Source organism: Rubellimicrobium roseum, from assembly GCF_006152145.1.
GTDB lineage: Bacteria > Pseudomonadota > Alphaproteobacteria > Rhodobacterales > Rhodobacteraceae > Rubellimicrobium > Rubellimicrobium roseum.
The window spans coordinates 334,966-390,316 of the sequence record NZ_VDFV01000001.1 but is presented as its reverse complement, the minus strand read 5'-3'; the positions used below and the strand labels follow the sequence as shown (position 1 = coordinate 390,316).

Sequence of the window (55,351 nt, the reverse complement as noted above, 5' to 3'; positions counted from 1 at the left end):
CGTTCCCGGCGCGGCCGTACAGGCTGTTCGCCTCGCCGGTGCCGCTGATCCGGTTCGCCAGGGCGTTGCCCGAACCCCGCTGGGCCGCGCTGCCCACGAGCGTCAGGTTCTCGACGTCGGCGCCCAATGTCAGGCTCACCGCCGAGCGGATGGTATCGATGCCCGCTCCGGCCCGCTCGATCACCAGGTCGCTGGCCCGGTCCACGAAGTAGAGGTCGTTGCCCGCTCCGCCCTGGAGTGTGTCCTTGCCCGCTCCGCCGTAGAGCTGGTCCCTACCCGTTCCGCCGTCGAGCCGATCGTTGCCCGCGCCGCCGAAAAGCCGGTCGTTGCCGCCCCTGCCATTCAGCGTGTCCCGTCCTCCCTGGCCGTTCAGGCTGTCGGCGGTCGGACCGCCGTTCAGGGTGTCGTTGCCAGGTGTTCCGTCCAGTCTCACGTTCGTGGTGCTCCTTCGGTTCGGCGCAGGTCCTCAAAGGGCTCGCTCCGGGCGTTGGCCCGACAGGTGCCCGTCTCGGCTCGCGCTGGCACATGGCCATGGGGGTTCGATAACCCTCCGTCCGACAGGTCGGAGGCGAAGGGAGATCAGGACCGTTCATGTCGACTGTTCTGCCGTGCGGCCATAAGAAAGGCGAGAAAATTCCTAATTTGGTACCAGTTTGCCAATGAGGCATGACCAATCAGTCAGTTGGCGATAGTACTGTCTCTGTATGGTGCCTCAAGATTGGCAACGTTGCGCGTCTGCATGACATAATTCGGCCTTTGATCTTCCGGTCATGGCCTGCGGACTTGCTGGCAGGGTGCGCATTCTGGGCGAGGGCTCAGGGTCGGCCTGGAGCCGCGTGGGACAGGTAGCATCTGCCTGACCAGATCCCGAATGCCCGGCCCGGCTGTCTCCGGGCCGTTGCTTCCGTCCCGTGGGGCGGGACGGGACCCGGCGGCCAAGGCCTTCACGGAAAAAAGGCCGGCCACGCTGGACGGTATCCCTACCATCCGCAAGGCCGGCCGAGTGACGAATCGCGCGAGAGGACAGGGAGTTGCCGCTCGCAGGCGATGGACAGTGTCCGGGAGGAGCACTGATGCCTTGATGCCGAACGATCACGGCGCTCGATTGACGTCAAAGCGGCAACAATGAGGTGGTTGTCGAAAGAGTGTTAAGGATTGGGGTGGCCGGGCCCGTGGGTGGAGACCCGCGCGGCCTGACAGCGACGGATGCCCGCGCAGGCTTGGAAGCTGACCCAGGCCATGGCCCAGAGGTGGCGATGCCGCGCAGATGCCTTTGGGCCAGAGGTGCAGATCTTTGAGCCGTGGTCCGAGTGCGTCCATCCTGGTCGGGCCGGGCTCGATCCGAGCGCGTGGGTCTGGGCCCGGCGACGTGCGTCAGGCGGCTGCCCGCCGCGGGCGCGCCCGCGCGAGGCGCAGCAGGCCCCACCAGCCGCCCGAGAGCACGCCCACGGCGACGCCGACGGCCAGCGCGGGCAGGGGCGGGCGCGTGACCTCGAAGATCGCGGCAAGGGGCGGCACCAGCAGGATCAGGGCCACGATCGCCGCCGCGCCTGCCGCAATGGCGAAGAACAGGAGGCGGTGGGGGTCGAAGAAGCGCGTGCCGGGTTCGGCCGATTCGGCGAAGGCCAAGGCCAGGTTCGCTGCCACCAGCGCCGAGAAGGCTAGGCCCCGGGCCACGGGTCCGGCAAGGCCGGAGTCGAGCGCGAGGACGTAGATCGCCAGCACGGCCGCGAGGATCACCGCGCCCTGCAGCACCCCGAGCAGGAGCTGGCGGGGGCCGAAGAGCGGCTCGCGCGCGGGGCGGGGTGGGCGTTCCATGGCGTTGCGCTCGGACGGCTCGGCCTCGAAGACCACCGAGCAGACGGGGTCGATGACCAGCTCCAGCAGGACCACGTGCATGGGGAAGAACACTGGCGGCAGGCCGAGGAGGATGGGAACCAGCGCGAGCCCCGCGATGGGCACGTGGATGGCGACGACGTAGGTGAGCGCCTTGCGGAGGTTCGCGAAGATGCGCCGTCCGAGTCGCACGCCCCCCACGATCGAGGCGAAGCGGTCGTCGAGGAGCACGAGGTCGGCGGCCTCGCGGGCGACGTCCGTGCCCCTTTGGCCCATGGCGATGCCGATATGCGCGGCTTCGAGCGCCGGGGCGTCGTTGACGCCGTCGCCGGTCATGGCGACGACCTCCCCGTCGGCCTTCATGGCCTCCACGAGCGCGAGCTTCTGCTCGGGCATGATGCGGGCGTAGACGCGCAGGGTCCGGACCCGGTCGCGGAGCGCCTCGGGGCCCAGACGGGCGACCTCGGCCCCGGTCAGGACGCCCGCGGAGGTGTCGATCCCCGCGGCCCGGGCGATGGCGAGGGCGGTCGCGGGATAGTCGCCAGTGATCATCGCCACCTCGATCCCAGCGCGGCGGGCGAGGGCCACGGCCTCGGGCACGTCGGCGCGCAGCGGGTCCTCGAAGGCGAGAAGACCCTCGAAGGCGAAGGGTATCCCGGAGGGGTCTTGGGTGGCCTCCGGGGCGGGCACGCGGGCCGAGGCCACGGCCAGCACCCGGAGGCCGCGCGCGGCAAGCCGGGCGACCTCGGCCCCCAGGGCGTCGGCGCAGTCGGGGTCGAGGCGGCAGAGCGCAAGGACAGCCTCGGGCGCGCCCTTGGCCGCCACCAGAGCGTCGTCGCCGTCGTTCCAGGCCTGCACGAAGGCGAGGCGGTCGGGGCGCAGCGGATGGGTGGCGAGAGGGGTGCCCTCGGCGTCGCCTGCGACCTCGCGCACGGCGCGGTCCATCGGGTCCACGGGGCGGGGCGCGGAGGCGAGCGCCGCGTGGCGCAGGAGGGAGAGGGCGGCGTCGGGCACGGGGCCGGGCAGGGCGACGTCCCCGTGTCCCTCGCGCCAGAGCCCGGCGAGCCGCATCCGGTTCTCGGTCAGGGTGCCGGTCTTGTCCACGCAGAGCCGGGTCGCGGCGCCCAGGGCCTCGATGACGGCCGAGCGGCGGGCGAGCACCTTCTGCCGCGCGAGCCTCCAGGCGCCCAGCGCGAGGAAGATGGCCAGCACCATCGGGAATTCCTCGGGCAGGAGCGCGATGGCCAAGGTGATGCCGGCGAGGGCCCCCTCGATCCAGTCGCCGCGCAAGGCCCCGTAGGCCAGCACCACGATCCCGCAAAAGCCGAAGGCCAGGAGCCCGAGCCATCCGATCAGCCGCGCGGTGGTCCGCTGGAGCCGGGTGGGTTCGGGCGCGATCGTGGCGAGCGAGAGGCCGATGCGGCCGAGGCGGGTGCCGGTCCCCGTCCGCAGGACCCGCGCGACGCCCTGCCCGCGAGTGACCAGCGTGCCGGAGTAGAGCCATGGGGTGGCGTCGCCGCCGGGCTCCGGGTCGGCCTCGGCTTCCTCGGGGCCGAGGAGCCGCTTGGCCACCGGGACGGATTCGCCCGTCAGGGCGGATTCGTCGACGGTCAGCGCGTCCCCCGCGAGGAGCGTGGAGTCGGCCGGGAGCCGTTCCCCTTCGCCCACCAGCACCACGTCGCCCGGCACGAGGTCGTGCGAGCGCACCCGCCGCTCCGCGCCGTCCCGCAGCACCCGGGCCGTGGGCTCGGCCATCTGGCGCAGCGCGGCAAGCGCGCGCTCGCTCCGGGCCTGCTGAAAGACGACGAGTCCGACGGAAACCGCCGCGCCCAGGGCCAGGAACAGGCCCTCGCCGAGGTCGCCCAACAGCAGATAGAGCAGGGCGGCGACGACCAGGAGCAGGAACATCGGCTCGCGCAGCGTGGCGAGCAGGAGGCCGGGCACGCCCTCGCGGCTCGGCTCGGGCAGGGCGTTGGGGCCATGGGCGTGCAAACGGCGCAGGGCCTCGGCGGAGGTGAGGCCCAGGGTCGGGTTCGGAGGATCCGGCTCGGGCAGGGTCACGCGCGGCAGCCTCGGGCGGCAGAAGGGTCCGCTGCCGACCATAGCCGGCCTGACGAGGGACGGCACGGGCCTTCTCGGGTTGGGCCCGCAAGATGGGAGCCGCATCGGCCCGAGGAGCACAAGGGCAGCATCTTGCCCGCGCTCATGACCAGGACCCGTCCGCAAGCGGTGGCTGGCGCACCCGGTTCGGGAATCGCGGGGCGGTGTCGCCGGGGAAATGGATGCGGGGCCGGGTCGTCGTGGGAGAGAGGGGGTTCCGCTGCGCGGCTTGCGCGCCGGGCTTGGACCGGGACGGCCCGGAGCCGGCCGTCATGGACATGTCATAAACATCCTGTATTCAAGAATAATGGAATCATCACGCGCCGTCCATGCTTTCTCCTGCCTCGGCCATCCGGGCCGCCTTGCGGTGTTCCGTATGCTCATGCGCTTTGCCCCTCGGGGCGTGCGGCCAACGGAGATGGTCGAGGCGCTCGGGTTCAAGCCCAACACGCTGTCCCACCACCTCAACGAATTGATGTCGGCCGGCCTGATCCAGGTCGAGCGGCAGGGCCGCTCCCTTTTCTACTCGGTCGACCTCGGCGCCGCCGAGGATCTGATCGGCTATCTCGCCCTCGACGTCGGACGGGCTCGTCCCGACCTGCTCGCCCCCTTTCACTCCTTGCCCGAGGACACTGCCATGCGCGACACCGACTTCGACGTGCTGTTCATCTGCTCGGGCAACTCCGCCCGATCAATCTTTGCCGAAGCGCTCTTGCGCGACCTCGGGAAGGGCAAGTTCCAGGCCTTCTCCGCCGGGATACGTCCCAACACGCAGCTCAACCCCTTCGCCCTTGATGTCCTGACGCGCAACGGCCATGACGTCTCGACCCTGCGCTCCAAGCACGTCTCGGAGTTCCAGCAGCCGGGCGCCCCGCGGATGGACTTCGTCTTCACCGTCTGCGACACGGCCGCCGCCGAGGAATGCCCGCCCTGGCCGGGCCAGCCCATCACGGGTCACTGGGGCCTGCCCGACCCGGTCAAGGCGCCGGGCACCGACGCGGAGAAGGCCCTCGTCTTCGCGCAGACCTATGGGGCGCTCCGGCGGCGCATCGCCGCCTTCGTGGAGCTGCCCTTCTCGACCCTGGACCGGATGGCGGTTCAGGCGCGGGTCGATCGCCTCGGTTCCCTCGACGACATCGCCCTGCAGGAGTAGGCCCTTGCCCCGCATCGCTCTCAATGGCCTCGGCCGCATCGGCAAGCTCGTGCTGCGCGACCTGATCGACAGCGGGGCGAGGGGCGAGGTCGTCCTGCTCAACGACCCCGCCGGGGACGCCGAGCAGCACGCGCTGCTGCTGGAGTTCGACAGCGTCCATGGCCGGTGGAAGGCCGGGATCGGCCACGAGCCGGGTGCGCTGACGATCAACGGCACCCGCATCCGCCTCACGCACGAAGGAGCCATCGAGGCGCTGCCGCTTGGTGAGCTGGGCGTGGATCTCGTGGTGGACTGCACGGGCGTGTTCAAGACCGGGGCCAAGGTGCAGCCCTACTTCGGGGCGGGCGCGCGCAAGGTCGTGGTCTCGGCGCCCGTGAAGGACGGCGGGGCGCTGAACCTCGTCTACGGGATCAACCACCACCTCTACGACCCCGCCCGGCACGATCTGGTCACGGCGGCGAGCTGCACGACGAACTGCCTCGCCCCGGTGGTGAAGGTGATCCACGAGGGCCTGGGCATCCGGCACGGCTCGATCACCACGATCCATGACGTCACCAACACCCAGACCATCGTGGACCGGCCCGCCAAGGACATGCGGCGCGCCCGCTCGGCGCTCCTCAACCTGATCCCCACGACGACCGGCTCGGCTACCGCGATCACGCTGATCTATCCCGAGCTGAAGGGGCGGCTGAACGGCCACGCCGTGCGGGTGCCGCTGCTGAACGGCTCGCTCACCGACTGCGTCTTCGAAGTGGAGCGGCCCACGACCGCCGAAGAGGTCAACGCCCTGTTCCAAGCCGCCGCCGCAGGCCCGCTCCGGGGCATCCTCGGCTACGAGACGCGGGCGCTGGTGTCGTCGGACTTCACCAACGATCCCCGATCGGCCATCGTGGACGCGCCGAGCACCATGGTCGTGAACGGCACGCAGGTGAAGGTCTACGCCTGGTACGACAACGAGTGGGGCTACGCCTGCCGGCTCGCGGACATCATCCGAATGGTCGCGGGGTCGATGTGACCGACGCGCCGGCCCCTGCGAGCCCGCTCCGGGCCTACGCCGCCGTCACGGCCGCCTACTGGGCCTTCATGCTTACCGACGGCGCGCTGCGGATGCTGGTGCTGCTGCACTTCAACGGCTTGGGCTTCACGCCGGTGCAGCTTGCCTGGCTGTTCCTTCTCTACGAGGTCGCGGGGATCGTCACCAACCTCTACGCGGGCTGGCTCGCGGCGCGCTTCGGCCTCGCGGCGACGCTCTACGCCGGGCTCGGGCTTCAGATCGGGGCGCTCGGGGCGCTGTCGCTGCTCGACCCGGCCTGGGGCGTCGCCGCGTCCGTGGCCTTCGTCATGGCGGTGCAGGGTGTCTCGGGCGTGGCCAAGGACCTTGCCAAGATGTCGTCGAAGTCGGCCGTGAAGCTCCTCGCGCCCGAAGGGGACGGCACGCTCTTCCGATGGGTGGCGGCGCTGACCGGATCGAAGAACGCGGTCAAGGGGCTCGGGTTCTTCCTGGGCGCGGCGCTCCTCGCGCTCGCAGGGTTCGAGACAGCGGTCTGGGGCATGGCGGCGGTGCTGGCGGCCATCCTGGTCGCGGTGGCCCTGTTCCTGCCCGAAGGCTTGCCCACCCGCGACAAGGGTGCGCGGCTGAAGGGCTGGCGTTCGCCCGACCCGCGGGTGAACCGGCTGTCGCTTGCGCGCCTGTTCCTCTTCGGCGCGCGGGACGTGTGGTTCGTCGTGGGCGTGCCGGTCTACTTCCAGGCGGTGCTGTCGGATGGCACGCCCGAGGGGCGGCGCTGGGCCTTTTTCGTCATCGGCGGCTTCCTCGCACTCTGGATCATCGGATACGGCGCCGTGCAGGCCGCCGCACCCCGCATCCTGCGTACCAAGGGCGCACAGGGCCGGGACGTGGTGGACAAGGCGATCCGCTGGGCCGGGCTCCTCGTGCCCATCCCCTTCGCCCTTTCCGCCCTCGTCTGGGCGGCGGGCGAGCCCTCGGCGGGGCTCACCGCCGCGCTGATCGGGGGGCTCCTGCTCTTCGGCGTGGTCTTCGCGGTGAATTCGTCCGTCCACTCCTACCTGATCCTGGCCTTCGGCGAGGCGAGCCGGATCACCCGCGACGTGGGCTTCTACTATATGTCGAACGCTGCCGGGCGATTGCTCGGCACGCTCCTGTCGGGCCTGAGCTACCAGACAGGCGGGCTGGCGCTGTGCCTTGCCACCGCAGGTGCCATGGCCGGCCTGAGCTGGATCGCGGCGCTCAGGCTGGCCGACGACCGGATGCCCGCGCGCGGGCCTTGACCGGGGCCGATCGGGCTGCGCTAGGAAAGGGCAGGGCGGCGGGACCGCAGGGGAGGGCAGGGACATGGCGAACGGCAGGCTCCATCCGGTTGGCGTCCTCGTGGCGGGTGCGCTGCTGGTGTCGGGCGGGCCCGGCACGGCCCAGGAGGCCGCGCCGGTGGCCGAGCTCCTGGGGCGCACCCATGTCCATGGCTTGGCGCTCGATCCGCTCGACGGAGGCCGGCTGCTGCTGGCCACGCATCACGGGCTTTACGCGCTCGACCTTGCGACGGGCGCCGTCGCCCCTTTGGGCGAGAGCCGCCAGGACTTCATGGGCTTCTCGGTCGCGGGCGACGACCGGTTCCTCGCCAGCGGCCATCCCGAAGCGGGCGGCAACAGCGGGGTGCTCCTGTCGACCGACGGGGGCGCAAGCTGGGCGCGGATCGCGGAGGGCGTGGACGGGCCGGTGGACTTCCACCAGATGGCCTCGAGCGCGGCCGACCCCGGCACCGTCTACGGCGCCTATGCCGGCGGGCTCCAGCGGAGCCGGGACGGCGGCGCGACCTGGACGCTGGTCGCGCCCGCGCCCGAGGGGCTGATCGACCTCGCCGCCTCCACGGCCGACCCGGAGCGGCTGTTCGCGGCCACGGAGGCCGGGCTTCTCGTCAGCGGCGATGGCGGCGCGACCTGGGAGCCGGCCGGCCCCTGGACCGCGCCGGTCTCGGTCGTGGAGACCGGGCCCGGTCCGGAGGTCCAGGCCTTCGTGCTGGGCAAGGGCCTCGTGCGCGCGGGGGAGACGGGCGAGGGTCTTGGGCAGTGGACCACGGTCTCGCCGCCTCCGGGCGGCGACTATCTCCTGCACCTCGCGACGGATGGACGCCGGACCTATGCCGTGACCGGCTCGGGCGTCCTGCTGGTTTCGGAGGACGGCGGGGCGAGCTGGGCGCCGTTCGGCGGCTAGTCGACCTGAGAGCCGGCCGTCCTCGCCGACCCGAAGCCGACACGCGTCCCAGAACACGACGGACATTCGACACGTCTCGTTGATAATGATGCTCGATCTTAGTTTTTGTGTCGTGTTGCCGTAGTCCAGACATGGTTGGGCCGGAAGGGGAGGCGGCGGGGCCGGCCGGTTCCGCGCGGGACCGGTGGCGGGGCTGCCGGGCGGATAGAAGGAACGACGCGCATGCGCACGGACATCTCGGGCACCTCGACCATCGCCGGCTTCATCGGCGCGGCTCTCGTGGATGGCGAATCGGGGCTGCTGCTGGCCTCGGAAGGCGGCGGCCGGATGGACCTCGAGGCGGCGGCGGCGGTCAACACGCAGGTGGTCAAGGCCGAGCGCCAGGCCATGGAGGCGCTGGGGCTCGACGACAGCATCGACGACATCCTGATCACGCTTGGCAAGCAGCTCCACCTGATCCGCCCGCTCGAGCAGGCGCCGGAGACGTTCCTTTATGTGGCCCTCGACAAGAAGGGTGCGAATCTCGGCATGGCTCGGCTGCGTGTCCGGCAGATCGAGGCCTCGCTGAGCCTGTAAGGCGCGACGGTGAAGCGGGGCGACCGGCGCGCGGCGCGGCGCGGCGCGGTGGAGCTATTCGATGGAAGCGGGTAGGAATGGCCTAAAGGAGCCCCCGATGGCCGAGACCGCGCCCCCCGACCTGCCAGATCTGACCGATTTCATCTGCTTTGCCGTCTATTCGGCCAACCACGCCTTCGGCCGCGTCTACAAGCCGCTGCTCGACGAACTGGGCCTGACCTATCCGCAATACCTGGTGATGGTGGTCCTTTGGGCCCAGGACGGGCAGACGGTGGGCGCGATCGGGCGCCGGCTCTTCCTGGAAAGCAACACTCTGACGCCGCTCCTCAAGAGGTTGGAGGCGCTGGGCCATGTCTCGCGTCGTCGCGCCGTCGATGACGAACGGCAGGTGATCGTGAGCCTGACGGACAAGGGCCGCGCGCTGCGGGGCAAGGCCCGTGAGGTGCCGCCCTGCATCCTGGATGCTGTGGGGCTCGATCTGGCGACGCTGGGACGCCTTCGCGACGACCTCGTGGCGCTTCGTCACCGGCTCATCGATCCTGAAGCCGAAGACGCTCCGGCTGGGCCAAGCGGGCGTCCGGCTGCCTGAACCGGATCACGGGCCGGCGCCGGGCTCTCCCGCCTGCGGGACTGGAGGGGAAAGGGGGTTTACGGCACGAGGATGTCGCTGGCTTGCAGGGCTGGCCTCGCGTCGAGCCGGAGCAGGAGCGCCTGGGCCGCGCCGCCGCTGCCGTCGTGGAAAAGTCGGCCGAGTGCCTGACTATGGACCAGCCGGTCGTCCGCAGCGTCAGCCTGGGCGCCGCGATGGAGCTGGGTCGCGAGAAGCTGGTCCAGCGGATCGGCACCGAGCAGGGAGAACACGTCCGCCTCAAGGACCAGCCTGTTCTGGCCCAGTCGGACGTCCGCGACGCGGTTCGAGCGGTTTGCCAGCAGCGGGGCTTGGTCGAGGACGAAGTCGTCCCTGCTCGCAGTACCGTAGAGCAGGCCTGTGCCGCCGTCGGCAAGGCTGTCGTCGCCCGCGTCGCCGGAGACGGGGTCGGTGAAGACCGTGATCCTGGGCCGGCCCGCAACGGTGGAGGTGCCGAGATGATGTCCGTGCTGACCATGTCCTGTATGGTGCCGCTGGCGTGGTTGGTGACGAGGTCGGAGGTGCGGACCTCCTGGCCGCCGACGCCCAGGGGCTCGACGTTGAGGACCTCGATCGTGCCCATCTTGCCCTTGCGTCCCGTGAGCGTCAGGTCGCCGGCCGTGCCGGTGACGATCTGATCCGACAGCGGGTCCGTGAGGTTGGCCGGGTCCGTCCCGTCGCCGCCATCCATATGCTCGCCCGCGCCAGCACGGATCAGGTCAGCGCCCCGTCCGCGGAGAAGCAGACGTCGTCGGCGTTGCCCGTCAGCGTGTCGCTGCCGCCGAAGCCCAGCCGCACATCGGCCTGCGCGGGGCCGTCGCCCTGGTTGTCGGCGCCATCGAGCGCATGGGCGGTACCCGAGTTGTAAGCCCCGTCGGCCATGCCGGTGAGCCGGCCGTCCGATCCGATGCGGAACACGGCGGAGCCGTGGTGGTGTAGCGCGGGACGACGAGATATTGCTCGCCACCGGCGCTGGTCACGCCCTTCCGGCTCGCGGGGCAAGCGGTCCCATATTCGGCGCATCGGTGTCTAGGACGGTCTGGACGCGGGCCACGGTGCCGTCGGGGGTCGACGCCACTGTCGCTGAAGAGACAGGTCCGGTCGTTGACGACGGCCGATCCGAAGCCGTTGGCGGCGCTCTGGGCCAGCGAGGCGGTGTCGGCGACGTTGCCGACATGGGTGAGACCTCCGTGCGCGTTCGGCTGAAGATGTTGATGCCGTCGTCCGTGTAGCCCGCCCAGTAGAAGGTGCGCCCCCTGATGGAAGGAGCACGGTGGCCTCCCAAGCCTGCGAGCAGGAGCGTGCCGTTGCCGAAGACGTTGTCGCGGGCGATCTTCGGACCCAGACGAACGGCCGTTCGGTCAACCACCTTTCAGGGAGCGTTGCAGCAGCGGGGGTGGCCCCGTGTCCCGGCGCCGCAAATCCTGGGTCCGCCCACAGTGGGACATGAAGGCTCGGTCGCCCATCGGGGCCGCCGTGCCACCCTGCCGGAATAGGCCAGGACGCGATGGGGGCGGGTCAGCCGGCCGCCGGGCTCGCTGCCGCTCGGCCCAGTGCAGATGGAGACCTGGTCAGGCGGGCCAGCACCGTTCCCGCAGCACGGGCCAGGGGGGGCGCAGCGAGCGCGCCCAAGGCGGCCAGCTGGACCACACCGGCATAGATGGCGAAGGCCATCCAGATCGAGTGACCCAGGGCCAAGCCTGCCGCGGCGGCGGACAGGGCGAACAGAATTACCAGCAAAAGCAAGACGAGCGGCATCTCGGATTTTCCTCATCAACGTTAAGACATTGCTCGGTCGGCTTGTCTGTTTCATGACCATTGCAAGAAGAAGCCGGGGAAGGCTTGGGCGTGCCGGTGGCCGTTGGTCGGACCTCGGCCTAGAGCGGCGCCCTTGGCCGGGCGCTCGGGTGCGGGCAGGGGTGCCTCTGCCCAAAGGCCGCCACGGCGAAGCAAGTTGATGTTATTTCTCGAAGAATGCCAAATCTGTGCAGTGCCGGTCCGTCTTGGGGTGGCCTTGGCTGGGCCGTGGCGCGCCAGCGGATCGGCCAGCCGAAAGCCACGATGTCGTCGAACTGCTGCCCTTCCCGGAGGTCACAACCTGTGCGGGCGCCCTCATTTCCCCAGCCGGGGAGTCGGGCGTGCCCCGACGCGCCGACCGGAGGTCCCATGCGACGACTGCCGCTTGTTCTTCTTGCGCTCTGGCCGGCCTGCGCCTTGGCGGGTCCCGACCTCACCTATGGCATCGCGCTGGATTCGGAGCAGGGCGCGGCCGAGCTGCACCTGAGCCGCTGCGAGGCAGGCTGCTTCGCTCAGGTGGCCTATGTGAACCGCTATCTGCAGGGCGGGGCTTGGACGCGGGAATTCACGCTTGATCTCAACGGATTCGCGGTCATGGTGACGATCGTCGACGGCGACGGGCAGAAGCCCGAGATGGTCCGCGTGACACCGCCACCCGGCTACACGGCTGATCCGGCCGAACTGCCGGTCGAGGAGGGGACGACCGGCGTGGTGGCCATCCACGCCCTGGGCATGTCCTGAGATCCTACCGAGCCGCGCGGCGGGGCAGGCGGATCACGGGTGCGGACCGCGACCCGGTGCGGCGCTGGGCGCATTCCGCCTCGGCGGCATCGAGAAGGCGGCCGAAGTCCTCGGTGCCGATGTTGGCGCTCTGATTCAGCCGGTGCAGAAGGGCCGACAGGTCCTCGGCCGAAAGGCCCGCGTGCGAACGGGGTTCGGCCGGCACCTGGCGGAAGGGGTAGCGCCGCCCGGTGAGCCGGTTGAACACGAGCGCCACGCCCACGAGAGCCACCGTGTCGAGAAGCACGGGGGCAAGGACGAAGCCGAAGCCCATCTCCTGCACCACGGGCGCCGAGAGCACCGTGGCCAGCGCCACGGCGCCCCCCGGCGGGTGCATGGCGCGGAAGGCGGCCATGCCGGCGATGGCCCAGAACACCGCAAGTCCCGCTGCGATCGGCTGGGGCGGGCCCAGGAGCACCACCGTCACGGCCACGACCGCCGAAACGGTGTTCCCCACCACCGCCGACCAAGGCTGCGCAAGGGGCGAGTTTGGCACCGCGAAGAGGAGGAAGGCCGTGGCTCCGAGCGGGGCGATGAGAAAGAGCCCCGCCGCGGCCCCGCCCGTTCCGCCTAGAGACACAAGTGCCCCGCAGGCCAGCAGGGCGAGCCCCGCGCCAAGGGCGGCGCGGAAGGGCTCGCCCCCGGAGGGACGTGGCATGGCGGGGCCCAGGGAGCGGAGGGCGCGGCGCAGGCGGATCGCGCGGCGTTTCGCGGCAGGGGACATGGACGGCCTCGCGTCAGGGCTTGGCCCGCGCGGGGCACATGGGCTGCCTAGATAATGGGCAGCGGCTCCGTGTTCCAGCGTGGGAATTGGATCGCGTGCGATGTTGTTTGTCGCGGTTGAGGCGCTTGGCGCTTCACTTCGTCCCCCGGCTTCGGTCATGAACGGGGCGGAGCAGGAGAAACCTGCCGCCCAAGGAAGGACCCACGACATGAAGACGGCCAAGGACTATCTCGACGAGGCCAACGCCCAAGTGCCGCGCATCCCCGTCGACGAAGCGCTGAAGAAGCACGCCGAGGGCAACGCCCTGTTCGTCGACGTGCGCGATTCGGGTGCCATCGCCAAGACCGGCACCATCGCCGGCGCGGCGCGGGTGCCGCGCGGCTTCATAGAGTTCGCCGCCGACGACAGCTCGCAATACCACAACCCCGTGCTGAAGAAGGACGCCGAGATCTATCTCGTCTGCGGCGCGGGCGGGCAGGCGGCGCTGGCGGGCCGGACGCTCAGGGAGATGGGCTTCGAGAAGGTCCACAACATCGGCGGCATCGGCGACTGGACGGCGGCCGGCGGCCCGATGGAGGACTGAGGGCGCGAGCCCCCTTGGCGCAATCGCGCGATGGGGCTAACACGCCGCCCGCGGGCTGCGCCGTGCGGCCCGCGGGAGCCGAAGACCGAAGGGCGAGAGCCATGGACCTCGTGACCTATGATCCCGCCTTGCCGGAGCTTCCGCTCCTGCGGGGGCTGCGCCTGCCTTCGAGCGACGGTGCGGTTCCGCCCGCGCGCTTCGACTGGGCGGGCTACGTGATCCGCCTCGCGCAGGTCGTGGCCGAGCGCCGGGCCAGTCCCGACGCTGCCTAGCGCCCGAAGGGCGAAAGCCCCCGCGTCGCTTCGGACAGGTCGAGCCCCCCCAGGATCGACGGCGCCGCACGGCTGGGGCAGTTCGCGCGCTCGCACAGGCGGCAGGTCACGCCGATTCCCGTGGGGCGCATCTCGCGCAGGCCGCGGGCGTAGGTGAGCTGGGAGGCGAAGCGCTCCTCGCAGCCCAGCGCCACGGCGAAGGCGGCCTCGGGCTCGCCCCAGGGAGCGGCGAGGCGGCGCACCATCCGGGCGATGGAGAACCAGCGCTTGTCGTCCGGCATCTCGATCAGCTGCGTGAGCGTGCGTCCCGGATGGCGGAAGGCGTCGTGCAGGCTCCAGCGCGGGCAGGTGCCGCCGAAGCGCGAGAAGGGGAAGGCGCCCGAGGAGAAGCGCTTGGACACGTTGCCCGCATTGTCCACGCGGACCATGAAGAAGGGCACGCCGCGCGCCTGCGGGCGCGAGAGCGTGGTGAGGCGGTGGGCCACCTGCTCCCAACTCGCGCCGAAGCGCGCGCCCAGAAGATCCACGTCGTAGCCCAGATCCTGCGCCGCCGCGAGGAAACGGCCATAAGGCATCATCAGGGCCGCGGCGAAGTAGTTGGCCAGCGTGATCCGCCCCAGCTTGCGCGACTGGGAATCGGCCATTTCGGGCGCCGCCGCCAGAACCGCGTTGACGAGGTCCCCGGCTTCCAGCAGCCCGATCTGATAGGCCGCTTGGAAGCAGCGCCCGGCGGGCTCGACCAGTTCGGAGATCATGAGCTTGCGGCGGTGGCGGTCGTAGTGGCGCAGTGTGACGCCCATCTCCTGGTGCGACATCACCTGCACGCGGATGCCATGGCGCGCGCGCAGCCGCAGCGTGAGCGCGTGGAAAAGATCGCCCTCGACCTGGCCTAGTTCGGCCGCCAGCGTCTCGGCCGCTTCCTCGATCGCCGGGAAGTGGTTGTTGGCCTGCTGGAGATAGGCCCGCACGCGTTCCACCGCGTCGACGGCGGGGGGCAGGGGGCCGCCGCGCTCGGCCTCGGCGTGCTCGCCCGCGAGGCCCGAGCCCAGCTCCGCCACGCCCGCATAAGCCGAATGGAGCCGCTTGAGCGCCTGAACGAGCGTCGGCGCCTGCTCCAGCGCCGCCCGGATCTCGGCCTTGGGCACCTGGAGCGGCGCAAGCAGGGGGTCGGCCAGCACCTCCTCGATCTCGGAGGCGCCCTGACCGTCCTCGGCCCCGGCGAAGTCACGCGCGTCGATGGCATAGGTCTCGGACAGGCGGATCAGGAGCTGCGCCGTCAACGGACGCTGGTTGCGCTCCACGAGGTTGAGATAGCTCACCGAGATGCCCAACTCGCCGGCCATGGCGCTCTGCGACAGGCCCAGCGTGGTGCGCAGACGTCGAAGCTGCGCGCCGGCCATGATCTTGCGCCGCTCGTCGAGGCTCATCCTGCACTCCTGTCAAAACCAGTACAGATTTACAAATGACAATTTGTACGACTTTGACAAGTCATCCTTTGGGCGGAGCTGTCCGACTTGTTCCCATGCCGCGCTGCCGCAAAATGGTCCTCAGAACAGACGCACACACAGACGGAAAGCCTCCCCTCATGACCGAACTGACCTTCCAGGATCTCGTCCCCCACGCGCCCGAGGGGCGTTTCGACGGGATCAACCGGCCCTACACGCCCCAGGACGTCCAGAAGCTCCGCGGCTCGCTGACTATCCAGCACACGCTGGCCGAGCGCGGCGCCAACCGTCTCTGGAAGCAGCTCCACGAGGAGCCCTTCATCAACGCCCTCGGCGCCGTCACCGGCAACCAGGCGATGCAGCAGGTCCGCGCGGGCCTCAAGGCCATCTACCTGTCCGGCTGGCAGGTCGCGGCCGACGCGAACACCGCCGGCGCGATGTACCCCGATCAGTCGCTCTACCCTGCGAATGCTGCGCCCGAACTGTGCCGCCGCATCAACCGGACGCTCCGCCGCGCCGACGAGATCGAGGCCTCCGAGGGCAACGTCACCCGCGACTGGTACGTCCCCATCGTCGCCGACGCCGAGGCGGGCTTCGGCGGGCCGCTGAACAGCTTCGAGATCATGAAGGCCTTCATCGAAGCCGGCGCCGCGGGCGTCCACTTCGAGGACCAACTGGCGTCCGAGAAGAAGTGCGGCCACTTGGGCGGCAAGGTCCTGATCCCCACGGCGGCGCATGAGCGCAACCTCGTTGCCGCCCGCCTTGCCGCCGATGTGATGGGCGTGCCCACGATCACCGTCGCCCGGACGGATGCCGAATCGGCCCAGCTCATCACCTCCGACGTGGACGAACGCGACCACCCCTTCATCGACCGCGAGAACCGCACCACCGAGGGGTTCTTCCGCCTCAAGGCGGGCACGGGCCTCGACCACTGCATCGCCCGCGGCATGGCCTATGCGGAGATCGCCGACCTTCTGTGGTGGGAGACCTCGTACCCGGACCTCGACGACGCCCGCAAGTTCGCCGAGGCCGTCCACAAGAAGTACCCGGGCAAGCTCCTGGCCTACAACTGCTCGCCCTCCTTCAACTGGAAGGCCAAGCTCGACGAGGCCACCATCGCCAAGTTCCAGCGCGAGCTGGGCGCCATGGGCTACAAGTTCCAGTTCGTGACGCTGGCGGGCTTCCACTCTCTGAACCTGTCGATGTTCGACCTGGCCGACGGCTACCGCGACCGCGGCATGGCCGCCTACAGCGAGATGCAGCAGCGCGAGTTCGCCGCGACCGAGCGGGGCTTCACCGCCGTCCGCCACCAGCGCGAGGTCGGGACCGGCTACTTCGACCAGGTCGCCACGACCATCACCCAAGGCAAGTCCTCGACCACCGCCATGGGCGAATCGACCGAGACCGCCCAGTTCACCCACGCCTGATCGCCAGACATCCGATCCCCGAGGAGGGCCGACCATGTACGACATGCTTCCCGATGCCCACGAAGGCACCACGTCCCTGTCCGAGCGCCAGACCGCCCACATGGAGGCCGTGGCCGAGCAACTCGGGCGCCTGAACGCCGCCATCCGCGAAGCCGTGGACGCGGGCCTTGCGGTCGAGCTGCACCGCTCGGAGCGCTACCACTGTGGCGGCGGCTGCTGGGGCGACATGATGAAGCCCGTCATCGTGAAGTGCGTCTGACCCTGAGTCGATGACGAGTGACGGGGCCCCTCCTCCGGGGGCCCCGATTTCCGTTGGGTCAGGTCAGTCGCCGTGACTGGCCCCGGCGCTGCCCGCGTCGGCCTGATCGGCGGGCTCCGCGTTCAGGTGCTCGTAGTGCTGTGTACCGATGCGGTCGTAGAGGCCGAGTTGCGTCTCCAGGAAGTCGATGTGCCCTTCCTCGTCTGCGAGGAGGTCTTGGAACAGCTTCTTGGACACGTAGTCGCCCACCTTGTCGCAGTAGCCGTAGGCCTCGCGGTAGAGGGCGGCGGCCTCGTGCTCGGCCGCAAGGTCGGCCTCCAGCGATTCGCGGGCGTTCTGACCGATGCGCAGGGGGTCGAGCTTCTGGAGGTTCGGGTGACCTTCCAGGAAGATGATACGTGTGATGATGCGATCCGCGTGGTGCATCTCCTCGATGCTTTCCTCCCGGCTCTTCTTGGCCAAGTGCCCGAGGCCCCAATCCTCCTGCAGCCGGTAGTGAAGCCAGTACTGGTTCACGGCCGTCAGCTCGCTCCGCAGCGCCCGGTTGAGGTACTCGATGACCTGGGGATCGCCCTTCATCTACGCAGTCTCCTTGTTGTGCACCGGAACCCGCAGGAGCGGGGGCCGGTTCGGCACCTCAAGGTTATCGTTCCGCTGCATCGTGGCAAGGAAAAGGGGTAGGCAGTTGCCGCAGTCGGGGCGCTTGCCGAGCGCCCGGTAGACCTTGCCCGGCGTGATGATCGTCTCAGGGTCCGCGGCGCGCATCCAGTCGATGGCCGCGTGGATGTCGCGATCGGACAGGCCGTTGCAATGGCAGATCATCATGGCGCAGGGCTCTCCTGGGGCGCGTCCCGATATACCTGACCAATTTGCTTGTAGTCGTCAATCCTGAGCGAAATGCTTGCCTGGGGCCGATGCAGCAATGTGAGGGCTGGGGCGGGTCGGAAAACCCGCCTTGGCCTTGCCGGAGCGTCGTGCTTGGCTGCGCGCATGACCCGTAACCTGCACCCCTGGCTCGTTTCCTTCCTGATCTTGGCCGTCGCGGCCGCGTGGCTCCTGGCCGATGGCCGCGCCCCCCTTGCGCCATCCGGTCGCATCCTCCTGTGGTACGACGATCCCTGGGGGGCGGAAGGGTCGCAGCACCTGTTCGACTGGTACTCGCCCAGCCACCTCATCCACGGGCTGCTCTTCTACGCCGGGCTGTGGCTGGTCGCGAGGAGGCTCGCCATCGGTTGGCGCTTCGCCTTGGCCGTGCTGGTGGAATGCACCTGGGAGCTGGTCGAGAACTCGGATGCGGTGATCGAGCGCTACCGCACGGCCACCGTGTCCAAGGACTACCTGGGCGACACGGTCCTGAACTCGGTCGCGGACGTCGTCTGCATGGCCCTGGGTTTCTGGCTCGCGCGGCGGCTGCCCGTCTGGATCTCGGCCGCGCTGATCCTGCTGTTCGAGGTAGTCACCGTCTGGCTCATTCGCGACGGGCTCGCGCTCAACGTGCTGATGCTGCTCTGGCCGGTGGAGGCCGTGCGCGAGTGGCAGGCGGTGGCGGCGGGCTAGGCCGCCGCCATCATGCCCCTGAACAGGTCGTCACGCACGTCGAGCAGAACCTCCTCGCGGTCCCGGTTCGCGGAGGCGCAGAGCCAGGCCAGCACAGTGGCGGGCACGTCCGGGTGCACGAGATCCTTTTGGGGGATCTTCGAGATCGGATTGAGTCCTGCCTCGCGGATCTCGGCCTGCATGGCAGTGTCGGTGGGCGGGATGCCGACGAAGCGGGCGTGCACGCCCCGGGGGCTCAGCTCCAGGTCCTGCATCATCGTGAGCATCCGCGCCGCGGCCTTGGAGGTGCAGTAGGCGGTCCAGCCCTCCATGGCCTTGGTCGCGGCCCCCGTCCCGGCGTTCAGGATCAGGCCGCGCGCCTCTTCCAGCATGGGCAGGCAGGCCATCGTGACGCGGTGGAGGCCCAAGACGTTGACATCGAAGGCCGGGCTCAGCTCATCGGCGGACAGCTCGGCAAGCGGCCGGATGGTCGAGATCAGGCCCGCGTTGTTCACAAGCACGTCGAGGCCGCCCATCGTCTCGCGCACCTGCGCGGCGGCGGCCCGAACGGAGGCGTCGTCGGTGACATCGAGCGGCACGGCGGTCACGTCGTCGGGCAGGGCCTCAGCCTCTCCGTGAACCCCGGCCACCACATGCGCGCCGTGCCGCGTCAGCACGCGCGCCAGCGCCGCCCCGATCCCGCGCCCGGCGCCGGTCACGAAGACGCGCCGTCCCGAGAGGTCCGGCACCGGAACGGGATGCAGATCGAACATTTCGCTTGACCCCTGACGTTAAGGAAAGGCTAATTGGCCTGACCAATTCGTTACGACGCGCCAAGAGACCTGTCAAAGGTTTGCGTCGGGAGGAGGAGAAGATGCGCGGAAACGCCGTCGGTGGCCATCCGGATTTCAGGACTCTGGCATGACCGGGCCCTGGGGCCTGACCCGGCCTACGGAGGGCGACATCGTCCGGGGTGGGTTTTCGACTCCCTGGGACGCGCCCCTGGTCCCGCCATTTCCGTTCCGCTTCCGCAACGCCGAGATCCTGACGCTCTACTGGCGCACCGACCCGGAGGCGCTGGCCTTTCTTCTGCCTCCGCCACTGGAGCCCATCGGAGACGTGGCCTGCGTCCATGTCTACCGGATGCACGACCCCGACCGGCTGGGCCCCTACGGCGAGGCGAACGTGATGGTGGGCGCGCGGCTCGGCGATCGCGAGGGGGCCTATTCCCCCTATCTCGCGCTGTCCTCGGATGGCGGCGTGGCGCATGGGCGCGAGGTGCACGGCCAGCCCAAGAAGCTGGCAAGCCCCACGCTGGAGGTGCGCGGCGACCTCGTGGTGGGGCGGATAGAGCGGAACGGGATCGACGTGCTGACCGGGACGCTGGCCTACAAGCAGCGGGCGGTAGGCCCCGAGGCACTGAAGCCCTTCTTCGATTTCGCGACCAACCTGAACCTCAAGGCTGTCGACCACATCGATGGGCGGCCGGCCATCCGACAGATCACGTCGCGCCGTCTGTCGGAGGTCACGGTCCACGAGGCCTGGGCAGGGCCCTGCACGGTCGAGCTGCGGCCCAACGCCCAGCTTCCCATCTTCCGCCTGCCGGTCGTCGAGCCGCTGGTGGGCTTCCACTGGCGCGCCGACTTCACGCTCGTGCCCGGCGAGATCATCCACGATTACCTGGAGGCCGCATGAGGGTCGCCGTCACAGACTGGACGTTCCCGACCCTCGACCAAGAGGAGCGCGCCGCACGCGAGGGTGGGGCGGACTTCTCCGCACACCAGGCGAAGTCCGCCGAAGATGTGGCCCAGGCCGTCGCGGGCGCTCGGGTCGCGCTCGTCCAGTTCGCGCCCTTCGGCGAAGCGGCGGCGAGGGCCATGGCGCCGGGCGGCACGGTGATCCGCTACGGGGTGGGCTACGACAACATCGACCTTGCGGCGGCACGGGCCTACGGCCTGAAGGTAGGATACGTGCCTGACTACTGCGCCGACGAAGTGGCCGAGCACACGGCGGCCATGGCGCTGGCCCTGCTGCGGAAGCTGCCGCAACTCGACGCCTCGGTGCGTGCGAACGACTGGGCGGCGGTCAAGGTCGCGCGACCGCTCAAACCCTTCTCCGAGACGGTGTTCGGCTTCTTTGGGTTTGGGCAGATCGGGCGGGCGGTCCATGCACGGCTCCGGGGCTTCGGCTTCCGCTTTGCCGCCGCGGACCCCGGCCTGTCGACGCGGGACGCCGAGGCGCTGGGCGTCGCGCTCATGGGCCCTGAGGAGCTGTTGCGCGAGGCGGACGTGATATCGCTCCACGCGCCCGCGACCGCCGAGACGCGCGGCTATTTCAATGCTGCGCGGCTCGCGACCATGAGGCCGCACGCGGTCCTGGTGAACTCGGCGCGCGGGCAGCTCATCGACGAGTACGACCTCGCGGCGGCGCTGCGGGACGGGACCATCGGGGGCGCCGCGCTCGACGTGTTCGGAGCCGAGCCGTTGCCGCCGGGGTCGCCCCTGCGCTCGGCTCCCAACTGCCTGCTCACGCCCCATGCCGCCTGGTACTCGGACGCGGCCATCGGGCGGCTCCAGAGCCTGGTGGCCGAGGACGTGCGGCGGGCGCTGCGGGGGGTGGGGCCGAGAAAGCCCGTGCCCGGCTGACGACCCTTCCCGCGCGGGGCCGTGAGGGGACCCCGCCGCCGGGACCAAGCAAGAACCCCTCGGGAGGAGACGACATGATCCGGACCCTGGGCCTCGCGGCCCTTCTCGCCGGCGGCGCGACGATGGCGCTCGCGCAGGCCAAGACGCTGACCCCGGGCCAGGAGGTGGACATGGTCCTCCTGCCGAAGTTCCTGGGCATCCTCGTCTTCGACCAGGCCCACGAGGGCGCGCAGGAGGCTCATGCCGAGCTGCAGAACCCGGGGGAGCTGCTGTTCCAGGGGCCGACGCCCGAGAACTCGGTCGCGGGCCAGATCGAGATCATGACCACCGCCGGCACGCAAGGCGTGGGCGCGGTCATGCTGTCCAACAACGCGGGCGACCAGATCGTGCCCGCCGCGCAGGCGGCGCAGCAGGCCGGGACCAAGGTCGTGACCTGGGACAGCCCGATCCCGAACGGGCAGGGCGAGGACATCTTCATCGCGCAAGTCGATTTCGAGGAGACCGGGCGCGTGATGGCCGACATGGCGCACGAGATCATGGGTGGCGAGGGCCAGTTCGCGGTCCTTTCGGCCTCGCCGGACGCCGCCAACCAGAACGCCTGGATCGCCTCGCTGGAGGAGGTGCTGGGCGCGGACGAGAAGTACGCCAACCTCGAGCTGGTCGAGACCGTCTACGGCAACGACCAGTCCGAGGAGAGCTACAACCGGGCGCTCGCGCTGGTGGACTCGCACCCGGACCTCAAGCTCATCATGGCGCCCACCACCGTCGGCATCCAGGCCGCCGCCAAGGCCATGCAGGACGAAGGGCTCTGCGAGCAGGTCAAGGTCTCGGGCCTGGGGCTGCCGGCCGAGATGGCGAGCTACACGCTGAACGGCTGCGCGCCGCAGTTCGCGCTCTGGGATTTCCGGGATCTCGGCTACCTCACCTATCAGGTGGCCTACGGGCTCGCGACCGGCCAGCTCACCGGCGAGGAGGGCGAGACCTTCGTCGCGGGCCGGATGGGCGAGTACACGATCGAGGCCGACCCGGGCCGCGAGGGCGCCAAGCGCGTCCTGATGGGGCCCTTCACCGTCTACACCGCCGAGAACGTCGAAGGCGCGGCCAACTGATCCTTGTCGGGGCGGCCCCGTCCGGGGCTGTCCCTCTTCCGCCCGGAGCCCTGCCCATGGCCGCCCCCGTCCTTGCCCTGCGCGATGTCTCCAAGAGCTTCGGCGCCACCCGGGCCCTCTCGGGCATGACGCTGGAGCTGTGGCCCGGCGAGGTCCATGCCGTGGTGGGCGAGAACGGCGCGGGCAAGTCCACCATGATCAAGATCATGACTGGCGTTCACGCGCCCTCGACGGGAGGGGTGGAGGTGGATGGGCGGCCCGTCACGCTGTCTGGCCCCCGCGAGGCGCGGGCGAAAGGCGTTTCGGCCATCTACCAGGAGCCGATGGTATTTCCCGACCTCGACGTGGCCGAGAACATTTTCATCAGCGCCACGGACCTTGGGCTCGTGCAGCGCCGGGGGCTGCTGCGAGAAAGGGCGCGGGAGCTCATTGCGCGCATCGGCATGAGCCTCGACCCCGACCGGGTGGCGAGCGGGCTGACGCTGGCCGAGCAGCAGGCCGTGGAGATCGCCCGCGCCCTGAGCCAGGACGTGCGCGTGCTCATCATGGACGAGCCCACGGCCTCGCTGTCGGCTCACGAGGCGGGCGAGCTGCGCCGCATCGCGCGTGGCCTGGCGGCCGAGGGTGTCGCGGTCGTCTACATCTCGCACCGGCTGGAGGAGATATTCGAGGTCGCGCACCGGGTCACGGTGATCCGCGACGGGAGCCACATCTCGACCCGTCCCATCGCCGAGGTCACGCCCGAGCGCATGATCGCCGAGATGGTGGGGCGCGAGGTCGGCAACTATTTCCGCAAGGACGAAAGCCACGCGACGCCCGAGGTGCTGCTGTCGGTGCGCGGCCTCGGCGTCGAGGACGCTTTCGAGGGCGTCAGCTTCGACATCCACCGGGGCGAGGTCCTGTGCTTGGCGGGCCTGATCGGCGCCCGGCGTACGGACGTGGCGCTGTCCTTGTTCGGCATCCGGCCGGCGACGGCGGGACGGGTCCTGTGGAAGGGGCAAGAGGTCCGCATCGGGTCCCCACGCGCAGCGATGGCGCTGGGGATCGCCTATGTCTCGGAGGACCGGCGCAAGCTCGGCCTAGCCCTGCCGCTGTCGATCCGCTCGAACGTCACGCTCGCCACCCTGGGCAAGGTGCTGACGCGTTGGGGCCTTATGCGCGAGCGGGCCGAGCGCGCCGTGACGCAGGGCTACCGCGAGCGGCTCAACATCCGCATGGCCGACGCGGACACGCCCGTGGGCAAGCTCTCGGGCGGCAACCAGCAGAAGGTGATGCTGGCCAAGTGGCTGGAGACGAACCCGCAGCTTCTGATATTCGACGAGCCCACGAGGGGCATCGACGTGGGCGCCAAGGCCGAGGTGCACGACCTGATCCGCCAGTTCGTGCGACAGGGCGGCGCGGCGCTCGTCATCTCCTCGGACCTGCCCGAGGTGCTGGCGCTGGGCGATCGCATCCTCGTCATGCGCGAGGGGCGGCAGATGGGCGTGATCCCGCATGAGGCGGCCACGCAGGAGGGGGTCATGCGCCTCGCTACCGGACAGGACAGGGACGCCGCATGACCAGGGTCTCGCCCGGCGCGCTGCGCCTCCTCGCGCTCGTCCTCGTGCTGCTGCTGGTAGGGGCGTTCTTCGCGAGCCAGATCGAGAACTACCTGAACGCGCGGCTCTTCAACCGCATCTCCTCCTCGGTCGCCATCGTGGCGCTGATCGCCTGCGCGCAGACCCTGGTGATCCTGACGCGCAACATCGACCTGAGCCTCGGCGCCGTCGTGGGCTTCACCGCCTATGGTACGGGAGCGCTGGTGACGGCCGTCCCCGACCTGCATCCGGCACTGCTCGCCTTGGCGGCGCTCGGGATCGGCGCGGGCTTCGGCCTTGTGAACGGGCTCCTCGTGGCCTACGCGGGCGTGCCCTCGATCATCGTGACGCTCGCCACCATGGCGATCTTCCGGTCGGCGCTGGTGGAGTTCTCGGACGCGCAGAGCATCACCACCGACAGCCTGCCGGACTGGCTCGTGGCGTTCCCGAATCTGCAACTCTTCGCCATCGGGGGTGTGCAGTTCCGCGCGGCCTTCGTGGCGGCCGTGGTCATCGTGATCTTCGTCCACCTCGCCCTGACGCGGCTTCGGCCCGCCCGGGCGCTCTATGCCGTGGGCTCGAACCCCGAGGCGGCCGAGATGGCCGGGATCGACGTCCGGCGCACGGTGCTGGCGGCCTTCGTGGCGGCGGGGGCGCTGGCCGGGCTTGCCGGGCTCTTCTTCCTTGCGCGCTTCGGCAACATCACCGTGGTCGCGGGGCTCGGCTTCGAGCTGAAGAGCATCGCCGCCGCCGTGCTGGGGGGCGTGAACATCTTCGGGGGGGCCGGCACGGTCGTGGGCGCGCTGATCGGCGCGATCCTCGTGGACCTGATCGAGAACAGCCTGGTGCGCTGGGATCTCGTCTCCGAGTTCTGGCGCGAGGCGGTGCTGGGGCTCCTGATCCTGTCGGCCGTGACCGGCGACGCGCTCCTCATGCGGCGCCTCCAGCGCCTGCGCATCCGCCGCGATAAGGCGGCCGCCCCGGTCCCGAAGGAGGCCACGCCATGACCCGCGTCCTCGGCCCCTGGGAGACGTTCCTCCTCGCCGTGCTGGTGCTGGTCTACGCCGCGAATGCCTGGATCAGCCCGCAGTTCCTGACGGTGGGCAACCAGATCAACCTGTTCCAGCTCTCCATCGAGAAGATCATCATCGCGCTGGTCATGGCCTTCGTCATCATCAACGCCGAAATCGACCTGTCGGTGGGATCGATGATGGGGCTCTCGGCCTGCGCCTTTGCCACGCTGGTCGAGGCGGGGACGCCCGCCGCGCTGGCCTGCGCGCTGTGCCTCGGGATCGGACCCGCAGGCGGCTTCCTGAACGGCTGGTTCGTGGCGCGGTTGGGGCTGCCCTCGCTCGTGGTGACGCTCGCCACGCTGATCGGCTTCCGGGGCCTCGCGCGCATCCTGCTGGAGGACCGCAGCATCGGCGGCTTCCCCGACTGGTTCGCGGCGCTGGGGCAGCGCGGCCTGATCGGGCCGGTGCCGCTGGGGCTCCTGTCGTTCCTCGTGCTCTTTGCGCTGCTCTACGTGGTGCTGGAGAAGGGCGGCTTCGGGCGGAAGACCTATGTCATCGGCGTGAGTCGCGACGTGGCCGAGTTCGCGGGCCTCGACACCGCCCGGCACAAGATCCTGATCTTCATGGCCTCCGGCCTCGTGGCGTCCTATGCGGGGCTCCTGTTCGCCGCGCGCGTGGGCGCGGTGCGGGGCGACGTGGGGCAGGGATTTGAATTGGACATCATCACCATGGCCCTGCTGGGCGGGGTCAGCATTTTCGGCGGCTCGGGGACGCTGACCGGCGTGGGACTTGCCATCCTGATCGTGCTGTCCCTGCGCAACGGCATGTCGCTCATGAACGTCACGGGGCACATCCAGACGGGGGTGGTCGGGCTCCTGCTGATCGCCTCGGTGTTGGTGCCGCGCCTGGGCGCGCGCCTCGCCCGGAGGGCGCCGGCATGAGCCTGCCCTCCCTCGACACGCCCATCCAGCGCGAATCCGTCGCCGAGCAGGTCGCGCGCCGCATCCTCGACCTCGTGGTGGCTCGGCAGCTTCGCCCGGGCGACCAGCTTCCGCCCGAACGGGACTTGGCCGAGTCGCTGGGTGTGTCGCGCCCCTCGGTGCGCGAGGCGATCCGGGGTCTGTCGATCCTCGGAGTGGTCCGGTCGCGGCAGGGCGGCGGCTCCACCATCTCCGCACTCGACGCGCAGGCGTTGCTGTCGCCGATCCAGTTCTTCTTGGCGCTGGAGGAAGGCAACATCCGGGCGCTCTACGACGCCCGCAGCCTGATCGAGAGCGACGTGGCCAGGCGCGCCGCCGTCAACATGGACGACGCCTCGCTCGACCGGCTGGAGGGGATCCTGGCCGCGCAGGAAAGCACGCTGCAGGACGCCACCGCCTTCCGCGCCTCGGACTTCGCCTTCCACCAGGCGATCTGGCAGGGCTGCGGCAACCCCTTCCTGCGGCGGATCGGCGAAAGCCTGAACGTCCTGGGGCTGGAGGTGCGCAAGCGCGCCTCCGAGACGGCCGGGGTGCTGGAGCAGTCGCTGCGCGACCACCGCCTCCTGCTGGATGCGCTCCGGGCCCGCGACCCGGAGGCCGCGGCGCGGGCGGCCGAGACTCACATGCAGAACGTCTTTCGCTCGACGGTGGGGCAGGAGGGGACATGACGGCACGGATCGGCGTGGTGGGGATCGGCTGGTGGGCGGTGTTCATGCACATCCCCACGCTCCAGGACTGCGACGGGGTCGAGGTGGTCGCGCTCTGCGACCTCGATCCCGAGCGGCTGCGCATCGCCGGGGATCGCTTCGGGATTGGGGCGCTCTATAGCGACCTCGACCGGATGCTGGCGCAGGAACGGCTCGACGGCCTCGTGGTCGCGACGCCGCACGTGGCCCATGCCGGGCCGGCCATCGCGGGGGTCGAGGCCGGCTGCCATGTGCTCGTCGAGAAACCTATGGCCACCGCCACGCAGGACGCCCGCGCCATCGCCCAGGCCGCCGAGCGCGCGGGACGCGAGGTCATGGTGCCCACAGGGCTCAACTTCACACGTTTCTCGGCCTGGGCTGCCCGCTGGGTCCGGGGCGGGCGGATCGGGGCGCTGCGGCACGTGGCCTGCCAGATGGGCTCGCCGCTCGACGACCTCATGGCGGGCAAGCCCATGGCCGAGACCGCCGACCACATCTTCCGCCCGCCGCCCTCGACCTGGGCCGATCCCCGGCGCGCGGGGGGCTACGGCTGGGGGCAACTCTCGCACGCGTTGGCCTGGGTGGCCTACGTGACGGGCGAGGGCTGGGAGAGCATGGCCTGCCTCGACGTGAAGTCGCCCACGGGGGTGGACTACTACGACGCGGGCATGGGCCGCTTCGCCGGAGGCGCGACGCTGGCGCTGTCAGGAGCCTCGACGGTGCCCAAGCATGTGGGGATGCACACGGACGTGCGGCTATACGGGACGGAAGGCATGGTCACCTTCTCCAACCTGCCCGCCCGGTTGGAGCTGCGCCGCCACGACGGCCACGACGAGGCGCTGCCCCTGACGGATATCGAAGGCGTCTACGACGGCTCGCTGCCCGTCCGGGTCTTCGCGCGGCTTTGCCGGGGCGAGGCGGTCGAGAACGCTTCGGATGCGCGCAACGGACTGAGAGTCACGGCGGCGCTCGACGCGCTCTACCGCTCGGCTGCCTCCGGGCGCATCGAGGCCACGGGGGCGTCCTGATGCGCCTGTCGGTCACCTCTTGGTCCTTTCCGGCGCTGACGCTCCTCGAGGTCGCATGGGTGGCCCGTGCCCTGGGCCTTGATGCCATCGACGTGGGGCTCTTCTACCGCTCGGCGCTGGACAAGGCCGAGATCCTGTCGGACCCCCGCGCGGCGGCGGAGCCGCTCCGGGGCCTCGGGGTCGCCATCGCCAACTACTACCACCTGTTCGGGGACGGCCTTGCCGACCGGAACATCGCCCTCTCCGGGAGCGTGGCCGCCAACCTCCGCGACCTCGAACGGGTGCTGGCCTTCGCCGAAGCCGCCGCCATTCCGACGGTGTTCGTGCTTCCCGGGATCGTGAACCCCGGCCAGTCTCGTGAGGCGGCGGCGCGGGTCGCGGCCCAATCCCTGCGCGTGCTGCTGGAGGTGCCCGGCGCACGCCAGCGGCTCTGCGTCGAGCCGCACGTCCATTCCTGGGCCGAGAGCCCGGCCCTGGTACGCCGGCTGGTCGACGAAACCGGTGTGCGCCTCGCCCTGGACTACGCCCACTTCGCCTGCCTGGGCTATCGGCAGGAGGAGGTGGACCCGCTCGCGCCCCACGCCGCCCATGTCCACCTGCGGCAGGCCCGGCCAGGAGCGCTCCAGGCCAAGTTCGCGCAAGGGACTCTGAACGTCCCCGCGATGCTCGGCACGCTGCGGGACGCGGGCTACGACGGCTACGTGGCGCTCGAAGCGGTGCACCAGGACTACATGGGCACGCTCTTCGACGACGTGCTGACCGAGACGGTCGCGCTGCGCGACGCGTTCAACCACTGGAGGGGATGATGGCCAGCTACGCCTGGGTGCTCGAGGTCCGGCCGGGCTACGAGGAGGAGTACAAGCGCCGGCACGACGCGATCTGGCCCGAGATGACCGAGGCGCTGCGGAAAGCGGGCTTCCGCAACTACAACATCTTCCGGCACGGGCTGACGCTGTTCGGCACCTTCGAGTGCGACGACCTTGCGGCGTTGCAGAAGGCGATCGCCGCCGATCCGGTGAACGCCCGCTGGGCCGAGTGGATGGCCCCGATCATGAAGGTCGAGATCGACCCGGCCACAAGCTTTCCCTTTCTCCTGCCGCAGCAGTTCCACATGGACTGAGCCTGCGGGATGGGCTTCGTCCCGCACCTCCGGGTGCCCTTCATCCGCCTTGCTTGGGCCCGGATCGCGCCGCAGACTGGCGGGAGAAGACGCGTCGGCCAAGACGCGCCATGGTTGGGGACAGGGGGATTCGGAGATGCGGACGTCGTCCGGACTGGTTAGAGGCCTGGGGCTCGCGGCCCTTCTTGTGCTGGCGGCCTGTGGGGGCGGCCCGCGGGCCGCTCAGATGGAGCAGAGCAGTTCCGCTGCTTCGGTCATCGGGCCCCGGTTCGGCGCGCCCCAACTCCCCCGCTTCGGTGACGCCCATCCCGTGGAGTGGAAGGGGCTGTCGCCCATGTTCCACCCCGTCCACGGCATCGACGTGTCGCGCTACCAGACCGCCATCGATTGGCCCATGGCCCGAGCAAACGGCGTGAGCTTCGCCTTCATCAAGGCTACCGAGGGCGGTGACCGCGTCGATCCGGCCTTCGCCGCCCATTGGCGCGCCGCGGGCGAGGCCGGCGTGGCGCGGGGCGCCTACCATTTCCACTACTGGTGCGGCCCTGCCTCGACCCAGGCCGCCTGGTTCATCGCCAACGTGCCCAAGGAGCGTGGTGCGATGCCGCCCGTGCTCGACCTCGAATGGAACACGGCGTCGCCGACCTGCGCCACCTACCGCCCCGCGCCCGAGGTCGTGCGCACCGAGGTGCAGACCTGGCTCAACACCGTCGGCCGGCACTTCGACCAGACCCCCATCATCTACACCACTCCTGACTTCTGGGAACGTAACGAGCTCTGGAAGCTCCAAGGCGCCGAAATGTGGCTGCGTGCCGTCACCCGGCATCCGTCCGAAGCCTATCCGGACGAGGATTGGACGTTCTGGCAGTATTCCGGGACCGGCCTCGTTCCGGGCGTGCAGGGGCCTGTGGACGTGAACGCCTTCGCGGGCTCGGAGGCGAGTTGGGCTCGCTGGCTGGGCGCGCGGGCCCTGTGACGCCTGGCCCCTGCGTCAAGCGCAACCTTTGACGCGCGGCCGCGTTCGGGAGGTATGTCTCTGGAGAGCGCCATCGAAACCGTCGAGGAGGCCGACATCGCCGTAGCCCACAAGGCTGCCGAGGTCCGGCACCATCCCGTCACCCAAGCTCTCGGGCACCTGAGCGAAATCGCAGACCAGCCGCCGATGCTGACGCTGGGCGCGCTGATGCTCGCGGGCGGGCTTGCGGGCTGCCAGCGGTCGGTCGCGGAGGCCGGAGGACGGCTCTTCGCCTCCGTCGCGCTCGCCACAGCCATCAAGAGCGTGGCCAAGGCCATCGTCGTTCGCACCCGGCCCCACGTGCTGGCCGACGAGGGCCGCTATGAAAGGGGTCTGCTAGGGCCGAACGAGGGGCCCTACAACTCCTTCCCTTCAGGGCACACGGCCGATGCGGTCGCGGCGGCGCGCGCGGTGGCCCGGGTGTTCCCCGAAGCCCGCCTTCCCCTTTATGGCGCAGCGGCGGCCATCGGGCTCGCCCAGATTCCCCGCTGCGCGCATTATCCCTCGGATGTCACTGCGGGCGCCTTGGTGGGACTGGCCGCCGAGGCGGTGGTCGACGAGGTCTGGTCCCGGCTGGGCGAGCCGCTGACGACGAACGCTCCTCAGGCTGGCTGACGCAGTCGGCCCACGGCCTGCAGGACCAGGGGCGAGAGCCCTTCGCCGCCTGCGTCTACATGGGCGTAGAGCGCTTGGAGCATGCGCGGTTCCCAGAAGGACTTGAGGTGCCCCGCAACCTCGGCAGCTTGGGTGTCGCCCGGTTGGGAGGCGAAGAAGGTAGCGATCTGGTTCGCCATGCGGACCAGTTTCTGAATGTCAGCGGCCAAAGCGGGGCCCCTCCCGGCGACGTGTGAGGATGCGGCGGGGATGGGTGAAGACCTGCACCTCCCCGCGTGACGTGGAAGCAAGGGTAAGGTTCGCCCCGTCGGCGATCCGCACCGCGCGCGCGGTCGGGGCCGAGACGGCGAGGAGGATCGGGCAGCCGGCCATGACCGTCTTCTGGATCATCTCCACCGACAGGCGCGAGGTCAGCGCGATGGCGCCCAGTGCCGGGTCGATGTTGGCCCGCGCCAGCGCCCCGATCAGCTTGTCGAGCGCGTTGTGCCGGCCCACGTCCTCGCGCGCCAGCAGGATGCCCTGACCCGGTTGCCAGAAGCCGGCGGCGTGGACGGCGCGGGTCTCGTCGTGGAGCGGCTGCCAGTCACGCAGCTCGCCCAGAGCAAACTTCATGTCGGCGACGGTCAGGGCGGCATAGGCTTCGGGCAGGACGGGCAGGGGGCGGAGCGCCTGACCCAGCGAGTCGATGCCGCAAAGGCCGCAGCCCACGGGGCCGACGCTGGCGCGCCTGCGCGCGCGCAGCGCCATCTCGGCCTCGGGCGGGAGCCACATCCGCGCTTCGAGCCCGGGGCCCGAGGGTGTGGCGTGGGCCACCACCTCGACATCGGGGAGAGCGTGACGCGGCGCGATGCCTTCGGTCAGCGTGAAGCCCAGCGCGAAGTCCTCGATGTCGGCGGGCGTGGCCATCATCACGGCCTGCGTGCCGCCGTTGTAGACCAGCGCCACCGGCGTTTCCTCGGGCAGCGTGCGGCCCGAGTCGAAGCCCCCGGGCGTGACCGCGCGCACGCGCGCGGTCGGTGCCGAGGCCGGGATCATGCCGGAGATCACCTCTCCGTCACTCCGCTGCCGGGAGGACCCGGCGGGATCGCTCGGCACGCTGCGCATAGTCCTCCTGCCAGTCCGAGGGGCCGTTGGTCAGCGCCACCTGCACCGCCGTCACCTTGTATTCCGGGCAGTTCGTCGCCCAGTCCGAAAAGTCCGTGGTGATAACGTTAGCCTGCGTGTCCGGGTGGTGGAAAGTGGTGTACACCACGCCGGGGCTGACCCGGTCGGTCAACAACGCGCGAAGCGACGTCTCGCCCGCGCGCGAGGCGAGGCGGACCCAGTCGCCTTCCTTGATTCCCCGCACCTCGGCGTCGTGGGGGTGGATCTCCAGCACGTCCTGGTCGTGCCAGACCACGTTGGCCGTCCGCCGGGTCTGCGCGCCCACGTTGTACTGGGACAGGATGCGGCCCGTCGTCAGCAGCAGCGGGAAGCGCGGGCCGGTCCGTTCATCGGTGGCCACGTACTCGGTCACGATGAAGCGCCCCTTGCCGCGCACAAATCCGTCCACGTGCATGATCGGCGTGCCCTCGGGGTGCAGCTCGTTGCAGGGCCACTGGACCGATCCCTTCTCCTCCAGCATCTCGTAGGAGACGCCCGCGAAGGAGGGCGTGGTCGCCGCGATCTCGTCCATGACCTGCGACGGGTGGGTGTAGGTCCAGCCCGCGCCCATGGCATTCGCGAGCAGCATCGTCACTTCCCAGTCGGCGTAGCCGTTCTTGGGCATCATCACCCGGCGGACGCGGTTGATGCGGCGCTCGGCGTTGGTGAAGGTCCCGTCCTTTTCAAGGAAGGTCGAGCCCGGCAGGAAGACGTGGGCGTAGTTCGCCGTCTCGTTCAGGAAAAGGTCCTGCACGATCACGCAGTCCATCGCGGCAAGGCCGGCCGAGACGTGCCTGGTGTCGGGGTCGGACTGGAGGATGTCCTCGCCCTGGACGTAGAGGCCCTTGAAGGTGCCCTCGACGGCCGCATCCAGCATGTTCGGGATGCGCAGGCCCGGCTCCTTGTCGAGCACCGAGCCCCAGAGCTTCTCGAAGATCTCGCGGGTCGCGTCCTGGCTCACATGCCGGTAGCCGGGCAGCTCGTGCGGGAAGCTACCCATGTCGCAGCTGCCCTGCACGTTATTCTGGCCGCGCAGCGGATTCACGCCCACGCCCGGACGCCCAATGTTCCCCGTCAGCATGGCGAGGTTGGCGATGCCCATGACGGTCGTGGAGCCCTGGCTGTGCTCGGTCACGCCCAGGCCGTAGTAGATCGCCCCGTTGCCGCCCTTGGCGAAGAGGCGGGCCGCCGCGCGAAGCTCGTTCGGGTCCACGCCCGTGAGCATCGCGATGGCCTCGGGCGAGTGGCGGGCGTCCGACACGAACTCGGCGTAGTGCTGGAACTCGTCCCAGTCGCAGCGCTCGCGGATGAAGGCTTCGTCGTAGAGGCCCTCGGTCACGATCACATGCGCGAGCGCCGTGACGACCGCCACGTTGGTGCCGGGGCGCAGCGGCAGGTGATGCGCGGCCTCGATGTGCGGGGAACGCACGAGGTCGGTGCGGCGCGGGTCGATGACGATGAGCTTGGCGCCCTGGCGCAGCCGTTTCTTGAGGCGGGAGGCGAAGACGGGGTGGCCGTCCGTCGGGTTCGCGCCGATGACGATGACGACGTCCGTGTGCTCGACGCTGTCAAAATCCTGCGTGCCGGCCGAGGTGCCGAAGGCGCGACCCAGGCCGTAGCCGGTGGGCGAGTGGCAGACGCGCGCGCAGGTGTCGGTGTTGTTGTTGCCGAAAACCGAGCGGATCATCTTCTGGACGAGGAAGGTCTCCTCGTTGGTGCAGCGCGACGAAGTGATGCCGCCGATGGCGCGCCGGCCGTGCTTGGCCTGGATGTCGCGCAGCTTGGTCGCGGCGAAGGTGATCGCTTCGTCCCAGGTCACGACCTCCCACGGGTCGTTGATCGACTCGCGGATCATCGGGTGCAGGATGCGGTCGTTATGGGTCGCGTAGCCCCAGGCGAAGCGGCCCTTGACGCAGGAATGGCCCCGGTTGGCCTTGCCGTGCTTCCAGGGCGTCATGCGAACGACGGTGTCGCCGCGCATCTCGGCTTCGAAGGAGCAGCCGACGCCGCAATAGGCGCAGGTCGTGACCACCTTGCGGTCGGGGGTGCCGATCTCGATGACCGACTTCTCCTGCAAGGTCGCGGTCGGGCAGGCCTGGACGCAGGCGCCGCAGGACACGCAGTCCGAGGACAGGAACGAGTCGCCCGCCATGCCGGCCGAGACGCGGGAGTCGAAGCCGCGCCCCTCGATCGTCAGGGCGAAGGTGCCCTGCACCTCCTCGCAGGCGCGGACGCAGCGCGAGCAGACGATGCACTTGGCCGGGTCATAGGTGAAGTAGGGGTTCGAGTCGTCCTTGGGCAGCCATTGCGGGTTGGCCGTTCCGTCCGATTCGCGCCGCAGGAAGTGGTTGGCGACGCCGGGCGCGCCCTGGGGCGCCTCGTAGCGGACGTCGCGCAGGCCCACGGCCCCGGCCATGTCCTGAAGCTCGCAGTCGCCGTTGGCCGCGCAGGTCAGGCAGTCGAGCGGGTGGTCCGAGATGTAGAGCTCCATCACGCCCTTGCGGAGCTTGCGGATCTTCTCGCTCTGGGTGTGGACGACCATGCCGGGGGCGACGGGCGTCGTGCAGGAGGCGGGGGTGCCGCGGCGCCCCTCGATCTCCACGGCGCAGAGGCGGCAGGAGCCCCAGGCCTCCATGTTGTCGGTGGCGCAGAGCTTGGGGATCGAGATGCCGAGCGTGTTGGAGGCCCGCATGACCGACGTGCCCTCGGGCACCGAGACCTCGAAGCCGTCGATGGTCAGCGTCACCATCTTCTGCGAGCGGCTTTCGGGCGTGCCGTAGTCGCGGTCGGAGAAGGCCGGGGCGCCGTCGAGGCCGGGGATGATGAAGTCCTTCATGGCTGCGCCTCCTGCTGATGGGTTGCCGTTTGAATCGAGATTCGCACGAAAGAGTTAACGGTTCCTTCGACCACCGCGCGGTGGTCGGTCGATTCGCGCAACACCGGGTGGATCATTCCGCGGCCTCGCGCAGCCGGGCGAAGTCGTCCGGGAACTGGGTCACGGCCGACATCACCGGATACGGGGTGAACCCGCCAAGGGCGCAGAGCGATCCATCCCGCATCGTGTCGCAGAGGTCCACGAGGAGCGGCATCGCCGCCGCGTCGCCCTGGGCGATGCGGTCCAGCGTCTCCACGCCGCGTACCGCGCCGATGCGGCAGGGAGTGCACTTGCCGCAGGATTCGACGGCGCAGAACTCCATGGCGAAGCGGGCCTGCTGGAGCATGTCCACCGAGTCGTCGAAGACCACGATCCCGGCGTGCCCGATGAGGCCGCCCTGTCCGTCGAACTCCTCGTAGCCGAAGGGGGTCGCGAACTTGGAGACCGGGAAGTAGGCGCCGAGGGGACCGCCGACCTGCACGGCCTTGACGGGGCGACCTGTCGCGGTGCCGCCGGCGATGTCGTTGACGATCTCGCCCAGGGACATGCCGAAGGCGGTTTCGAACAGGCCGCCGAATTTCACGTTGCCGGCGATCTGGAGCGGGATCGTGCCGCGCGACCGGCCGAGGCCGAAGTCCTTGTAGGCCTGCGCGCCGTTGGCGAAGATCCACGGCACGGTGGCCAAGGAGATCACGTTGTTGACGACGGTGGGCTTGCCGAAGAGCCCCTGAAGCGCGGGCAGGGGGGGCTTGGCGCGAACGGTGCCGCGCTTGCCTTCGAGCGAGTTCAGGAGCGAGGTCTCCTCGCCGCAGACATAGGCGCCCGCGCCGACGCGCACCTCCATGTCGAAGGCGGGGCCGGTGCCAAGGAGGGACGGCCCGAGCAGCTTGTTCATCCGGGCGATGCGGATGGCCTCGGACATCTGGTGGATGGCGTCGGGGTACTCGGAGCGGATGTAGACGTAGCCTTTGGTCGCGCCGACGGTGACGCCCGCGATGGCCATGCCCTCGATCAGGGTGAAGGGGTCGCCCTCCATCAGCATCCGGTCGGCGAAGGTGCCCGAGTCGCCCTCGTCGGCGTTGCAGACGATGTATTTCTGGTCCGCCTGGGCGAGGCGGACGGTGTCCCACTTGATGCCGGTGGGGAAGCCCGCGCCGCCGCGGCCGCGGAGTCCGGAAAGCTTCATCTCGTCGATGAGGGCGTCGCCATCCATTTCGAGCGCGCGGCGCAGGCCCGCGAGGCCGCCATGGGCCTCGTAGTCCGAGAGCGACAGCGGGTCGATGAGGCCGACGCGGGCGAAGGTCAGGCGGGTCTGCTTCGCGAACCAGGGGATCAGCTCGACCGGGCCCTGGGCCTTGGGATGCGTGTCGGGGGCGTCGAGCAGGGCCGGCACGTCGGCTACGGTCACGGGGCCGAAGGCGGTGCGGCCCTGGGCGGTCTCGATCTCCACGAGGGGTTCGAGCCAGACCATGCCCCGCGAGCCGTTGCGGACGAGTTCGACGGTGACGCCGCGCTTCGTGGCTTCCAGAACGATGGCGTTGGCGACCTTGTCGGCGCCAAGCGAGCGGGCGGCGGCGTCGCGGGGGACGTAGATCTTCACGACAGGACCTCCTCGCCGATGGATTGGGCCGTGGCGCGGCCGAGGAGCCGGTCGCCCACCAGCGCGGCGGGGCCGCAGGCGCAGAGGCCGAGGCAGTAGATGGGCTCGACCGTCACCTTGCCGTCGAGGGTCGTGCCGTAGTCCTTGAGGCCGAAGGCCTTCAGCGTCGCCTGCACGAGGTCGCGGCCGCCCTGGGCCTGGCAGGCCTCGGCGGCGCAGACCTTGACGACCGTGCGGCCGGCGGGGACGTGCCGGAAGTCGTGGTAGAAGGTGACGACGCCATGCACCTCGGCCCGGCCGAGGTTCAGCGCGTTGGCGATGACGGGGACCGCCGCCTCGGGCACATGGCCCCATTCGGCCTGGACGGCGTGAAGGATCGGCAGGAGCGGCCCTTCGAGGGGCAGGTGTTCCGCGATGATCTCGCGCAGGCGCGCGGTGAAGTCGGCTGTGTCGAGCATGAAGCGTCCCGTCTGGCTGGCCACGGTGTGACGCGGTTTCCATGCCGTATCAAGATCAAGCTTCCGTTGATCGATAGGCAAATCCTATCGGACCATTCGCCCCGCCTCGGCCAGGAGGGCGGCCACGAGCGGCAGCTGCGGCTCGCGCGCGGGGGCGATCAGGCCCACGCGATGGCGTGCGTCGGGGTCGGTCAGGGGCAGGGCGCGGAGGGGGCCGTGGGACAGGAAGGCCTCGGCCGCGCCCAACGGCAGGATCGTGGCCCAGCCCCCCGCGAGGACCTGGCCCAGGAGCGCGATCGTGGAGTTCGACTCGATGCGCGGGGCCACCGTGACCCCCGCCTGCGCGAGGAGGCCCGCGACGATGCGGCGGTTCTGCATGTCGGGGGTGAGCAGGCAGAGCGCCACCTCGCCGAGCTCGGCCCAGGCGACGGCGTCGCGGGCGGCGAGCACGTGGTCCTCTCGCACCAGCAGGGCATAGCGCTCCTCGAAGAGGGGGAGGGTGGCCTTGGTGCCCAGAGGCTCGTTGTCGAGGTAGCTGATGCCGGTGTCGAGCGCGAGGGCGTCGAGGTCGTCGAGGATGGCGATGGAGGTGGCGGACAGGATGGTGATGCGGACGTCCGGATGCGCGGCGGCGAAAGCGGCGGTGAGGCGTGCGGCGGCGGCGAGCGCCGTGGGGATGACGCCGAGGCGGAGCGTGCCCGAGAGGCCGGCGCGCGTCACGCGCAGCTCCTCGCGCATGGCGCGGGCGTCGGCGACGATGCGGCGGGCCCATTGCAGGACGCGCTCGCCCTCGGGCGTGAGGCCGCCGTAGCGGCTGCCGCGCAGGACCAGCATGACGCCCAGGCTGTCCTCCAGTTGCCGGATGGCGGCGGAGAGCGAAGGCTGGGTCACGCCCACGGCCTCGGCGGCGCGGCCGAAGTGGCGCGCCTGGGCGAGCGCGATGAACATCTCGAGCTTGTCGATCATGGGGGCAGGCTAGCGCAGCCCGGCCTCGCCGTCGCGCAGGATCACGGGGACGATCAGGTCCTCCTCGTCCGTGAGATGGCGGTCCAGGAAGCGGTCGAGGCGGAGGAGGCCGTCTTGGAAGCGGCCCGCCTGCGTGCGGAAGGCCGGCGCTTGCAGGGCCTGCAGCGCGCCGTTGGCGTCCTGCACGAAGGCGTCGAGATGGGCGTCGAGCGCGTGGTGGTCGGTGTCGAGGATCTCGAACCCGCGTTCGAGCCGGGCGTCGCGGGTCACCAGGATCGGGAAGTAGTGGTTGTCCTCAATGCCGTGATGGCCGTGCAGATGCTCGACGAAGCCGCTGCCCCGGCGCGAGAGCCGCCCGGCCCAGGCACGCGGCTCCATCCGGCGGTCGAGGACCGCCTCGGCCTCCTGCCGCATCGCGGCCAGCTCGTCGCGGAAATGGACGTGCATGCCCAGCCAGAACGAGACGAGCCCGTGGAAGTTCGGGTCGGCCTCCCAGGCCTCGCGCGGGAAGTCGCGCAGGAGGACGCGGAGCGCGTCGGGCAGGCCGGGGCGGGTGGCGAGGTCGAGGTCCATGCGCCGGGTTCTAGGCCGCCGCAGGCCGGGGGGCCAGACGCCTGTGTCGGAATTGTGTCGTGAGGTCACGGCGCGGCGCAGGGGCTTTCCACTTGCCAAGCGCCGGCCATGAGCCTTGGATTTCGCCAGTTTCGCCGCCGGAGCGATCCGGGGGCCGACGCAACTCAACCCGCAGGGGGTCCCAGGGGCCCCCGCCACGATCCAGGGAGAGCCCACATGGCAGTCCGCTCCACATTCCGCGCGGCGTCGCTCCTCGCGCTGCTCGCCACCGGCGCGATGGCGCAGGCCACCCATCCCGAGACCGGCGATCCGCTCGCCGAGAACCAGACCTTCTCCTGGCGCATCCTCGACGAGGTGCCGACGCTCGATCCGGGGCTGATCGAGGACGTGGACAGCGGGTCCATCGCGCGCCAGCTCTTCGAGGGGCTCTACAACCAGGACGCCCAGGGCAACATCGTCCCTGGCGTGGCACTGGATCACACGCTGAGCGAGGACGGCCTGACCTACACCTTCAACCTGCGCCCCGAAGCGCGCTGGTCGAATGGGGAGCCGGTCACGGCGAACGACTTCGTCTATGCCTGGCGGCGCGCGGCCGACCCCGCGACCGCCTCTCCGTATAGCTGGTACATCGATCTCATGAAGGTGGCGGGGGCCGCCGAGGTCGTCGCCGGCGAGGCCGCGCCCGACACGCTGGGCGTGCGGGCCGTGGACGACCACACGCTCGAGGTCACGCTGACGCAGCCCATCCCCTACTTCCCGCAGATGGTGACCCACTACACCACCTATCCGGTGCTCCAGTCCAACATCGAGGAGCACGGCGATGCCTGGACCCAGCCCGGCAACATGGTGTCGAACGGGGCCTATGTCCTGAGCGAGCGCGTCCCGCAGGAGCGCACCGTCGTCACGCGGAACGAGAACTACTGGGACAACGCCAACACTGTCCTGAACGAGGTCAGCTTCCTTATCATCAACGACGAGAACCAGGGCCTGACCCGCTGGATCGCTGGCGAACTGGACGCGACCGACGTGCCGATCGGCCAGTTCCCCCGCCTCAAGGAGGAATACCCCGAGGAGGTCCACGCGGTCCCGAACCTCTGCACCTATTACTACGCCATCAACGTGCGCCCGGACTCGGACCCGGCGCTGCTCGACGTACGGGTGCGCGAGGCGCTGAACCTCGCCATCGACCGGGACGTGATCGTGAACAGCATCCTGGCCGCCGGGCAGCTTCCGGCCTACACGCTGGCGCACCCGGCGACCGCCGGCTACGAGGTCCCCGAGGTGCCGATCGCCACGATGACCCAGGAGGAGCGCAACACGCGCGCCCAGGAGCTGCTGGCCGAGGCGGGCTTTGGCCCCGAGGGCGAGCCACTGACATTCGAAATCATCTACAACACCGACCAGGCCCACCAGCAGCTTGCGGTGGCCATTGGCCAGATGTGGAAGCAGACGCTGGGGGTCGAAACCACGCTCGCCAACCAGGAATGGCAGACGTTTCTCGATACGCGGCGCGAGGGCAACTTCCAGATCGCCCGCGCGGCCTGGTGCGCCGACTACAATGAGGCGTCGACCTTCCTCGACCTGATGACGGCGGACAACGAATCGAACGACCCGCGCTACGAGAACCCCGAGTACGACGCGCTGATGGAGGAGTCGCGCACCGCCGCCGATCCGCAGCCGCTCTATACCCAGGCCGAGGAGATGCTGGCGCGGGACATGCCGATCCTGCCCATCTACTTCTACGCCAAGGACTTCATGCTCGACGCCTCGATCAAGGGGTATGCGTTCGAGAACGCGCAGGAGAACTGGTACGCCAAGGACATGTACCGGATCGCGCAGGAGTGATCGGCATCTAGTGGCCCTGGGGTCCGCCTTCCTTTAGGAGGGCGGACCCACAGGCATTTCCCGACATTGTCGCTTCGGGCGCCGAGGATCCCCTCATGCTGACCTTCATCCTGCGCCGCCTCCTGGTGGCGATCCCGACGATCCTCATCCTGATCGTCATCTCCTTCGTCCTGATGTTCGCCGCGCCCGGCGGGCCCTTCAACGCCGAGCGGCCGCTGCCGCCCGACGTGATGGCCAACATCGAGGCGCGCTACGGGCTCGACCAGCCCTACGCCGTGCAGATCTTCAACTACGTGAAGAACATCGTCCTGCACTTCGACTTCGGGCCTTCGTTCAAGTACCGGGACCAGACGGTCTCGGGACTGATCGCGCAGGGCTTCCCGGTGACGCTCACCTACGGCACCTGGGCCTTCGCGGTCGCGGTCGTCTTCGGGGTGGCGCTGGGCGTCGTGGCCGCCGTGCGGCAGAACACCTGGGTCGACTACCTCGCCACCGGCTCGGCCATCGGCGCCTCGGTGCTGCCGAATTTCGTCCTGGGGCCGCTCCTGGTGCTGGTCTTCACGCTGTGGCTGGGCTGGCTGCCCGCGGGCGGCTGGTACGGCGGGCAGTGGCAGTACGTGATCCTGCCGGTCGCCGCGCTGGCCACGAGCTACCTGGCCGCCATCGCGCGGATCATGCGGTCGTCGATGCTCGAGGTGATGAACTCGGGCTTCATCCGCACCGCGCGGGCCAAGGGCCTGCCCATGCGCCGGATCATCCTGCGCCACGCGCTCAAGCCCGCGATCCTGCCGGTGCTGAGCTACCTGGGCCCGGCCTTCGTGGCCATGATCACGGGGTCCGTGGTGGTGGACGTGTTCTTCTCCACCGGGGGCATCGGGCAGTACTTCGTGAACGCGGCGCTGAACCGGGACTATTCGGTCATCATGGGCGTGACGATCCTCGTGGGCGTCCTGACCATCGTCTTCAACCTTCTGGTCGACATCCTCTACGCCTGGATCGACCCGAAGATCCGCTACTAGAGGGGGCCCCGCCATGGCGCTCACCGATCCCGCCACCGAGGCCTCGCGGACCGCGACCCGGCCCGAGAAGGGCCGCTCGCTCTGGACCGATGCCCGGCGGCGCTTCCTGCGCAACCGGGCCGCGACGGCGGCGCTGGCCGTCCTCGTCCTCATCGCGATCTTCGCCTTCGGCGGCGGCTTCGTCGCGCAGTACGAGCGCGACTACGTCGACTTCACGCTGATCGGCATCAACGCGTCCAAGGGCGTCCCCTCCTTCGAGACGGGGCATTACTTCGGCACCGACGCCGAAGGGCGCGACCTCTTCGCCCGCACCGTGCAGGGCACGCGGCTGTCGCTTCTCATCGGGATCGTGGGCAGCCTCGTGGCGGTGGTCGTGGGCACGCTCTATGGCGCGATCTCGGGCTACCTGGGCGGCCGGGTGGACAGCGTGATGATGCGGATCGTGGACATCCTGATGTCCATCCCCTTCATGTTCGTGCTGATCCTGCTGCTGGTGATCTTTGGCCGGTCGCTCCTGATGCTCTTCATCGGGATCGGGCTGATCTCGTGGCTGGGCATGGCGCGGATCGCGCGGGGGCAGACCCTGACGATCAAGAACAAGGAATTCGTGGAGGCCGCCATCGCCACGGGCGTGCGGCCCCTGACCATCATCCTGCGCCACATCGTGCCGAACCTCCTGGGCATCGTCGTGGTCTACGCCACGCTGCTGATCCCCGAGATGATCATCTACGAGTCCTTCATCAGCTTCCTGGGCCTGGGCGTGCAGGAGCCCAACACCTCGCTGGGCTCGCTGATCTCGAGCGGGGCGTCGCAGGTGCTCAACGGCGGCGGCGAGCCCTGGCAGCTCTACTTCCCGCTCTTCTTCTTCGTCGCCACGCTCTTCGCCTTCTTCTTCGTGGGCGACGGGCTGCGCGACGCGCTCGACCCGAAGGACCGCTGACATGGACACGAGAACGTCGGGCCCCCTGCTGGAGGTCGAGGATCTCCGCGTGACCTTCCGCACCGGCGACGGCGAGGTGAACGCCGTCAACGGCGTCTCCTTCGCGCTGGCGCCAGGCGAGACGCTGGCCATCGTGGGCGAGAGCGGGTCGGGCAAGTCGCAGACGGCCTATGCGGCGATGGGGCTCCTGGCGGCGAACGGACGCGCGACGGGGACCGTGCGCTACATGGGGCGCAACCTGCTGGAACTGCCGCAGAAAGAGCTGAACCGCATCCGGTCGCAGGAGATCGCCATGATCTTCCAGGACCCGATGACGTCCCTGAACCCCTACATGCGCGTGTCCGACCAGATGGCCGAGGTGCTCCAGCTTCACAAGGGCATGGGCAAGCGCGAGGCGGTGGCGGAGGCCGCGGAGATGCTCGACGCGGTGCGCATCCCCGACGCGAAGGCGCGCATCGGCATGTACCCGCACGAGTTCTCGGGGGGCATGCGCCAGCGCATCATGATCGCCATGGCGCTGCTGTGCCGCCCGAAGCTCCTGATCGCCGACGAGCCCACGACGGCGCTCGACGTCACGGTGCAGGCGCAGATCATGCGGCTCCTGGCCGAGATCCGGCAGGACCTGGGGACGGCCATGATCCTCATCACGCACGACCTGGGCGTGGTGGCGGGATCGAGCGACCGGACGCTGGTGATGTATGGCGGGCAGGTCATGGAGGAGGGCGCGACGGGGCCGCTCTTCGCCCGGCCCACGCATCCTTACACGATGGGGCTGCTGTCGGCCGTGCCGCGCATCGACCGCGAGGACGACGAGCTCCTGACCATCGCGGGCGAGCCCCCGGACATGAGCCGCCTGCCGCCCGGCTGCCCCTTCTTCCCGCGCTGCGCCTTCCGCCGGCCCGAGAACGAGCGGGTCCGGCCGCCGCTCGTGACCCTGCCCGACGGCCGTCGCCGCGCCTGCAACGTCTCCGTCGAGGAGATCCTGGCCGAAAGGGAGGCCGCCCAATGAGCGCCCCGATCCTGCAGGTGAGCGACCTGCGCGTGACCTTCGACGTTCCCGTGCGCGGCGGCTGGCCCTGGACGCCGCCCCGCAAGCTGCAAGCGGTGGGCGGCATCTCGTTCGACCTGCGCCCCGGCGAGGTGCTGGGGGTGGTGGGCGAGAGCGGCTCGGGCAAGTCCACGCTCGCCCGCGCGATCATCGGCACCGTGCCGTCCTCGGGGCGCGTGGTCTTCGACGGGCAGGACCTGGGGAACCTCGTCCCCGGCGCGCGGCGGTCCCGGCGGCGCGACATTCAGATGATCTTCCAGGACCCGCTGGCGGCGCTGAACCCGCGTATGACCGTGGGCGACATCATCGCCGAGCCGCTGGTCACGCACCATCCCAAGACCCCGCGCGCCGAGGTCCGCCGGCGCGTGGCCGAGATCATGGATCGGGTGGGGCTCCTGCCCAACCTCATGAACCGCTACCCTCACGAGTTCTCGGGCGGGCAGTGCCAGCGCATCGGCATCGCGCGGGCGCTGATCCTGCGGCCGAAGCTGCTGATCTGCGACGAGCCGGTCTCGGCGCTGGATGTGTCGGTGCAGGCGCAGGTGGTGAACCTGCTGCGCGAACTGCGGCGCGAACTGGGGATCGCCATGATCTTCATCGCCCACGACCTGTCCGTCGTTCGCCACATCTCGGACCGCGTCATGGTCATGTACCTGGGCCGGCTGATGGAGACGGCGACCGCCAAGGCCATCGTCGAGACGCCGCGACATCCCTACACGCAGTTCCTGATCGCCTCGGTGCCGATCCCCGACCCCGAGCTGGAGCGGGCGCGGCCCCGGCCCGTGCTGGAGGGGGACCTGCCCTCGCCGCTGGCGCCGCCCTCGGGCTGCGTCTTCCGCACCCGCTGCCCCAAGGCGCGCGAGCGCTGCGCGCAGGAGCCGCCGCCGGCCTACGACGTGGGACCGGCGCATCGGGCCACCTGCCACTACTGGGACGAGCCCACGCCCATGCTTGAGGCGGCGGAGTAGGGAAGCGGGCGGAACCCCGGCGTCCCCGACCGGTTGCGACCTAGCAACCGGAAGGAGCCGCCCCATGTCCTACCTGCGCTTCGGCCTGATGATCCTAGCCTCGACCCTCGTGATGTACGTGCTGATGTACCTCAACACGTATCGATGGGACCACATCGCTTGGAGCCAGACGCGCGGCTGGATGGCGTTGGTGATGGGGGGCGCCATGGCTGTGATCATGATGGCCTTCATGTGGGGCATGTACGAGCGCAAGGGTGTCAATTTCGCGATCCTGGTCGGGGGAGTTGCAGTCGCCGCCGTGTCGCTCTGGTTTGTTCGGAGCCAGGCGACGGTGGACGACGTGGCCTACATGAAGGCGATGATCCCGCACCATTCCATCGCCATCCTGACGAGCGAGCGTGCCCATATCCGCGATCCGCGCGTGCGGTCGCTCGCGGACGAGATCATCGAGGCGCAGGTGCGCGAAATCGCCGAAATGCGGGACCTGATCGCCGCGCTGGAGGCCGATCCGGTGCCGGAGGACGCCCCCGACCTGCCCTCCTACCGCGATCTGGGACTTGAGGGGCCCTCAACCTCCCCAGCCGCCGCGACCGGGGGCTGAGCTCCGGCTGCCTAGTAGTCCCGCTCGAAGAAGATGCCCAAGGAGGTTTCCCCCGTCGTGCCCACGCCCGCCCGCACCGTCAGGTCCGGCGTGAGGTCGAGGTTGATCGTGGCCTCGGTGGATTCCTGCGACACCACCACGTCGGTGTAGACGTTCTCGGACACGTAGCGCCCCAGGCGCAACGCGACGTTGCCCCCTTCGGTCGTGGTCACGTCGAGGTCGGCGAGCCCCGCGCCCGCGCGCAGGTCCTGCACGAGCCCGCCGCCCCCGCCCGCGAGCTCTGACACCGCCGCCGCAAGCTGCACCGCCTGGAAGGGCGTGATCGAGGCGATGTCCACCCCGAAGAGGAGCTGCGCCAGAACCTCGTCCTGCGGCAGCTCGGGCGTGGATTCGAAGGTCACCTCGGGCGAGGCGAGGGGACCTTCGAGGATGACCGCGATGTCCGTGCCGCTGCGAGCCCTGGTCCGCGCGACGAGGCGGAGATAGGGGTTGAAGTCGCCCTGGATCGTGGCCGAGCCCTCGGTCAGGTCGAAGCGCTGCCCCAGGATCGAGAGCCGTCCGCGCAGGAGCGAGAACTGCCCGATGGGGATGACCTGGTTCGTGGTCCCGGTGAGGCGCAGCGAGCCCCCGAGCTCGGCGTCGAGGCCGCGCCCGCGCACGAAGACTTGGTTGGGGGCGTTGAGCAGGATATCGAGGCCGAAGCCCCCGGCCGCGCCGCCGTCCGTCCCGGCGCTGGCCGCCGCCGCGGCATCGGCGAGGCCGGCCCGCTCCAGCGTCCGCTGCACGGGGACCGAAGGTTCGATGTGGAAGACGGGCAGGGGCTCTCCCAGGGCGCCGACGGTGGAGGAGGGGACGCGAAGCTCGACGGTGGACAGGTCGACCCCGCCCGAGATCAGCGCCCCGCCCGCGAGCGGGCCCGTGACCGACAGGGCCGCGTCGCCGCGCGCCTCGTAGAGGTTGGGGTCGCGGATTACGAGGCCGGTGCCCAGGATCGACAGGTTCGCCTCGAAGGGCGGCGCCAAGGCCACGGGGCCCGTGATCCCGATGCGGCCGCCGCTGGCGAGGTTGCCGGCCAGGTCCACTGTCGCGGTTCCGCCCGAAAGCGAGGCCGCGCCGGAGATGCCGGTGATCGCCTCGCCGAGCGTCGGGACCGACAGGCGCGCGTCCTGCGTCGTGACGCTGCCCGAGAGCCCGTCGAGCGAGGGAGCCGTGAGCCGGAGGTCGAAGCGGGCGAGGCCTTCGAGGCTGCGCGGGTCGAGGAAGGCGTTGGCGATCTCCAGCGGCGCGGTCCCGGTGATGGCGACGTTGGTGGCCGCGCCGCCGTAGGTGCCCGCGACGGCGGCGTCGATGCCGCCGGGGCCGGTGACATTCGCGTCCACCGCCACCGCGCCGTCGGCGCCCAGGGTCGTGGTGCCTCTCGCCGTGACAGGGCCGGGGAAGCTCGGGACGAAGAGCCCGAGATCAGCGAGCCGGGCGTCGAAGGCCAGGGTGGTCGCGCCATCGGCCGTGCGGCCGTCGCCGGTCACAGTAAAGTTCGGGAAGTTCGCCGCGATCCGGTCCACCCGGATCGTGCCATTCTCGGCCCGGGCCACCTCGGCGGACAGGGTGCCGGTCCCGGCCAGCAGTTGGGCGAGCGTCGGCTGGCCCGGATCGAGGTCCTGCGTGGTGGCCTCCACCGAAAGGTCGAACCGTTCGAAGGAGGGCAGGGCGCTCCCGCTCACCATGGCGTCGAGGCCCCCGTCGAGCGGCACCCCGGCGAGGTTCGACCAGGGGCCGAGGTCGGCCACCGAGAGGTCGGCGGTGCCGGTGATCTCGGAGCCCTGCTCGGGCGGGGCGACGGTCGCATCGACCACGGCCCGCGCGCCGGGGGCGGTGGCACTGGCGTCGATGGCCAGGCTGCCGTCGGCGGCGCGCGTGGCGGTGCCGGTCGCGCTGGCCGGGCCCGAGAGGCCGGGGGCGATCACGCCCACGTCGGGCAGGTTCAGGTCGAAACGGACCTCGCCGGAATCGGGATCGAGCGTGCCCGATCCTTCCGCCCGGACCTGCGGCGTCATAGCGAGGAGCTGCAGGGCGAGGGTGCCGTCCGGGGTCCGCTCCACCCGGCCCGTATGGGCGCCGGCGCCGGCGAGCAGCGGGTCGATCTGCGAAATCCCGACCTGTAGGTCTTGGGTGGTCGCCTCGAAGTCGAGGTCCAGCGCGGACAGGTCGAGCCGGGCGGTGCCCGACAGGTCCGCCGTCACGGCGCCGCCGAGGTCCCGTCCCACGAGCGTGCCGAGCGGTGCGATCTCGGAGAAGTCCGCGAGGAGGTCGCCGGTGAAGGTGGCTCCCTCCTCCGGGGAGGAGAGCACGCCGTCCACTTCGGCCCGCCCTGTGGGCAGCTTCGCCACGAGATCGAGGTCGGTGGTGCCGTCCGCGGCCCGCTCCGCTGTTCCCGTGACACGGCCGGGGCCCGAGAGGCCGCCCAGCACGGGCTCCACGTCGGCGAGCGCAAGGTCGAGGTCCGCCCTGCCCGCGCCGTTCTCGAAGGCGGCCGTCACGGTGCCGTCGAGAAGGTCGGTGTCGATGCGAAGGTCATCCACGCGGAAGCTGTCCGGGCCGCTGCGTCGAGCCTGCCCGGTCAGCGTCCCCGCGCCCCCGAGCACGGCGTCGAGCGGCTCGATCCCGAGCCCGAGGTCCTGCGTGCGCGCCTCCACCGCCACGTCGAAGGTCGAGGCGTCCTGCGCCGTGGTCCCCGAGAGCGTCAGGTCGGCCGCGCCACGTGGCGCGAGGCCGAGATCCGGAGCGAAGGTCGCGAGCAGGTCCTGATAGGAGCCCAGTTCCTCCACGGCGGCGTCGGCGGTGAAGTCGATGAGGCCCGGCACCCGCTCGCCTTCGGTCCCCAGGCTCGCCGCGGCCTGCGTGGCCTCCACCGAGACCTCCGCGCCCGGCAGCGTGGCCTCGGCGTCGAACGTGGCGGCCCCCGAGTCCTCGCGCCGGAACGTGCCCGTCACCGCGCCGGGGCCCGAAAGCTCGGGAAAGGCGAGCCCCAGGTCGGTGACGTCGAGCGCGAAGTCGGCCGTGCTCGCGCCGCTGGTGATATCGGCGGTTCCCGTGAGGTCCAGCGCGGGGGTCGAGATGTCGAGCTGGCGCACGCGCAGGCCTGCCTCGTCGCGCGCCGCGGCCACGGCGATCTCGCCCGTCCCGGACAGGAGCGGGTCGAGCGGCTCGATCCCGAGCGCGAGGTCCTGCGTCGCGCCCTCGATGGTTGCGTCGAAGATGCCGTCCAGCGGACGGACGACCGATCCGATGGTCAGCTCGGCCGAGCCGCCGAGGTCGAGGCCCGACAGTTCGGCGAAACGGCCGAGGTCCTGGGCCTGAAGCCGCGTGATCGTGTCGGCCTGCAGCCCGTCCGACGTGGCGACCGTGCCCTCCACCTGCGCTTCGATGCCGGGACCCGAAAGGGTGAGCGCGTTGATCCGAAGGGGACCGCCGTCGTCGGTGCGAGCCAGGTCGACGCGCCCCGTGAGATCCGCGCCCAGGGCCTCGCCCAGCCCCCCGTCCGCGAAGGCGAGGTCGCGCGCGGCGTAGTCGAGGATGGCGGTGAACTCGCCGGACCCCGTCGCGGTTGCCGGGACGATGGTGCCGCCGCCTTCCAGGGTCAGCGCGGGCAGGGTCAGGCCCGGGCGCGCGAAGTCCTCGATGGCGAAGGTGCCGGTCCAGGCGTCGCCCTGCGCCTGGTCGTAGTTCACGTCCAGCGTCACGCCGGTCACGGTCGTGTCCGCCACGCCGGGCAGCGGGACCGGCGTGGCCTCCTCGTTCCCGACCGTTCCTTGGAGATTGATCCGCGCGGGCCAGCCCTGGGGCGTGATCTCGGCCCGTCCGTTGAGCGCCAGCGCCTCGGCCTGGATGCCGAGCGAGGTCAGCACGATGGAGCCGTCCTCGCGGCGGATGCCTTTGGTGCGCAGTACCACGTCGTCGCCGAAGAAGGCCGCCGTCTCGGGCGCGAGCAGCGGCGTCACGTCGCCGCGCACGTCGAGCCCGAGGGCGCGCGAGGTGACCTCCCCGTTCTCGGTCGCCGTGGTGGTGAGCGTGAAGCCCCCGGCGATGCGCGGCTCTCCGTCGGTGGCCAGAGCGAGGCGGGCCTCGTAATTATCGATGGGGGCCGTGCCCTCGACGGTCAAGGCCACCGAGGGCAGCCCGGGAAGCCCCAACGCCCGCGTCACCAGCCCTTCGGCCTCTTCCTCGACGGCGAGGTCCACGGCGAGGACGCGCGTCTCGTTTGAATAGGAGGCGTCGAGCGCGAGCTGGCCGGCGCTGCCCTCGACGATCCGGGCTACGACGTCGGCCGCGCCCTCGCCCCCCGCGAGGTTCACCGACCCGTCGAGCGTGAGCACCAGCTCCTCGCCCAGGAGCGGCTCGCCCAGCACGATCCGGTCGGTGCTGAGCTCGCCGATCTGGACGGAGACGGGGAGCTCGGGCAGCGCGAAGGGCGTGGCCTCGGGCGTGGGGGCCTGCGGGTCGGGCACGGGCGGACGCAGGATCTCGATGCTGCCCGCTGCCAGTTGCTCCACCTCGATCCGCCCGCCAAACAGGGCGGAGCGGTTCCAGTCGAGCACGAGGTCGGTGGCGCGGAGCCAGACCCCTTCCTGGTCCGAGATGGTGATCGACTCGGCCGTGGCCTGCGACGACAGCGCGCCGGCGAAGCCCTCGACCACCACCTGACGGGCGGTCGAGGACAGCGCGTCCTCGATCAGACCGGTCAGGAAGCCGCGGTCGCGCTCGGTTTCCTCGGACGACTGCGCCAGGGCGGGCAGGGGAAGGGCGAGAAGCGGAAGGAGCGGGAGAAGCCTCAAAACGCCTGTCCTATGCCGATGTAGAGCTGCACCGCGCCGAAGGCGTCGTCGCCCGTCGCGGGGGTCGCCACGTCGAGCCGGATCGGCCCCACGAAGCTGTTGTAGCGCACGCCTAGACCCACGCCGGTCTGATAGGGGCTGTCGGAGTCGACGAAGGAGTCCTCGTCCACCGCACCGAAATCGGCGAAGGCCACGCCGCTGAAGCTTTCGGTGATCCCCACCCGTGCCTCGACCTGCGCGCCCACGAACGAGGCCCCGCCCAGCGTCACCGTCTCGCCGGGCGCGTCGGGGTCGGGGACCTCGACGCCGAGCGACTGGTAGGGCTGTCCGCGCACCGTGCCGCCGCCGCCCGAGAAGAAGAGGAAGTCCTGCGGCACCTCCGTCCGGTCCGCCCCCAGCACGCTGCCCACCTGCCCGCGCGCCGCGAGCGTCACGCGGCCGAAGGTCCGGTAGGCGCGGGCGTCGGCGTAGAGCCGGGCGCCGTTCCCCGCGTTGCCCGCGAGCGAGACAAAGGGCGTCGCCTCGGCGTCGAGGTAGAAGCCCGCCCGGGGATCCCGGTCGTCGTCGCGGCGGTCCCAGGTCGCCGCAACCGGCAGCGTGGCCAGGGTGTAGCGCCGCGTCTCGATGACGGTCTCCTCGCGGGCGGTCACGAGTCCCAGGGCGAAGGACACCGTCAGGTCGTCGCTGGCGTAGCGGGTGATGCCGAAGTCGAAGTCGAACTCGTCGAGGAGGTACTCCTTCTCGTCCTCCCGGCTGAGGCGTGCGTTCACCAGGAGATCGTTATCGGGGCTGAAGGTCGCGGGCCGGGCGAAGCTCGCGCCCAGGGCGTAGTCCACGCCGCCCCCCTGCACGTCGAGAAGGCCGCCCTCGATCCCCGCGACCTCGGCCTCGACCCGGAGCCGCTCGGCCCCGCCCAGGAGATTGCGGTGCAGCCAGAAGGCTGTGGCGGACACCCCGTCGAGCGAGGAGATCTCGGCGCCGAACCCGATGCGCCGGGGCAGCGACTCGACGATTTGCAACTCGATGGGCAGCGTGTCGCCGGGACCGGTGGTCTCGGATTCAACGACGGCGACGCTGTCGAAGGTGCCGGTCCGACGCAGGCGCTGGGCCGCACGGTCGAGCACATCCGGGTCGAAGACCTGGCCCGTAGGGATGCCCGCGATGCGCAGGACGCGGGCGCTACGCACGTCCTCGTTCCCGCTCACCGTCACCGCGCCGAAGCTTAGCCGTGGTCCTGGGTCAAGGCCCACGGCGACGTCGAGGCGGGTCTCGGGATGGATGGCCGTCACCTGCTCGGTGGCGACGACGGCCTTGGCGTTGCCCACCTCGCGCCAGGCGGCGATGGCGGCGGCGACGGCCTCGCGCACCGTCTCGGAGCGGGCGACCTCGCCGGGGGCGAAGCCGGGCGGAAGCTCGGTCGCCGGGGCGAGCGGCGTGATGGCGGTGGTGCCGAAGACAAAGCGGGGGCCGGGCTCCACCGACAGGACGACTTGCGCGATCGACGCGGGGGCCTCGAGCGGCGCAATCGTCGCCGCCTCGCGCCCGTCTACGGTGATGGTGATGACGCCGCCGTAATATCCCTCGGAATAGAGGCCAGCCAGGAGCCGCCGGTAATCCGCCCGGGCCGCCGCGACGTAGTCCTGCGCGGCCGTCAGGCCCTCGGCTTCGAGCGACAGGGTCAGCGAGGCATTTTCCAGCACCGTCCGCAGGTCATCGGGAGCGTCGGACGGCAGGACCAGCGTGGCTTCCTGGGCTTGGGCGGCCAAGGGCAGCAGGGTGGCCAGGGCAAGGGAACACAGGCGGACCATCGAACCTCGCGGAGGGGCAGCGCGACAGGTGCGCCTGCGGTCAGGTTAAGCGTAGCCGTCCGCCCAGGAAAAGCCAGAATGCCGCAGGGAGACGCGTCGTCCTACCGTCCTGTTGCGGCGGAACCGAACGGGTCCGGGTCATAGCTCGCATGGGTGAGGTAGAGCCCTTCGGGCGGTGCCACCGGCCCGCAGGCCGCGCGGTCGCGGGCCGCCAGCGCCTCGGCCATCCGTTCGGGCGCCCAGGCCCCGGCGCCCACGCGCTCCAGGCTGCCCACCAGGGAGCGGACCTGATTATGCAGGAAGCTCCGCGCGCGGGCGATGACATGGATCTCGGTGCCCTCCGGACCCTGGGCACGCCGCACCTCCAGCACGTCCAGCGTCCGCACGGGGCTGTCGGCTTGGCACATGGAGGAGCGGAAGGTCGTGAAGTCGTGCCGCCCGACCAGATGCGCCGCGCCTTCGGCCATCTCGGCCACGTCCAGCGGAAATCCAACGCGCCAGGCCCGTCCTTCTGACAGCACCAATGGCGCGCGGCGCTGGAGGATACGGTAAAGGTAGCCCCGTTCGCGCGCCGAGAAGCGGGCGTGCCAGTCATCGGCCACCCGCGCGCAGGCGGTCACGGCGACGGGATGCGGACGCAGGTGGAAGTTCAGGGCCTCGGACAGGCGGAACGGGTCCCAGTCCTTGCCCATGTCGCAATGGGCGACCTGCCCCCAGGCGTGCACCCCCGCGTCGGTCCGTCCCGCGGCCGCCACGTTGTGCGGGCCCGGGTCGAGCCGGGCGAGCGCCGCCTCGAGCGCGCCCTGCACCGAAGGCTGCCCGGCCTGCCGCTGCCAGCCGGCGAAGGGGGCACCGAAGTATTCGATCCTGAGCGCATAGCGAGGCATGGCAGGGGGGGTAGCCCCGAGACTTCGCGCTGGCAAGCCGCCCGGCCCGGAAAACCCCACCCGCCCGTTGCGTCCCCCCGCTTGCCCCATCCGCCCCGATGCGGCATCACGGACCGCATGACAGCCGCCCAAAAAGCCCTCGCCGTCCACTTCCTGACCGCCACCGGGGCCGTCTGGGCCATCCTCGCCATGCTCGAAGCCGTGCAGGAGGACTGGAGCATGATGTTCCTGTGGCTCCTCGTGGCGCTGTTCGTGGACGGGATCGACGGGCCGCTGGCGCGGAAATACGACGTGAAGACCCACGCGCCCGTCTTCGACGGCGTGCTGATGGATTTGGTGATCGACTACCTCACCTATGTCTTCGTCCCGGCCTATGCGCTGTTCCGGTCGGGGCTCATGGACGGCTGGACCGGGTGGTTCGGGATCATCATCATCACCTTCGCCTCGGCGCTGTATTTCTCCGACACGCGGATGAAGACCAAGGACAACAGCTTCTCGGGTTTTCCGGGCTGCTGGAACATGCTGGTCCTCGTGCTCTTCGCCTGGCAGCCCAACTTCTGGATCATCGTGGCGCTGGTGACGGTGCTGGCCGTGGCCATGTTCCTGCCCGTGAAGTTCGTCCACCCCGTGCGGACCGAGCGCTGGCGCGCCGTGACGCTGCCCATGGCCCTGGCCTGGGTGATCTTCGCGGGCTGGGCGGCCTGGGTGGACTTCCATCCGCAGTCCTGGGCCCAGTGGGGGCTGACGATCAGTTCCTTCTACCTGCTGGGCGCGGGCGCGGTGCAGCAGCTCGTCTACGGCCGGGACGGTTAAAGCCGGGTCAGCGCGACGCCCGCCACGATGAGTGCGACGGCGCTCCATTTGGGGCCGTCCATGCGCTCTCCGAAGGCCAGCCAGCCGATCAGAACGGCAAAAAGGATCGAGGTTTCGCGCAGAGCCGCCACGACGGCGATGGGGGCCAGGGTCATGGCCCAGATCGAGATCCCGTAGGCCCCGTAGGAGGCCGCCGCGCCTCCCGTGCCGAAGATCCAGTCCCGGGGGCGCCGGGGCACGGCGTCGGGCCCCTTCCAGGCCAGGATGGCCAGCGTGTAGAGCGCGCCCCCGCCGACGAAGATCCAGCCCACGTAGCCCACCGGCTCGCCCGACACCCGTGCGCCCAGTCCGTCTATCAGCGTGTAGCTCGCCGTGGCCAGTGCCGAGCCCAGCGCGAAGGGAAGGAGCCGCCGGTCCTCGCGCGAGGTGGCGACGCCCCGTGCCATCAGGAGGATGCCCAGGCCCAGGACGACGATGCCGGCGTATTCGCGTTCCGAGACCGCGTCGGGCAGCGCCGCCGCCCCTACCAGCGCCACCAGCATCGGCGCGGCACCCCGGGCGATGGGGTAGACGCGGCTCAGGTCGCCGCGCTCGTAGGCGAAGGTCAGGAAGCCTTTGTAGCACAGATGCGTGCAGGAGGCGGCGATGACCCAAGGCCAGGCGGCCGGGGCGATCGGCGGCCGCAGGAGGACCACCAGCACGCCGATGGCGACCTCGGCGACGCTGACGATGAGCATCGCCCCGATCTTGGAGGCCCCGACCTTTACCGCGGCGTTCCAGGCCGCGTGGAGAAAGGCGGCGAGGAGGACCGCCGCCAGAAGGCCTGGGCTCAAGACTCAGGCCGGGACGTTCAGCCCGGACAGCGCCTCGTCGCAGCGCGCGCAGGTGTGGGGGTGCGGGTGCGTCCCCACGTCCGGCAGGATCTTCCAGCAGCGCTGGCACTTCTCGCCCCCGGCTTCGGCGAAGATCACGGCCACGTCCGGCACGTCCGGCAGGCGGAAGGCGTCGGCGGGCGCGGGGGCGGTCGTGACCGCGATGCCGGAGGTGATGCAGAGGTCATCGAAGGCGACGCCCTGCAGCGCCTGCCCCAGTGCTTCGGAGACGTGGACGGTCGGTGCGGCCTCCAGCGACGCGCCGATGACCTTGGCGGTGCGCTGCTTTTCCAGGGCGCCGGTGACCACGCGGCGGGCGGCGCGGATCGCGTGCCATTTCCGGGCCAGCGCCTCGTCGCGCCAGTCCTTCGGCGTCTCGGGGAAGTCGCGGAGATGCACCGAGGAGTCCTCGCCCCCGTGACGCTCCAGCCAGACCTCCTCCATCGTGAAGACGAGGATCGGGGCGAGCCAGGTGGTCAGGCGGTCGAAGAGATGGACGAGGACCGTGCGCGCGGCGCGGCGGCGGGGCGTGTCGCCGTCGCAGTAGAGCGTGTCCTTGCGGATGTCGAAGTAGAAGGCCGACAGGTCCACGGTCGCGAACTCGAATACCGCGCGGAAGACGCCCTGGAAGTCGTAGACCGCGTAGCCGCTGCGCACGACCTCGTCCAGCTCGGCCAGGCGGTGCAGGACCCAGCGCTCCAGCTCGGGCATCTGGGCCTGCTCGACCATGTCGGCCTCGGTCACGTCGCCGAGGCTGCCCAGCAGGAAGCGCATCGTGTTGCGCAGGCGGCGGTAGCTGTCCGCGGTGCCCTTGAGGATCTCGGGGCCGATGCGGAGGTCGGCGGTGTAGTCCGACTGCGCGACCCAGAGGCGGAGGATGTCGGCGCCGTAGTCCTTGGTCACCTGACCGGGGGCTACGGTGTTGCCCAGCGACTTGGACATCTTCATGCCCTTCTCGTCGAGCGTGAAGCCGTGGGTCAGGACGCCCCGGTAGGGCGCGCGGCCGATGGTGCCGCAGGCCTGGAGCATGGAGGAGTGGAACCAGCCGCGGTGCTGGTCGGTGCCTTCGAGGTAGAGGTCCGCGAGGCCGTCCTCGCTCCCGTCCGGGCGGTCGCGCAGGACGAAGGCGTGGGTGCTGCCGGAGTCGAACCACACGTCGAGGATGTCGAAGACCTGATCGTAGGCCTCGGCGTCCACAAGGTTGCCCAGGACCCGCTCCTTGAAGCCGTCCGTGTACCAGACGTCCGCGCCCTCGGCCTCGAAGGCGGCGGTGATGCGGGCGTTCACCTCCTCGTTGCGCAGGAGGAAGTCCGGGTCGGTGGGCTTGGACCCCTTCCTGACGAAGCAGGTGAGCGGCACGCCCCAGGCGCGCTGGCGCGACAGCACCCAGTCGGGGCGGGCCTGCATCATGGAATGCAGGCGGTTGCGGCCCGAGACGGGGGTGAAGGTGACGAGCGCCTCGATGGACTTGAGGGCGCGCTGGCGGATCGTGTCGCCGTGCTGGCCCTTGCCGTCCGAGAGCGGCTTGTCGATCGCCGCGAACCACTGGGGGGTGTTGCGGTAGATCAGCGGGGCCTTGGAGCGCCAGCTATGCGGATAGCTGTGCTTGAGCTTGCCCTTGGCGAAGAGGCCGCCGCTCTGTGCCAGCGCCTTGATGACGCTGACGTTGGCGGGGCCTTCCTTGCCTTCGGCCGTGATGATGTGCTGGCCGCCGAAGAAAGGCAGGTCGGCGCGGTAGGAGCCGTCCTCCATGACGTTGTAGGTCATGGGGAGGCCGAACTTCAGCCCGAGCTGGTAGTCGTCGTCGCCGTGGGAGGGCGCGGTGTGGACGAAGCCGGTGCCCGCGTCCTCGGTCACGTGCTCGCCGGGGAGGAGGGGGACGTCATAGTCCCATTCGCCGTTCGCGCCATCGAGGCCCCGGAAGGGGTGGGCGAGGGTCAGGGCCTGAAGCTCCTCGGCCGAGACGTCGCCCT

The 55,351-nt window shown here is 70.2% G+C and carries 53 protein-coding genes (2 of these 53 running past the window's edge); 32 read left to right on the top strand and 21 right to left on the bottom strand.

Translation table 11 applies throughout. The features are described from left to right. A protein-coding gene (locus FHG71_RS01770) for a calcium-binding protein (RefSeq protein WP_139079878.1) crosses the window boundary here: on the bottom strand, nt 1-433 show its 5' end (the start). 1,781 nt of this gene lie to the left of the window's left edge; 433 of the gene's 2,214 nt are visible here — the first part of the coding sequence; the start codon lies at nt 431-433; the stop codon falls past the left edge of the window. Nucleotides 434-1,374: 941 nt separating this feature from the next. Beyond that, complete coding sequence (locus tag FHG71_RS01765; protein ID WP_218014003.1) at nt 1,375-3,897, bottom strand: HAD-IC family P-type ATPase; 2,523 nt, start codon at nt 3,895-3,897, stop codon at nt 1,375-1,377. Between the two features lie 346 nt (nt 3,898-4,243). On the opposite strand from FHG71_RS01765, the gene FHG71_RS01760 reads away from it, so the two are divergent. The 7 genes from FHG71_RS01760 to FHG71_RS01730 all read left to right on the top strand — a co-directional run bounded on the left by FHG71_RS01760 (nt 4,244) and on the right by FHG71_RS01730 (nt 10,160). Beyond that, nucleotides 4,244-5,089: a metalloregulator ArsR/SmtB family transcription factor gene (locus FHG71_RS01760; protein WP_139079877.1), complete on the top strand. Its 846-nt coding sequence runs from the start codon at nt 4,244-4,246 to the stop codon at nt 5,087-5,089. Nucleotides 5,090-5,093: 4 nt separating this feature from the next. Further along, entirely contained in the window at nt 5,094-6,104 is a 1,011-nt protein-coding gene (locus tag FHG71_RS01755) for an ArsJ-associated glyceraldehyde-3-phosphate dehydrogenase (protein WP_139079876.1), read from the top strand. Between the two features lie 68 nt (nt 6,105-6,172). Next, nucleotides 6,173-7,378, top strand: a complete 1,206-nt coding sequence (arsJ, locus tag FHG71_RS01750) for an organoarsenical effux MFS transporter ArsJ (protein WP_139080018.1) — start codon at nt 6,173-6,175, stop codon at nt 7,376-7,378. 64 nt (nt 7,379-7,442) lie between these two features. Further along, nucleotides 7,443-8,318, top strand: a complete 876-nt coding sequence (locus FHG71_RS01745; protein ID WP_139079875.1) for a WD40/YVTN/BNR-like repeat-containing protein — start codon at nt 7,443-7,445, stop codon at nt 8,316-8,318. A gap of 222 nt (nt 8,319-8,540) precedes the next feature. After that, entirely contained in the window at nt 8,541-8,894 is a 354-nt protein-coding gene (locus tag FHG71_RS01740; protein ID WP_139079874.1) for a roadblock/LC7 domain-containing protein, read from the top strand. 97 nt (nt 8,895-8,991) lie between these two features. After that, entirely contained in the window at nt 8,992-9,483 is a 492-nt protein-coding gene (locus tag FHG71_RS01735; protein WP_139079873.1) for a MarR family winged helix-turn-helix transcriptional regulator, read from the top strand. 83 nt (nt 9,484-9,566) lie between these two features. Next, nucleotides 9,567-10,160: a hypothetical protein gene (locus FHG71_RS01730; RefSeq protein ID WP_139079872.1), complete on the top strand. Its 594-nt coding sequence runs from the start codon at nt 9,567-9,569 to the stop codon at nt 10,158-10,160. Nucleotides 10,161-10,236: 76 nt separating this feature from the next. Here FHG71_RS01730 and FHG71_RS01725 read toward each other — a convergent pair whose 3' ends face one another. Beyond that, nucleotides 10,237-10,440: a hypothetical protein gene (locus FHG71_RS01725; RefSeq protein ID WP_139079871.1), complete on the bottom strand. Its 204-nt coding sequence runs from the start codon at nt 10,438-10,440 to the stop codon at nt 10,237-10,239. Between the two features lie 600 nt (nt 10,441-11,040). After that, nucleotides 11,041-11,280 carry a hypothetical protein gene (locus tag FHG71_RS01720; protein ID WP_139079870.1) on the bottom strand — a complete coding sequence of 80 codons (240 nt, stop codon included), beginning with the start codon at nt 11,278-11,280 and terminating at the stop codon, nt 11,041-11,043. 408 nt (nt 11,281-11,688) lie between these two features. On the opposite strand from FHG71_RS01720, the gene FHG71_RS01715 reads away from it, so the two are divergent. After that, nucleotides 11,689-12,060: a hypothetical protein gene (locus FHG71_RS01715; protein WP_139079869.1), complete on the top strand. Its 372-nt coding sequence runs from the start codon at nt 11,689-11,691 to the stop codon at nt 12,058-12,060. Nucleotides 12,061-12,064: 4 nt separating this feature from the next. On the opposite strand, the gene FHG71_RS01710 is transcribed toward FHG71_RS01715, so the two are convergent. Continuing rightward, nucleotides 12,065-12,823, bottom strand: a complete 759-nt coding sequence (locus tag FHG71_RS01710; RefSeq protein WP_176559236.1) for an HPP family protein — start codon at nt 12,821-12,823, stop codon at nt 12,065-12,067. A gap of 208 nt (nt 12,824-13,031) precedes the next feature. Here FHG71_RS01710 and FHG71_RS01705 point away from each other — a divergent pair, with 208 nt between their 5' ends. Continuing rightward, nucleotides 13,032-13,406: a rhodanese-like domain-containing protein gene (locus FHG71_RS01705; protein WP_139079867.1), complete on the top strand. Its 375-nt coding sequence runs from the start codon at nt 13,032-13,034 to the stop codon at nt 13,404-13,406. 101 nt (nt 13,407-13,507) lie between these two features. After that, on the top strand, nt 13,508-13,678 hold the full coding sequence (locus FHG71_RS23330; RefSeq protein ID WP_176559235.1) for a hypothetical protein: 171 nt from the start codon (nt 13,508-13,510) through the stop codon (nt 13,676-13,678). Here FHG71_RS23330 and FHG71_RS01700 read toward each other — a convergent pair. Continuing rightward, nucleotides 13,675-15,105 (bottom strand): helix-turn-helix domain-containing protein, encoded by a 1,431-nt coding sequence (locus FHG71_RS01700; RefSeq protein WP_139079866.1) that lies wholly within the window; start codon nt 15,103-15,105, stop codon nt 13,675-13,677. The genes FHG71_RS23330 and FHG71_RS01700 overlap by 4 nt on opposite strands. A 158-nt stretch (nt 15,106-15,263) precedes the next feature. Between FHG71_RS01700 and aceA the strand changes: the two genes are divergently transcribed. Next, nucleotides 15,264-16,550: an isocitrate lyase gene (aceA, locus tag FHG71_RS01695; protein ID WP_139079865.1), complete on the top strand. Its 1,287-nt coding sequence runs from the start codon at nt 15,264-15,266 to the stop codon at nt 16,548-16,550. 34 nt (nt 16,551-16,584) lie between these two features. Continuing rightward, nucleotides 16,585-16,809 carry a hypothetical protein gene (locus FHG71_RS01690; RefSeq protein WP_139079864.1) on the top strand — a complete coding sequence of 75 codons (225 nt, stop codon included), beginning with the start codon at nt 16,585-16,587 and terminating at the stop codon, nt 16,807-16,809. Between the two features lie 63 nt (nt 16,810-16,872). On the opposite strand, the gene bfr is transcribed toward FHG71_RS01690, so the two are convergent. After that, nucleotides 16,873-17,388: a bacterioferritin gene (gene bfr / locus FHG71_RS01685; RefSeq protein WP_139079863.1), complete on the bottom strand. Its 516-nt coding sequence runs from the start codon at nt 17,386-17,388 to the stop codon at nt 16,873-16,875. Next, nucleotides 17,389-17,634 (bottom strand): (2Fe-2S)-binding protein, encoded by a 246-nt coding sequence (locus FHG71_RS01680; protein WP_139079862.1) that lies wholly within the window; start codon nt 17,632-17,634, stop codon nt 17,389-17,391. It lies immediately after the preceding gene. Between the two features lie 165 nt (nt 17,635-17,799). On the opposite strand from FHG71_RS01680, the gene FHG71_RS01675 reads away from it, so the two are divergent. Further along, nucleotides 17,800-18,366: a DUF2585 family protein gene (locus FHG71_RS01675; RefSeq protein ID WP_139079861.1), complete on the top strand. Its 567-nt coding sequence runs from the start codon at nt 17,800-17,802 to the stop codon at nt 18,364-18,366. Here FHG71_RS01675 and FHG71_RS01670 read toward each other — a convergent pair. After that, a complete protein-coding gene (locus FHG71_RS01670) occupies nt 18,363-19,118 on the bottom strand; it encodes an SDR family oxidoreductase (protein WP_139079860.1) in 756 nt (251 codons plus the stop codon). The genes FHG71_RS01675 and FHG71_RS01670 overlap by 4 nt on opposite strands. Nucleotides 19,119-19,266: 148 nt before the next feature. Between FHG71_RS01670 and FHG71_RS01665 the strand changes: the two genes are divergently transcribed. From FHG71_RS01665 to FHG71_RS01610, 12 genes are all read left to right on the top strand, one after another. Further along, a complete protein-coding gene (locus FHG71_RS01665; RefSeq protein WP_139079859.1) occupies nt 19,267-20,040 on the top strand; it encodes an acetoacetate decarboxylase family protein in 774 nt (257 codons plus the stop codon). Then, nucleotides 20,037-20,990, top strand: coding sequence for a C-terminal binding protein (locus FHG71_RS01660; protein ID WP_139079858.1), 954 nt, complete (start codon nt 20,037-20,039; stop codon nt 20,988-20,990). Before FHG71_RS01665 ends, FHG71_RS01660 begins: the two co-directional genes overlap by 4 nt. Before the next feature lie 74 nt (nt 20,991-21,064). Further along, complete coding sequence (locus FHG71_RS01655; RefSeq protein WP_139079857.1) at nt 21,065-22,099, top strand: rhamnose ABC transporter substrate-binding protein; 1,035 nt, start codon at nt 21,065-21,067, stop codon at nt 22,097-22,099. A gap of 56 nt (nt 22,100-22,155) precedes the next feature. Further along, a complete protein-coding gene (locus tag FHG71_RS01650; protein ID WP_139079856.1) occupies nt 22,156-23,658 on the top strand; it encodes a sugar ABC transporter ATP-binding protein in 1,503 nt (500 codons plus the stop codon). Then, nucleotides 23,655-24,683 (top strand): ABC transporter permease, encoded by a 1,029-nt coding sequence (locus FHG71_RS01645; protein WP_139079855.1) that lies wholly within the window; start codon nt 23,655-23,657, stop codon nt 24,681-24,683. Before FHG71_RS01650 ends, FHG71_RS01645 begins: the two co-directional genes overlap by 4 nt. Continuing rightward, nucleotides 24,680-25,630, top strand: a complete 951-nt coding sequence (locus FHG71_RS01640) for an ABC transporter permease (protein WP_139079854.1) — start codon at nt 24,680-24,682, stop codon at nt 25,628-25,630. Before FHG71_RS01645 ends, FHG71_RS01640 begins: the two co-directional genes overlap by 4 nt. Continuing rightward, nucleotides 25,627-26,337 carry a FadR/GntR family transcriptional regulator gene (locus tag FHG71_RS01635; RefSeq protein ID WP_139079853.1) on the top strand — a complete coding sequence of 237 codons (711 nt, stop codon included), beginning with the start codon at nt 25,627-25,629 and terminating at the stop codon, nt 26,335-26,337. The genes FHG71_RS01640 and FHG71_RS01635 overlap by 4 nt, the downstream gene beginning before the upstream one ends. Next, nucleotides 26,334-27,383, top strand: a complete 1,050-nt coding sequence (locus FHG71_RS01630; RefSeq protein ID WP_139079852.1) for a Gfo/Idh/MocA family protein — start codon at nt 26,334-26,336, stop codon at nt 27,381-27,383. The genes FHG71_RS01635 and FHG71_RS01630 overlap by 4 nt, the downstream gene beginning before the upstream one ends. Then, on the top strand, nt 27,383-28,189 hold the full coding sequence (locus FHG71_RS01625) for a sugar phosphate isomerase/epimerase family protein (protein WP_139079851.1): 807 nt from the start codon (nt 27,383-27,385) through the stop codon (nt 28,187-28,189). The genes FHG71_RS01630 and FHG71_RS01625 overlap by 1 nt, the downstream gene beginning before the upstream one ends. Continuing rightward, nucleotides 28,189-28,503, top strand: coding sequence for an L-rhamnose mutarotase (locus FHG71_RS01620; protein WP_139079850.1), 315 nt, complete (start codon nt 28,189-28,191; stop codon nt 28,501-28,503). The genes FHG71_RS01625 and FHG71_RS01620 overlap by 1 nt, the downstream gene beginning before the upstream one ends. A 136-nt stretch (nt 28,504-28,639) precedes the next feature. Beyond that, a complete protein-coding gene (locus tag FHG71_RS01615; RefSeq protein WP_139079849.1) occupies nt 28,640-29,476 on the top strand; it encodes a glycoside hydrolase family 25 protein in 837 nt (278 codons plus the stop codon). A gap of 54 nt (nt 29,477-29,530) precedes the next feature. Next, the gene (locus FHG71_RS01610) at nt 29,531-30,130 is read left to right on the top strand and encodes a phosphatase PAP2 family protein (protein WP_139079848.1); all 600 of its coding nucleotides are present in this window, start codon (nt 29,531-29,533) and stop codon (nt 30,128-30,130) included. Here the strand turns inward: FHG71_RS01610 and FHG71_RS01605 are convergent. The 7 genes from FHG71_RS01605 to FHG71_RS01575 form a co-directional block, all read right to left on the bottom strand. After that, nucleotides 30,118-30,309 carry a formate dehydrogenase subunit delta gene (locus FHG71_RS01605; RefSeq protein ID WP_139079847.1) on the bottom strand — a complete coding sequence of 64 codons (192 nt, stop codon included), beginning with the start codon at nt 30,307-30,309 and terminating at the stop codon, nt 30,118-30,120. The genes FHG71_RS01610 and FHG71_RS01605 overlap by 13 nt on opposite strands. Nucleotides 30,310-30,328: 19 nt before the next feature. Continuing rightward, nucleotides 30,329-31,165: a formate dehydrogenase accessory sulfurtransferase FdhD gene (gene fdhD, locus FHG71_RS01600; protein WP_139079846.1), complete on the bottom strand. Its 837-nt coding sequence runs from the start codon at nt 31,163-31,165 to the stop codon at nt 30,329-30,331. A 19-nt stretch (nt 31,166-31,184) separates the two neighbouring features. Then, nucleotides 31,185-34,109, bottom strand: a complete 2,925-nt coding sequence (fdhF, locus tag FHG71_RS01595; protein WP_139079845.1) for a formate dehydrogenase subunit alpha — start codon at nt 34,107-34,109, stop codon at nt 31,185-31,187. A 112-nt stretch (nt 34,110-34,221) separates the two neighbouring features. Then, the gene (locus tag FHG71_RS01590) at nt 34,222-35,748 is read right to left on the bottom strand and encodes a formate dehydrogenase beta subunit (protein WP_139079844.1); all 1,527 of its coding nucleotides are present in this window, start codon (nt 35,746-35,748) and stop codon (nt 34,222-34,224) included. Further along, entirely contained in the window at nt 35,745-36,206 is a 462-nt protein-coding gene (locus FHG71_RS01585) for an NAD(P)H-dependent oxidoreductase subunit E (RefSeq protein ID WP_139079843.1), read from the bottom strand. Before FHG71_RS01585 ends, FHG71_RS01590 begins: the two co-directional genes overlap by 4 nt. An 84-nt stretch (nt 36,207-36,290) precedes the next feature. Further along, a complete protein-coding gene (locus tag FHG71_RS01580) occupies nt 36,291-37,172 on the bottom strand; it encodes a LysR family transcriptional regulator (RefSeq protein ID WP_139079842.1) in 882 nt (293 codons plus the stop codon). A gap of 9 nt (nt 37,173-37,181) precedes the next feature. After that, complete coding sequence (locus FHG71_RS01575; protein WP_139079841.1) at nt 37,182-37,745, bottom strand: hemerythrin domain-containing protein; 564 nt, start codon at nt 37,743-37,745, stop codon at nt 37,182-37,184. A 216-nt stretch (nt 37,746-37,961) separates the two neighbouring features. On the opposite strand from FHG71_RS01575, the gene FHG71_RS01570 reads away from it, so the two are divergent. The 6 genes from FHG71_RS01570 to FHG71_RS01545 all read left to right on the top strand — a co-directional run bounded on the left by FHG71_RS01570 (nt 37,962) and on the right by FHG71_RS01545 (nt 44,166). Beyond that, on the top strand, nt 37,962-39,590 hold the full coding sequence (locus FHG71_RS01570) for a peptide ABC transporter substrate-binding protein (protein WP_139079840.1): 1,629 nt from the start codon (nt 37,962-37,964) through the stop codon (nt 39,588-39,590). Between the two features lie 95 nt (nt 39,591-39,685). Continuing rightward, nucleotides 39,686-40,609, top strand: a complete 924-nt coding sequence (oppB, locus tag FHG71_RS01565) for an oligopeptide ABC transporter permease OppB (protein WP_139079839.1) — start codon at nt 39,686-39,688, stop codon at nt 40,607-40,609. Nucleotides 40,610-40,622: 13 nt separating this feature from the next. Further along, the gene (locus FHG71_RS01560) at nt 40,623-41,549 is read left to right on the top strand and encodes an ABC transporter permease subunit (protein WP_139079838.1); all 927 of its coding nucleotides are present in this window, start codon (nt 40,623-40,625) and stop codon (nt 41,547-41,549) included. A gap of 1 nt (nt 41,550) precedes the next feature. Further along, nucleotides 41,551-42,558, top strand: coding sequence for an oligopeptide/dipeptide ABC transporter ATP-binding protein (locus tag FHG71_RS01555; protein ID WP_139079837.1), 1,008 nt, complete (start codon nt 41,551-41,553; stop codon nt 42,556-42,558). Continuing rightward, entirely contained in the window at nt 42,555-43,565 is a 1,011-nt protein-coding gene (locus tag FHG71_RS01550; protein WP_139079836.1) for an ABC transporter ATP-binding protein, read from the top strand. The genes FHG71_RS01555 and FHG71_RS01550 overlap by 4 nt, the downstream gene beginning before the upstream one ends. Before the next feature lie 64 nt (nt 43,566-43,629). After that, nucleotides 43,630-44,166: a DUF305 domain-containing protein gene (locus FHG71_RS01545; protein ID WP_139079835.1), complete on the top strand. Its 537-nt coding sequence runs from the start codon at nt 43,630-43,632 to the stop codon at nt 44,164-44,166. An 11-nt stretch (nt 44,167-44,177) separates the two neighbouring features. On the opposite strand, the gene FHG71_RS01540 is transcribed toward FHG71_RS01545, so the two are convergent. The 3 genes from FHG71_RS01540 to truA form a co-directional block, all read right to left on the bottom strand. Next, nucleotides 44,178-48,998, bottom strand: coding sequence for a translocation/assembly module TamB domain-containing protein (locus FHG71_RS01540; RefSeq protein WP_139079834.1), 4,821 nt, complete (start codon nt 48,996-48,998; stop codon nt 44,178-44,180). After that, nucleotides 48,995-50,806: an autotransporter assembly complex protein TamA gene (locus FHG71_RS01535; protein ID WP_139079833.1), complete on the bottom strand. Its 1,812-nt coding sequence runs from the start codon at nt 50,804-50,806 to the stop codon at nt 48,995-48,997. The genes FHG71_RS01540 and FHG71_RS01535 overlap by 4 nt, the downstream gene beginning before the upstream one ends. Nucleotides 50,807-50,907: 101 nt before the next feature. Then, nucleotides 50,908-51,693: a tRNA pseudouridine(38-40) synthase TruA gene (gene truA, locus FHG71_RS01530; protein ID WP_139079832.1), complete on the bottom strand. Its 786-nt coding sequence runs from the start codon at nt 51,691-51,693 to the stop codon at nt 50,908-50,910. 117 nt (nt 51,694-51,810) lie between these two features. On the opposite strand from truA, the gene FHG71_RS01525 reads away from it, so the two are divergent. After that, a complete protein-coding gene (locus FHG71_RS01525; RefSeq protein WP_139079831.1) occupies nt 51,811-52,506 on the top strand; it encodes a CDP-alcohol phosphatidyltransferase family protein in 696 nt (231 codons plus the stop codon). Here the strand turns inward: FHG71_RS01525 and FHG71_RS01520 are convergent. Both FHG71_RS01520 and ileS read right to left on the bottom strand, forming a co-directional pair. Continuing rightward, the gene (locus tag FHG71_RS01520) at nt 52,503-53,339 is read right to left on the bottom strand and encodes a DMT family transporter (RefSeq protein WP_139079830.1); all 837 of its coding nucleotides are present in this window, start codon (nt 53,337-53,339) and stop codon (nt 52,503-52,505) included. The two genes, FHG71_RS01525 and FHG71_RS01520, sit on opposite strands and share 4 nt — an antisense overlap. 3 nt (nt 53,340-53,342) lie before the next feature. After that, on the bottom strand, nt 53,343-55,351 hold the 3' portion of the coding sequence (gene ileS / locus FHG71_RS01515; protein ID WP_139080017.1) for an isoleucine--tRNA ligase. The gene runs 1,000 nt beyond the window's last position; the window shows 2,009 of its 3,009 coding nt (coding positions 1,001-3,009); its start codon lies off the right edge, out of view; it ends in the stop codon at nt 53,343-53,345.

Excerpts from the sequence above, each read along its gene's own strand:
- fdhD (WP_139079846.1), bottom strand. The coding sequence starts at position 31,165 with ATGATCCCGGCCTCGGCACCGACCGCGCGCGTGCGCGCGGTCACGCCC.
- FHG71_RS01720 (WP_139079870.1), bottom strand. The coding sequence starts at position 11,280 with ATGCCGCTCGTCTTGCTTTTGCTGGTAATTCTGTTCGCCCTGTCCGCC.
- FHG71_RS01745 (WP_139079875.1), top strand. The coding sequence starts at position 7,443 with ATGGCGAACGGCAGGCTCCATCCGGTTGGCGTCCTCGTGGCGGGTGCG.
- FHG71_RS01705 (WP_139079867.1), top strand. The coding sequence starts at position 13,032 with ATGAAGACGGCCAAGGACTATCTCGACGAGGCCAACGCCCAAGTGCCG.
- FHG71_RS01630 (WP_139079852.1), top strand. The coding sequence starts at position 26,334 with ATGACGGCACGGATCGGCGTGGTGGGGATCGGCTGGTGGGCGGTGTTC.
- FHG71_RS23330 (WP_176559235.1), top strand. The coding sequence starts at position 13,508 with ATGGACCTCGTGACCTATGATCCCGCCTTGCCGGAGCTTCCGCTCCTG.
- aceA (WP_139079865.1), top strand. The coding sequence starts at position 15,264 with ATGACCGAACTGACCTTCCAGGATCTCGTCCCCCACGCGCCCGAGGGG.
- FHG71_RS01635 (WP_139079853.1), top strand. The coding sequence starts at position 25,627 with ATGAGCCTGCCCTCCCTCGACACGCCCATCCAGCGCGAATCCGTCGCC.
- FHG71_RS01655 (WP_139079857.1), top strand. The coding sequence starts at position 21,065 with ATGATCCGGACCCTGGGCCTCGCGGCCCTTCTCGCCGGCGGCGCGACG.
- FHG71_RS01585 (WP_139079843.1), bottom strand. The coding sequence starts at position 36,206 with ATGCTCGACACAGCCGACTTCACCGCGCGCCTGCGCGAGATCATCGCG.
- FHG71_RS01645 (WP_139079855.1), top strand. The coding sequence starts at position 23,655 with ATGACCAGGGTCTCGCCCGGCGCGCTGCGCCTCCTCGCGCTCGTCCTC.
- oppB (WP_139079839.1), top strand. The coding sequence starts at position 39,686 with ATGCTGACCTTCATCCTGCGCCGCCTCCTGGTGGCGATCCCGACGATC.
- FHG71_RS01670 (WP_139079860.1), bottom strand. The coding sequence starts at position 19,118 with ATGTTCGATCTGCATCCCGTTCCGGTGCCGGACCTCTCGGGACGGCGC.
- FHG71_RS01760 (WP_139079877.1), top strand. The coding sequence starts at position 4,244 with ATGGAATCATCACGCGCCGTCCATGCTTTCTCCTGCCTCGGCCATCCG.
- FHG71_RS01580 (WP_139079842.1), bottom strand. The coding sequence starts at position 37,172 with ATGATCGACAAGCTCGAGATGTTCATCGCGCTCGCCCAGGCGCGCCAC.
- FHG71_RS01525 (WP_139079831.1), top strand. The coding sequence starts at position 51,811 with ATGACAGCCGCCCAAAAAGCCCTCGCCGTCCACTTCCTGACCGCCACC.
- FHG71_RS01535 (WP_139079833.1), bottom strand. The coding sequence starts at position 50,806 with ATGGTCCGCCTGTGTTCCCTTGCCCTGGCCACCCTGCTGCCCTTGGCC.
- FHG71_RS01550 (WP_139079836.1), top strand. The coding sequence starts at position 42,555 with ATGAGCGCCCCGATCCTGCAGGTGAGCGACCTGCGCGTGACCTTCGAC.
- FHG71_RS01625 (WP_139079851.1), top strand. The coding sequence starts at position 27,383 with ATGCGCCTGTCGGTCACCTCTTGGTCCTTTCCGGCGCTGACGCTCCTC.
- FHG71_RS01665 (WP_139079859.1), top strand. The coding sequence starts at position 19,267 with ATGACCGGGCCCTGGGGCCTGACCCGGCCTACGGAGGGCGACATCGTC.
- FHG71_RS01560 (WP_139079838.1), top strand. The coding sequence starts at position 40,623 with ATGGCGCTCACCGATCCCGCCACCGAGGCCTCGCGGACCGCGACCCGG.
- FHG71_RS01715 (WP_139079869.1), top strand. The coding sequence starts at position 11,689 with ATGCGACGACTGCCGCTTGTTCTTCTTGCGCTCTGGCCGGCCTGCGCC.
- FHG71_RS01675 (WP_139079861.1), top strand. The coding sequence starts at position 17,800 with ATGACCCGTAACCTGCACCCCTGGCTCGTTTCCTTCCTGATCTTGGCC.
- FHG71_RS01735 (WP_139079873.1), top strand. The coding sequence starts at position 8,992 with ATGGCCGAGACCGCGCCCCCCGACCTGCCAGATCTGACCGATTTCATC.
- FHG71_RS01640 (WP_139079854.1), top strand. The coding sequence starts at position 24,680 with ATGACCCGCGTCCTCGGCCCCTGGGAGACGTTCCTCCTCGCCGTGCTG.
- FHG71_RS01610 (WP_139079848.1), top strand. The coding sequence starts at position 29,531 with ATGTCTCTGGAGAGCGCCATCGAAACCGTCGAGGAGGCCGACATCGCC.
- FHG71_RS01555 (WP_139079837.1), top strand. The coding sequence starts at position 41,551 with ATGGACACGAGAACGTCGGGCCCCCTGCTGGAGGTCGAGGATCTCCGC.
- FHG71_RS01690 (WP_139079864.1), top strand. The coding sequence starts at position 16,585 with ATGTACGACATGCTTCCCGATGCCCACGAAGGCACCACGTCCCTGTCC.
- arsJ (WP_139080018.1), top strand. The coding sequence starts at position 6,173 with ATGCTTACCGACGGCGCGCTGCGGATGCTGGTGCTGCTGCACTTCAAC.
- FHG71_RS01660 (WP_139079858.1), top strand. The coding sequence starts at position 20,037 with ATGAGGGTCGCCGTCACAGACTGGACGTTCCCGACCCTCGACCAAGAG.
- bfr (WP_139079863.1), bottom strand. The coding sequence starts at position 17,388 with ATGAAGGGCGATCCCCAGGTCATCGAGTACCTCAACCGGGCGCTGCGG.
- FHG71_RS01740 (WP_139079874.1), top strand. The coding sequence starts at position 8,541 with ATGCGCACGGACATCTCGGGCACCTCGACCATCGCCGGCTTCATCGGC.
- FHG71_RS01615 (WP_139079849.1), top strand. The coding sequence starts at position 28,640 with ATGCGGACGTCGTCCGGACTGGTTAGAGGCCTGGGGCTCGCGGCCCTT.
- FHG71_RS01575 (WP_139079841.1), bottom strand. The coding sequence starts at position 37,745 with ATGGACCTCGACCTCGCCACCCGCCCCGGCCTGCCCGACGCGCTCCGC.
- fdhF (WP_139079845.1), bottom strand. The coding sequence starts at position 34,109 with ATGAAGGACTTCATCATCCCCGGCCTCGACGGCGCCCCGGCCTTCTCC.
- FHG71_RS01545 (WP_139079835.1), top strand. The coding sequence starts at position 43,630 with ATGTCCTACCTGCGCTTCGGCCTGATGATCCTAGCCTCGACCCTCGTG.
- FHG71_RS01620 (WP_139079850.1), top strand. The coding sequence starts at position 28,189 with ATGGCCAGCTACGCCTGGGTGCTCGAGGTCCGGCCGGGCTACGAGGAG.
- FHG71_RS01700 (WP_139079866.1), bottom strand. The coding sequence starts at position 15,105 with ATGAGCCTCGACGAGCGGCGCAAGATCATGGCCGGCGCGCAGCTTCGA.
- FHG71_RS01650 (WP_139079856.1), top strand. The coding sequence starts at position 22,156 with ATGGCCGCCCCCGTCCTTGCCCTGCGCGATGTCTCCAAGAGCTTCGGC.
- FHG71_RS01710 (WP_176559236.1), bottom strand. The coding sequence starts at position 12,823 with ATGTCCCCTGCCGCGAAACGCCGCGCGATCCGCCTGCGCCGCGCCCTC.
- FHG71_RS01570 (WP_139079840.1), top strand. The coding sequence starts at position 37,962 with ATGGCAGTCCGCTCCACATTCCGCGCGGCGTCGCTCCTCGCGCTGCTC.
- truA (WP_139079832.1), bottom strand. The coding sequence starts at position 51,693 with ATGCCTCGCTATGCGCTCAGGATCGAATACTTCGGTGCCCCCTTCGCC.
- FHG71_RS01680 (WP_139079862.1), bottom strand. The coding sequence starts at position 17,634 with ATGATGATCTGCCATTGCAACGGCCTGTCCGATCGCGACATCCACGCG.
- FHG71_RS01605 (WP_139079847.1), bottom strand. The coding sequence starts at position 30,309 with ATGGCGAACCAGATCGCTACCTTCTTCGCCTCCCAACCGGGCGACACC.